The organism is Campylobacter parajejuni (assembly GCF_046764905.1).
In the GTDB taxonomy this organism is placed as follows: Bacteria; Campylobacterota; Campylobacteria; order Campylobacterales; family Campylobacteraceae; genus Campylobacter_D.
This window is the reverse complement of sequence record NZ_JBKORB010000005.1, coordinates 1-55,932: the sequence shown is the minus strand read 5'-3', so window position 1 is coordinate 55,932 and position 55,932 is coordinate 1. Positions and strand designations below refer to the sequence as shown.

The following is a 55,932-nucleotide window of genomic DNA, read 5'->3' as shown; positions in this document are numbered from 1 at the left end:
TAAAGCATAAAAATTCCACCCAGCATAATGCAAAAAACAAGCACGAAGCGAATAGTCCTTTTAAGCATATAAGCCACGCCCGCACTAAAAACTGAAGTGCTCCAATCAAAAAAGTCATTGAATTTTTTTACAAATTTAAAAGGCTCACCCTCATTACGTCTTAAAAACAAAGCACACAAAGAAGGCGTTAGAGTTAGAGCTACAAAACCTGAAATGCTTACTGAAATGGCTAGGGTTAGGGCAAATTGCTTTTGAATTTCGCCCATAAAACCTGAGATAAAAGATACAGGTATAAAGACAGCACAAAGCACTAATACTATGGAAATCACGGGCGAACTTACTTCATCCATAGCCTTAATGGCAGCGTCTTTAACACTGATTTTTTCATCTTCGTGCAAAATTCTATCTATATTTTCTACCACTATAATGGCATCATCTACCACTATACCTATGGCTAAAACAAGGGCAAAAAGCGTGAGTAGGTTGATACTAAAGCCCAAAACATAAAGCCCTGCAAAGGTCCCTAGTAAGGATACAGGCACGGCTATCATAGGGATAAGAGTAGAGCGGAAATTCTTAAGAAATAAATACATTACAATAATAACTAAAATCAGAGCTTCGATGAAGGTTTTAATTACTTCTTTAATGGATTCTATAACAAATTTTGTTGTATCATAAGGAATTTTATATTCTAAGCCTTGTGGGAAATTTTTAGCAAGTTCCCCCATTTTTTTGCTTACAAGCTCTGCTGTATTGATAGCATTGGCTCCAGATTGGAGATTAATCATAATAGGCACAGCGTCATTGCCATTTAATCTACCTTGTGAATTGTATTGTTGCGAACCAATTTCTACATCAGCTACATCTTTAAGTCTTAAAAAAGAACCATCATTATTGCTTCTTAAGATAATATTTTCAAATTCCTGTGGGTTTTGCAATCTTCCTTGCATAGTGATGGAATACACATAGGGCGATTTTTGTGTTAAAGGTTCTTCGCCGATTTTGCCTGTGGCGTATTGGGAATTTTGCTCATTTACAGCTGAGATAACATCTGTGGCTGTTACACCAAATTTATTAAGTAAGTCTGGATTGAGCCAAATTCTTAAAGAATAATTACGATTGCCAATAGCAAAGGCATCACCTACACCCGGAACCCTTTTTAATTCATCGACTATATTAAGGGTAATGTAATTATAAATATCCACAGCACTCATAGAACCATCAGTTGAATACATCGAAATTGCTGCAAGTGTGGTTGAAGAAGTTTTTCTAACCGTTACCCCAAGTTTTTTAACCGCATCGGGCATTTTTGCTGTGGCGGCTGAAATTCTATTATTGACATCAATAGTAGCTTGGTCAGGGTCTGTGCCGATATTAAAATATACGGTTAAACTCATAGTTCCTGAAGAACTCGAAGTAGAGTCCATATATATCATATTATCCGCACCATTGATTGCATCTTCAATAGGACTTGCGACGGTTGAAGCGATGGTTTGAGCGTCTGCTCCCGTGTAGGTCGCACTCACTTTAACCGTTGGCGGGGTCAAAGAAGGATACTGCTCTACGGGTAAATTTACAAGCCCAATAGTTCCAGTTAAGGATATAATAATAGCAACAACGCAGGCAAACACAGGTCTTTCTATAAAAAATTTAGAAAACATTATTTAGCTCCAGCTTCTATAACTTCGCTACCAACGCGAATTTTCTTAAAATTATCCAAAATGACTTTATCGCCGTTTTGTAATCCTTTGTCAATAATGGCATATTCATTGTTTTGATAGCTAATATGCACAGAAGCCTTTGCGACCTTACCCTCTTTTAAAAGTAAAACATACACATCGTTTTGGTCTTGCTTAATAGCAATTTGTGGAATTTTAAAGCCATTTTTTTGTATGAAGCCCTGCGAAGTGATATTCGCAAAAGCTCCGGGTAAAAGAGTGGAGTTGTTGTTGTCAAAGACAGCTTTAGCTTTAACGCTACCACTATTAGCATCAATAACAGAGTCTATAAAATAGAGCTTTCCTTTAACTATTTCTCCGTTAAGATTTAAACTCGCTTCAATATTAGCTAAATCCCATTTTCCACTTTGAGTATTGCGAACTAGGTTAAGCTTATCGGTGTCTGAAATGAAAAAATCAGCATAAATGGGATTAAGATTAGTAAGTCTTACAAGTTCGGTTGAAGAAGCACTGACATAATCACCCACGTTAATCAAAGCATCGCCTAGTGTGCCATTAAAAGGAGCTTTAATCTCTGTATGTTCTAAATCAATTCTTGCATTTGCAAGTGTGGCTCTTGCACTGGTTAAATTGGCTTTAGAACTATTAAATGTAGCAAGAGCGGAGTCGTATTCTTTCTGAGAAATAGCCTTTTTATCAAAGAGAGTTTGTGAGCGGTTAAAATCCTTAGCGGCATTATCAAAAGTCGCCCTAGCCATTAAAGCCTGTCCATAAGCTGAATCCACGCTAGCTTTAAATTTATTCTGTTCTATGATAAAAAGCGTTTGCCCTTGTTTTACCCTATCGCCTGCGTTAAAGAGTTTTTTAACTATCACGCCACTGACTTGAGGCTTTAAAATCACATCATAATCACTAACCAATTTTGCTGGGTAAGTAAAACTTAAAGGCAAATCTTCAGCCTTAACGCTTAAAACGCTAACAGGCTGGGGCGGGGTTTGCATTTTAGGTGCTTCTTCTTTACTACAAGCAGTAAATAAAAGCACAACGCTTAATATTAAAAGAGTATTTTTTTTAAATAAATTCATCTTTTTTACCTTTTTTAAATATAAGTTTTAGATGTTGTAATTTTTATTACAAAATTTTTTATGAATTGAGATTATATCTCAAATTTGGTTAATAAGATTTATTTTTGGTGCTTAATTCCATTTAAAAAAATTTCGATGATAAAATCAAGATGTTGTTTTTGCTCTTGCTGGGTCATTAAAGGAGTTTTGGCAAGGATATTAAGATTGTGATGAGGTTCTTTTAGCATAGTGCAAAAAAGAACGGCTAGTTTTTTGGCATTGTTAGCTAGATAGGAATTTTTTTGGGTTTGAAAATACTGAGTTAGTATATTGTGTGCGAAATTTTCTTGATTATCACTTAGCCAATTGACAAGGTGCTTATCCTTGCTATAAACTTGAGAATATATGACCTTACCAAAGGCTACGGCTTCGGGTTGATTAAAAATTTCTAAAAAACTCATTCCAAAAGAATGCAAAACATCTTTTAAGTCTTTTTTATCCTTTACTTGATGAATTTTAGAAGAAATGAGATGAAAATGCTCTTTAACAATATCGTTTAAAATTTCAAAAAACAAACCTTCCTTGCTTTTAAAACTCTCATAAATATTAGAATAAGAACCCCCTGAAAGTTTGATAATATCGCTAAGACTCGTTTCTTGATAGCCCTTGTTGGAAAAAAGCTCATAAGCAACGGCTTTGATTTTTTCTGCCCTTGCTAAAACCTTTTTAGATGGCTGTTTGCCCAAATTCATTTTTCTTCTCCTATTTTTTTCTCTTCAATAGTGTTCTTAGGATATACAAATATGCTTTTTCTATCCACTGAAATTTTTTCATCATCCTTAGCAAAAGCTCTTATGTGAAGTGGAAAAATGGTGTCTTTTTGACTTTCTTTTTGACTATCTTTGGCCAAGCTTTTTGTGGCTTTGATGACGACTATTTTTTTAACTTGTTCTCCTGCCTTTAGGGTGAAAGGCTTAGTAGGTCTAATTATCTCAATCCCATCATTTCTTCCTTCTAAATTTGCTTTAAAATAATACTCATGGGCTTTAGTATCTGTGTTTTGAAATAAAAAAGTATAAGCATTGGTGATGACTAATTCGCCTTTAAGCTTTGTAATGCTGTATAACTCACTGCTACGATTGATATTTAAAAGCATACTTTCTTTTTTATTTCCCATAATGATTAAGGCTATTAACGCGATTAAAAGCACTACGAAATAGGCTATGGTTCTAAATCTTAAATAATGAACTTTAGAGCGTGTCTGCATAGCTTTGGTGCTTGTCCAATTAATCAAACTAGCTCTGTTAAACTTAGCTTGCACTTTTGAACAAGCATCCGCACACTCAAGGCAGTTAATGCACTCAAGTTGCATACCCTTGCGTATGTCAATATGAGTTGGGCAAATACTAACACAGGCTTCACAGCCTATACATTCGCCTTGAGGTGGTTTTTTGTAAAGTTTAGTATGCCCTTCATAAATCAAGCCTCCTCGCTTTTCATCATAAATCACTTGCATAGTGTCATTATCAAACATTACAGATTGTATCCTTGCATAAGGACAAACATAAATGCAGAAATTCTCAGCCAAATAACACACATCAAAGATTAAAAACAAGCTTACGCAGAGCAAAATTCCCATCAAAAGCAAATGCTCATTAGGGTTTTGAATATAGCCAAAAAAATCTTCAGGCGGCACAAAATACCATAAAAAATTACTAGCAGCTGCTAGGGCTACAAGAGAAAAAAGCACTAAGGCTAGGGTTTTTTTGAAAAGCTGTCCTTCGTATTTTTTTTGCTTATTATTGATATTTTTGCGAATTTTAAGAATTTTGGTTTGGATTAAATCCCTATAAATCACTCTAAAAATAGTTTGGGGACAACTCCAAGCACACCAAATTCTACCCCCTAAAGTGGTAATGAAAAAGATAAATAAAAAAAGCAATATAAGAACAAAAGGTAAAAGATAAAATTCCTGAGTGGAAAAAGAAATGAAAAATAAATTGAGTTTAGAGTGGTCAAAGCTTAGGAGAAAAAAATGATTATCGTTAATTCTTATAAAGGGCAGAACAAAGATAACAATGCTTGCAATTAAATACACAAAATAGCGTTTTTTTGTATAAGTTGTAATGTGTCCTTGCATTTTTAATCCTTGAATTTTTTAGTTTTTAGCCAAAGATTATAGCCGAATAAAACTAAAATTAAGTTTTAAATATTCTAAGTTAGAATTAATAAGAAGTGTTTTATAATCTCGCTTCCACAAACAAATTTACACAGAAAGGTGGTGAGGGCTGTGCCGGGAATTAAGGTGCATCCTAATGAGTCTTTTGACGAGGCGTATCGCAAATTCAAAAAACAAGTAGATAGAAATCTAGTTGTAACTGAAGTAAGAGCAAGAAGATTTTTCGAGCCTATGACTGAAATTCGCAAAAAACAAAAAATTTCAGCACGCAAAAAAATGCTTAAAAGACTTTATATGCTTAGACGCTACGAATCAAGACTCTAAGCCAAAAGCCCGAAAGGGCTTTTTTTATATCTACAAACTCCATTTGGTATTAAAAAGTATTTATTATTTTTCGTTAGAATTTCTAATTTAAATTTTCTGTTTTTAGGATAAGCTTATGAAAAAAATCAAAAAAATCGTTCAAATCGGTATGATAAGTGGTTTAGCAGCTGTTGCGGGGGGTGCTTTAACAGCTTGTGGAAGTAATAATGATAACGCAGATACTTTAAATCAAGCAGCCAATGCTCAAGGAGCCTTTGTCATCATAGAAGAGACAGCACCCGGACAATACAAAATTAAAGAGCAATTTCCTAGTGCTGAAACGAGAGTGGTTTTGCAACAACTTGATGGCACAGAAAGGGTTTTATCCAAAGAAGAAATGGATGCCTTAATCCAGCAAGAAGCGGCTAAAATTGACAATGGAACTTCAAATTTAACCAAAGATGGCGGACAGATAAGCAGTGGGGGTCTAAGTCTTGGCGAAACCTTGCTTGCTAGTGCTGCGGGTGCGATTTTGGGTAGTTGGATAGGTTCAAAGCTTTTTAATAATCAAAATTTTGCCAATCAGCAACGCGGTGCTTTTTCTAATCAAAGTGCTTACCAAAGAAGTGTCAATAGTTTTAATAAAGCAGGGGGAGCTACTGCTAGTAGTGGGGCTAAGTCAGGCTTTTTTGGTGGAGGTTCTAAGGCAACAAGTTCGAATTCTAATTTTGGCTCTTAAGGATAACTAATGCAAATTTTACAAGTTAATAAACTTCAAAAAGATTATTTAGAAAATATAGGTTTTTCGTGGCATACGGATGAAGATGGGAGTGATTATATTAGCGATAAATTAGTTTGTGTGAAGGAAAGCGAAGCCAATGCGTATTATGAAGCGGTCAATGAGCTTTATGATATGTTTATAGCGGCTGCACAAAATGTTATTGACAATGAACGCTTTGACGAGCTTGGAATTCCTTTTAATCTTATTGATGCGATTAAGATGAGCTGGGAAAATGAGGTGCATTGGCATTTGTATGGGCGTTTTGATTTGGCAGGGGGGCTTGATGGTAATCCTATAAAGCTTATAGAATTTAATGCCGATACCCCAACGGCTCTTTTTGAAAGTGCGATTTTGCAATGGGCGATTTTAAAGCAAAATGGAATGGACGAAAGCGCACAATTTAACAGCATTTATGAAAGTTTAATGGATAATTTTAAAAGACTTATCACTCTTGATGAAAGCGTTGAAGACTTCGAAAAGCGTTATCAGGGGTGGAAAATTTTATTTTCTAGCGTAGCAGGAAGTAAAGAAGAAGAAATTACTACAAAATTACTTTCTCATATCGCTAATGAAGCAGGTTTTCAAACAAATTTTGCCTATGTAGATGAGGTGGAATTTAGTGATGAAGGTATTTTTAAAGAGGGTGAAAATTATGAGTATTGGTTCAAGCTTGTTCCTTGGGAGGATATAGCCATAGAAGAGGGCGAACTGGCTATGCTTTTAACGCAAATTATGCGTAATCAAAGGGCTATTATTTTAAATCCAGCTTATACACTTTTATTTCAATCTAAAGGAATTTTAAAAATTTTATGGGAACTTTTCCCAAATCATCCTTTACTTTTAGAAACAAAAGACACGCCTTTAGAAGGAAAAACTTATGTAAAAAAACCTGTTTTTGGTAGGGAAGGGGCAAATATCAGTATAATCAAAGATGGAAAAACTTTACATGAAAATGTAGGTCCTTATGGAAATAACAAAGCCATCTATCAAGAATATGTAGAGTTTAATTCCTATGAAAATGAGTATTATCAAGCGGGTGTTTTCTTTGCCTATGAAGGATGCGGTTTGGGTTTTAGAAAAGGCTCTCTTGTGCTTGATAATTATTCTAAATTTGTAGGACATATCATAAAGGATTAAAAATGAAAATCGTTTGTTTGGATGCGGCAACTTTAGGGGATTATGATTTAAGTGTTTTTGAGCAATTAGGTTCTTTGCAAATTTATACTACAACAGATAAAGAACAAGTCATAGAGCGTTTAAAAGATGCCGATGTAGCTATGATAAATAAGGTTATAATCGATAAAGATGTGATGGATGCTTGTAGGAATTTAAAGCTCATTTTAGAAACAGCTACGGGAGTAAATAATATCGACCTTGCTTACGCTAAAGAAAAGGGTATCATTGTAAAAAACGCAGTAGGATACTCTACTATGAGTGTTGTCCAACATACTTTTGCCTTGCTTTTTGCTTTTTTAAATCAAATTGTTTATTATGATAAGTGGAGCAAGGAAGGAAAATGGTGTGATAGTCCTATTTTTGCAGATTTTAGTAGGGTTTTAAATACTTTAAGTGGTAAAAAACACGGCATTATAGGTTTAGGAACCATAGGCAAGGAAGTGGCAAGAATTTCAAAGAGCTTTGGGGCTGAAATTTATTATTATTCTACAAGCGGGGCTAATAAAAATGCAGATTTTATACACTTAGAATTAGAAGATTTATTAAAAACTTGCGATATTATCAGCATTCACGCACCTTTAAATGAAAAAACTAAAGATTTGCTGACTTTTGAAGAATTAAAACTTTTAAAAGCTAATGCGATTTTGATAAATGTAGGAAGAGGTGGGATTATTAATGAAAATGATTTGGCTAAAATCATAGATGAAAAAAACATTCGTGTGGGGCTTGATGTTTTAGAATTTGAACCTATGGTAAAAAATCATCCGCTTTTAAGCATTAAAAACAAAGAAAATCTTATTATCACTCCTCATATTGCGTGGGCAAGTAAGGAAGCTTTAAATGCTTTGATGGATATGGTTTATGATAATTTAAAAGAATGGATAGAAAATGGCAAGTGAGCATAGTTTTGATATTTCAGCAGCCTTAGACAAGCAAGAGCTGAAAAATGCCTTTGGGCAAGCAAAAAAAGAACTCGATAGTCGCTATGATTTAAAGGGAATTAAGTGTGAGATTGATTTAAGTGAAAAAGATAGTATTTTTAAGCTCAGTTCTTCAAGTGAAGGAAAACTCGATGTTTTAAAGGATATAGTGATTTCTAAGCTGATTAAAAGAGGGATTAATCCTAATGCTATTAAGGAGCTTTCTCGTGAAAGCGGAGCGATGTTTCGTTTAAATTTAAAGGCAAATGATGTTATAGATAGTGAAAATGCTAAAAAAATCAATAAAGCCATTAAGGATAGTAAGCTCAAAGTCAATTCCACTATACGCGGGGAAGAAATTCGTGTGAGCGCAAAACAAATTGATGATTTGCAAGCGGTTATGAGTTTGGTTAAAGAGTTGAATTTGGAATTAAATCTAAGTTTTAAAAATCTTAAATAAGGTTTAATTTTGAAATATTATTTTGCTTTTGCTTTAGCTTTTTTTCTTTGTGCTTGCAGTGTGAAAAATCAAAATTTTTCAAGCCAAAGCTTGATGATTTTGATAGCTTCTCCTATGATAAAAATCAATGATGCGGCTTTTTTAAAAAAAGAAAACAATGCTTTAAATTTAGAAGTTTATAAGCTAGGACAAGCTTTTTTTGAGCTTAAAATCAAAGATAAAATTTGCATTAATGCTGTATGTTATGATAAAAAAGTGTTTAATCAAAAATTTTTTAAAAACGAATATTATGAAGATATTCTAAGTGATATTTTAAATGCTAAGGCTTTGTGGCAGGGTAAAAATTTACAAAGCACAAGTTGTGGTTTTAAGCAAGATTTAAAAGCAAAAAATTATGCAATTTTTTATCAAGTTTGCGATGATAAAATAAGTTTTTTTGATAGAATTTCGCGTATAAAGATTGATTTAGTGCGTATGTAAGATTAAAACTTTTTTGCTGTTGTTAAAAGAAAATTTTATGAATTTTTAAGTTAAATGACTAAAAATTCCGCTTGAAAGATTGATAAAAGTAAATTGCCTTAAAGGAATTTTAAAAAATAATGGAAAAGTTAAAAAATTTTTTAAGTTTAAAAAATATAGAAGATACTCAAATTTACAAAGAACTTCAGTGTGCCAAAAATGAAGCTTTGATTCTTAGAGAGCTTTGTAAGAACTATGTTGTCTCTGTTTCTTCTATCAATGCTTTTACTTTATTGTCCGGTGTTTTTGGTAGTGATAAATATGCTTATTTGGATGCTTTAAAAGATTTAAAAAAGCTGATTGAAAGAGGTTTTGTAAATCAAAATTCTAGTTATTTTAAAAGCATTGAAAGCAATAAAATTCAAACATTAAATCTTGCTTTATTGCAAAGTGAGCTGAGTCTAAGTGAGTATTTTTTAGAATTTTTAGAAGCAAAATCTCGCTTGAATTTTGACAAACAAGACGCTTATGCGGATTATTTGGAATATTTAAAAGATGAATTTGTGCGTGTGGGTTTGTATGAAAAATTAAGCTTTATACAAGAAAGTGCCTACAATAGCGAAATAAAAAATCAAATCAAGCTTTATGAAAAACACATTAAAGAAAGGCTTAAAAAAAGCAAATTTTACAATGTTTTAGCCGATATTTTTAAAGAATATCATCTTGAGCCTAAGGAGCAAATTATTTTTTTGGCACTTTTAAAAGAAGAATACACTTTAAGTAACGAAAATTCAGTGTCAAGGGAAATGAATTTTTTGCTTTCTTTGATTAGTGAAAATGATTTAGAAAGACACAAGAATAAAAAATTATTACAAGAAAATGCTCCACTTTTAAATTTAATCGAATATGACGAGTATTTAAATATTTTTGGCGATATTTCTAAAAGCTTTTTTATCGCTGATGAAATTTTGCAAAGAATTATAAATTTCGAACCCAAACAAAGCAAAAAGATTAAAATCGAAAGCGTTTTAAAAGAGCAAGACATTTTTGAGCTTATAGAGCCAAGTATTGATATTAACGATATTATTATGCCTAAAAACACAAAAGAACTTTTAGAAAATATTTTAAAACAACAGGATAAAAAGGTCGTAGAAAGACTGCATTCTTGGGGCATAAAGAGCAATAAAAATATAGAAGCTAAAATTATTTTTTATGGACCGCCGGGAACGGGTAAGACTATGTCGGCTTTAGCTATGGCAAAATCGATGAAAAAAGCGATTCTTAGCTTTGATTGCTCAAAAATTTTAAGCAAATGGGTGGGTGAAAGTGAGCAAAATGTGAGAAAAATTTTTGATACTTACAAAAATATAGTGCAAACTTGCAAGCAAAGTCCTATTTTGCTTTTAAATGAAGCTGACCAGTTTTTAAGCACAAGGGTTGATGGTAGTAGTGGAAGCGATAAGATGCACAATCAAATGCAAAATATTTTTTTAGAACAAATTGAGCGTTTTAGCGGTGTTATCATCGCTACGACAAATTTTTTAGAAAGCTTAGATAGTGCGTTTTCAAGAAGATTTGATATAAAGATAGAATTTAAAAAACCTGATTTTAAAGATAGACTTAAAATTTGGGAGAAATTTTTGCCTAAAAAGGCTTCATTTGAAAAAAATTTTGACATAAATATTTTGTCAAATTATGAATTAAGCGGAGCGCAAATTTTAATGGTAGTAAAAAACACAGCTTTAAAAGTAGCAGTATCCCAAGAAGGGATATTTAAAATGCAAGATTTTATAGAAAGCATACAAAAGGAGCTAAATTCAAGTTTTGATAAGAGTAAGATTGTTGGGTTTTAATCTTGTGTAGCGGAGTATGAAATAAAATAAAGCTATAATCAAAGCACTCCATTCCCAAAACATCGGCACTTTTGGACTTAAAAAATAATGATAACTTGCCAAAACCAAGCACAAATACCCTAATTTCCTTATCTTGCTAAGTTTTTTAAAAATTTTAAACGAGCTTAAAAACATAAAAAAGAGGATAAGAAAAGCAAAAAACCCACTTGCCTCGAGTAAGCGGTGTGAAATATCATCAAAAAGTCTTAAAATTTGGGCATTCCTATCAAAAATAAAATAATTTAAAAAATGCAAAATCGCCCAAAAGGCTGAGAAAATTCCTAAAATTTTGGGATAAGTTTTTGTTTTTTTAAATCGAAACAAAGAAAAGAAAAGGCTTAAATTTAAAAAAATCAAAGCCAAGCTTCCAGTATAAATATAGGCTTCTTTGACAAAGTCAAAAGCCTTGATAATACTATAAAAGCCGTAAATCAAACTCGCTAAAAAGCCAAGATAGGCAAGAAGGTTAAAATGTTTTGAACGCATTAAAAATTCGCTTTTAAATCCATATTTGCATACAAATTTGCCACTTCTTTTTCATAACCATTAAACAGCAAAGTGGGTTTGGTGAAAAAATCCCCCAAGGCTCTCTCATTTGCTTGGGACCATCTAGGATGGGAAACATTAGGATTTACATTTGCGTAAAAGCCGTATTCTCTAGGATTTGCTAATTCCCAAGTGGATTTGGGTTGTTCTTTGGTAAATTCTATTTTCACTATGGATTTTATGCTTTTAAAGCCATATTTCCAAGGCACAACAAGGCGGATTGGCGCCCCATTTTGAGATTTTAAGGCTTTTTTATACATACCCACTGCTACTAAAGTCAGCGGATGCATAGCCTCATCCATACGCAGTCCTTCTACATAAGGATAAGCTATGGTTGGAAAAAAAGCATCTTGGTCAGGAAACTGACTCTTATCAAAAAGAGTGGTAAATTTAACAAATTTCGCTTCGCTAGTGGGTTTTGCCCTTTCTATTAAGCGGCTTAGTTCAAAACCTACCCAAGGCACTACCATAGACCAAGTTTCAACGCAACGAAAACGATAAATTCTTTCTTCTAAGGGAAATTTTAAAATATCTTCCATACTTAGAGTTAAAGGCTTTTCTATCTCCCCACTAAGCTCTATTTTCCAGCCTTGAGTATTGAAATTTTGTGCCAAAGCCACAGCTCTTTTTTTATCTGTTGAAAATTCATAAAAATTAACATAATTTGTCGCTAATTCTTCATCGCTGATTTTAAGTGCGTTTGGATTGGTGTCCTTTGTGAAATTCAAAGCAGAAAGCTTAGAAGCTATCAAGGTCGAGCTTACTAAAGCACCCGCTCCCAATTTCAAAAAAGCTCTTCTTTTTTTGTATAAATTTTCAGGAGTTATAAGCATAATTTTTCCTTGTTAAAAATTTTTATCATTAAAACATAACAAAGATAACGACGATTAAATTTTTTGTAGGATTTTTTCGCAAAGTTCTCTGGGATTTTTATCCTTGTAAATAGGGCGTCCAACGACTATAAAATCACTCATATTTTCTTTTGCTAAGTCTAAGTTAGCAACGCGTTTTTGGTCGTTATTATCTTCTCCAAAAGGGCGGATTGCGGGTGTGAGAGTTAAAAATTCTGCCCTTGTATTTTCTTTGATGGCTTTGCTTTCAAAGACAGAGCATACCATACCATCAAGTCCATTTTCATAGGATATTTTTGAAAAATGAATTACAGCTTCTTTAATTTTTTGCCTATAAATACTAAAGAAATTTTCTTCATCAAAACTTGTCAAAGCAGACACGGCTAAAACCAAAGGTCTTTTTGCCAATTTATTTAGCCGTGCCATAACTTCTTGCATAGCTATTTTTCCAGCACTTGCGTGGATATTTATCATATGAACTCCAAGTTTTGAAATTTCTTCGCAAGCATCTGCCATAGTGTTGGGAATGTCGTGAATTTTAAGGTCAAGAAATATTTTAAAATCATCTACTTTTTTAAGTTCTTCTATAAGCTTAAAACCATCTCTTAAATAGGCTCTTAAGCCTACTTTTAGCCAAATATCAAGACCTTTTAATTCTTTAGCAAGTCTTAAACATTCTTCTTTTGTAGCAAGATCTAGAGCAACGCAAAGTTTCATTCTTTAGCCTTTATTAAGCTATCTAAAACTCCATTTATAAATTTTGGAGAATTATCATTGGCAAGTTCTTTGGCAAGTTCAATGGCTTCGTTGATGATGATAGCACTGGGAGTGTCAGTAAAAAGCAATTCATACGCCCCAAGCCTTAGTATAGCTCTTTCTATGTGTCCTAGGTCTGTGATTTTATTCTCATTAAGAAATAAATTCAGCCTCTCATCAATTTTGTCTAAATTGTCTAAAATTCCATAATATAAATTTAAGGTAAAATTTTTTTGCTCATTGCGTATTTTTTTTTCATCTAAAATTTCATCAACAAAAGTATTATTCTTAGAATTCAGCTCAAAAGCATAAAGCAAGGAAATGACACTTTGGCGAACTTGATGACGCGTTGCCATTAAAGCTCCTTGCTTAAATTTAGCATTTCAATCACAGTTGTCATAGCCTCAAAGCCCTTATTTCCAGCCTTGCTACCTGCTCTTTCTATGGCTTGCTCTAGGGTGTTTGTTGTTAAAACACCAAAGCTTACAGGGATATTGTGATTTAAACTCACATTAGCTATACCCTTAGTAGTTTCTGCTGAAACATAGTCAAAATGTGGAGTTGAGCCACGAATCACCGCACCCACGCAACAAATAGCGTCAAATTTTTTACTTTCTATGGCTTTTTTTAACGCATATGGAAGTTCAAAAGCACCCGGAACGAGTATAAGGCTGAGATTTTCTTCTTTGCCCCCGTGTCTTAAAAAAGCATCTTTGGCTCCTTCTACAAGGCGGTCCGTGATGATATGATTAAATCTTGCATTGATGATAGCGATTTTTGTGTTGGAATCTAAATTTAATTTTCCTTCAATGATATTCATTTATTATCCTTTATAGTATTTTGAATTTCTAATAGAGTTTGAACGCAGTTTTTAAGGCGTTCGAGCTTAAGCATATTTGCCCCATCGCATAAAGCTTCGCAAGGATTAATATGCGTTTCAAAGAAAAAGCCATCCACACCCACAGCAGCCGCAGCTCTTGCTAAAGGTTCTACAAATTCACTTTTCCCACCGCTACTTCCCCCTGCAGCTCCGGGCATTTGCACACTATGGGTTGCATCAAAAATAACAGGAGCAAATTCACGCATAATCACTAAAGAACGCATATCTACAACTAAATTTCCATAACCAAAGCTAGCCCCTCTTTCAGCTACAAATACACCCTTTTTATCAGCAATTTCATAACCTTCTTCTTGGGTGTTGCGAGTTTGAAGAATTTTTCTAACGCTGTATTTTATATCACTTGGGTTTAAAAACTGCCCCTTTTTGATATTAATCTTAGCCTTAGTTTTAGCCGCAGCTACGAGTAAATCAGTTTGACGGCACAAAAAAGCAGGAATTTGCAAAACATCAGCGACTTCGCTTACAACACTTGCTTGATTGCTTTCGTGTATATCGGTTAAGATTTTCATGCCCAATTCATTTTTTATGCTTTGTAAAATTTTTAATCCTTCTTCAAGTCCGGGACCCCTAAAAGAGTCAATGCTTGTGCGATTAGCCTTATCAAAACTTGATTTGAAATAAAACTCTATATTTGGGTTTTCATTGAAATTTTTTAATTTTTGCGCAACCTTAAAAACCAAATCTTTGCTTTCTATTACGCAAGGACCAGCGATGAGTATCATTTTTCTCATTTTTTTCCTTTGTTTTTAACTAAAATTAATCCACCAAAAATAATGCCTATTATACCTAAAAAAACCATAGCACTTGGTAAATTATCGCCTAAAATTATCCCCACTATCAAACTAAAGACCACATCAAGATAGCTTACTCCAGCTACGACTCCTGCTTGTTTGGCTATGCCGTAAGCTTTGGTGATATGAATTTGATAAATAGTGCCTAAAGTTCCCATTACAGCGATGATAAGCCAAGCTGTAAGACTTGGCATTACAAAAGGTGCTAGAATAAAGTCTAAATGCAAAAAATCAAGATACTGCGGTTCGAAAAATTCAGCACTGATCATAGAAATTAAAGGCATTAAAGTTCCTAAAAGGATAAAAGAAAAGGCAATTTGTTCCGTGGTATAAGATTTCCTAAGTTCTCTTACACTTGTAAGAGCTAAAGCAGCCAAAAATCCACTTGCGATGCCTATAACTGAATTTTTTAAATCAAAGCCTGAATGATTTGAACTATACGCCCAAGGCTGAGCGATTAAAAGCACTCCACCAAATGCTATTAAAATCCCTATCCAGCCTTTAAGACCTATATTTTCTTTAAAAATAACAAAAGCTATTAAAGTAATAAAAATAGGGGCAGTTTTTTGAAAAGCAAAGGCTCCACCTAGTGTAATATTTGAAACATTATAGAAAAACATATAAAGTGAAAGTGTACCTACTACTCCACGAAACACCAAGAGCCAAAAATGCCCCCCTTCTTTATGTATTTTAGAACGCTTTAAAAGATAGACTATGAAAAAAATTCCTATAATATTTCTAAAAAACATAATTTCTATAGAACTCATTTCTTTGCTAAGAATTTTTGCACAAGCTCCCATTAGAGCAAAATCTAAACAAGCTAAAATCATAAAATAAACGCCCAAATTATGCTTAATTATTTTTAGCATCTTTTTTCCTTGATTAAAATAGAGCTAATTCTAATCTTTTTTGCTTAATATTAAGGCAAATTTTATATAATTTTTAATTCAAATATTGAGTAAATGAATTTAGGAAAAAAATGCAAAGCATTATACTTATAGGTAAGCCCAATGTGGGCAAATCAAGTCTTTTTAATAGAATGGCAAGACAAAGAATAGCTATTACCAGTGAGTTTTGTGGCACAACTAGAGATACGAATAAGGTGGAAATTTCTATTCATTCTAAAAAAGCCTTGCTTATTGATAGTGGCGGACTGGATGAAAGCAATGAGCTTTTTAAAAATGTGAAAAAAAATACTTTAAAAGCAGCCAAAGAAAGCGATATTATCCTTTATTTAGTCGATGGAAAATTAGCACCTGATGATGAGGATAGGCAATTTTTTTATTCCTTAAAAAAACTTAAAAAACCCATAGCCTTAGTGATTAATAAAGTCGATACTAAAAAAGACGAAGAAAGGGCTTGGGAATTTGCAAATTTTGGAGTAAAAGAAACCTTTAATCTCTCTGTAACGCATAATGTGGGTTTAGATGAGCTTTATGAATGGCTTGAGAAATTTTTACCTGAAGGGTTTTTAATCCCTGATGAAGAAGAAAATTTAGAAGATTTTTTAGAGCACTATGAAGAAGGAAAAGAATTTCAATTTAAAGAAGTCAATCAAAATCACATAAGAGTGGGTATCATAGGTCGTGTCAATGTGGGCAAATCAAGTCTTTTAAATGCTTTAGTCAAACAAGAACGAAGCGTTGTAAGTTCCATCGCAGGAACTACCATAGACCCTGTAAATGAAAGTATGGTTTATAAAGATAAAATCATAGAATTTGTTGATACAGCAGGCATTAGAAAAAGGGGCAAAATTCAAGGACTTGAACGCTTTGCCCTAAATCGCACGGAAAAAATTTTGTCCCATTCTCAAATTGCACTTTTGATTTTAGATGCACATGAAGGCTTTAATGAGCTTGATGAACGCATAGCAGGGCTTATTAGTAAGCATTATTTGGGTGTGATTATAGTGCTTAATAAATGGGATAAGGCTAAGATGGATTTTGATAAGCTTGTTAAGGAATTAAAACTAGATAGATTTAAATTTCTTGCTTATGCACCTGTGATTAGCGTTTCGGCTTTAAGTGGAAAAAGAGTGCATGTTTTACTGGATAAAATTTTAGAAATTTTTGACAATTTTACTCAAAAAATTCAAACTTCTAAGCTTAATACCTTGATAGAAAATGCGACCAAAGCCCATCCTTTGCCGCATGATTACGGAAAACTCGTTAAAATTTATTATGCGGTGCAATATGATTTGGCTCCGCCAAAAATTGCTCTTATTATGAACCGTCCTAAGGCTTTGCATTTTAGCTATAAGCGTTATTTGCAAAATCAAATTAGAAAAGAATTTAATTTCGAGGGTGTGCCTTTGATAATAGCTTCGCGTAAAAAAGGCACTAAAGAAAATGATGAGAGCTAAAAATATCGTTTTCATAGGTTTTATGGGTTGTGGAAAAAGCACTTTAGCTAGGGCTTTGGCTAAGGATTTGGATTTTGTTTTTTTATGTAGCGATTTTTTAATAGAAGAAAAATTTAATCAAAAAATCAGTGAAATTTTTGCAGAAAAAGGCGAGGAATTTTTTAGAGAGCAAGAGCGGAAAATGGCGGATTTTTTTTGCTCTTGTAGTGGGGCTTGTATCGCTACGGGTGGGGGTTTTATCAATGTTTCAAATTTAAAAAAAATGGGATTTTGTATTTATTTAAAGGCGAGTTTTGAGTATTTAAAAAGGCGTTTGAATGAGAATGAACTTTCTAAAAGACCTTTATTTCGTGATGAAATTAAAGCAAAAAAATTATATAATGAACGCTTAAGCAAGTATGAACAAAAAGCAGATTTTGTTCTTAATGTAGAAAATAAAAGTATAAAAGAGCTTTTAGACGCAGTTAAAAAGGTGATAAAATGAGAGTATTAACAGGACTTCAGCCAAGTGGAGATTTGCATATAGGTAATTATTTTGGTGCGATTAAACAAATGATAGATGCCCAAGAAACAAGTGAAATGTTTATGTTTATTGCTAATTACCACGCTATGACTTCTTTACAAGATGGAGAGAAATTAAAGCAAAATTCACTCAAAGCTGCAGCTGCGTTTTTAAGTCTGGGTATAAACCCACAAAAAAGCGTTTTTTGGCTTCAAAGTGATGTTAAAGAGATAATGGAGCTTTACTGGATTTTATCGCAATTTACTCCTATGGGTTTGTTAGAACGAGCGCATAGTTACAAGGATAAAGTTGCCAAGGGGCTTAGTGCTTCGCACGGGCTTTTTTCTTATCCCGTTTTAATGGCAGCTGATATTTTGCTTTTTGACACACAAATTGTTCCTGTGGGAAAAGACCAAATCCAGCATGTTGAAATTGCGCGTGATATAGCCTTAAAGGTCAATAACGAATGGGGTGCTATTTTCACCCTGCCTGAAGCTAGGGTTAATGAAGAAGTGGCTGTGGTCGTAGGCACAGATGGGGCAAAAATGAGTAAATCTTATCAAAATACCCTAGATATTTTTAGCAGTGAAAAAGCCTTAAAAAAACAAATTTCTTCCATAGTAACAGATAGCACCGCCTTAGAAGAGCCAAAAGACTATCAAAATTGCAATATCTTTAAAATCGCAAAACTTTTTTTAGACGAAGCAGGGCAGAAAGAATTGCAAATTCGCTATGAAAAAGGGGGCGAGGGTTATGGACATTTTAAGATGTATTTAAATGAGCTTATGAATGAGTATTTCAAAGAAGCTAGAGAAAAATACCAAGCACTTTTAGAAAAGCCTTCGCATTTAAAAGAAATTTTGGATTTTGGTGCGACTAAGGCAAGAAAAATCGCCCAAGAAAAAATGCAAAAAATTTATGAAAAAATAGGACTTTAAGGAGTAAAAAATGCTAGATTTAAAAAATTTGCAAAATCATTTTGATGAAGTGGCTAAAAAATTAAAAAACAAAAAAGTTGATGAAAATATCTTAAAAAAACTTGCCGAACTTTTTGTAAGTTTAAAAAAAGAAAAAACAAGCTTAGAAGAATTACAAGCTTTTCAGAATAAATTCAGCAAAGAACTTGCCAAAGCCGAAGATAAAGAAAGTTTAAAGGCAAAATTAAGCGAAAATAAAAGCAAAATTAATGAACAAAATCAAAAGGTTAGTGCTTTAGAAGATGAATTAGAAAAAATAGCTCATTCCATTCCAAATATCCCTGATGAGTGTGTGCCTGTGGGCGAAGATGAAGAGGATAATGTGGAGCTTAAAAAGGTTTTAAATCCGCCTAGCTTTGATTTTACTCCAAAAGAACATTTTGAATTAGGTGAGAGCTTAAATTGGCTTGATTTTGTGCGTGGGGTGAAAATTTCACAGAGTCGTTTTTGTGTGCTTAAAAACGAGGGAGCTTTATTAAATCGTGCTTTGGTAAATTATATGATAGATTTTAATAGAAGTCGTGGATTTGAACTTGTCAATGTGCCTTTTTTGGTAAATGGTGCGACTATGTTTGGCACGGGGCAACTTCCTAAATTTAAAGAAGATATGTATAAGATTGATGATGAAGACTTATATCTTATCTCAACTTCTGAAATTCCTGTAAGCAATCTTTATAGTGGAGAAATTTTAGCCAGTGAAACTTTGCCTATAAAAATGACTTGTTATAGTGCTTGCTTTAGAAAAGAAGCGGGTAGTGCAGGGCGTGATACAAGGGGGATTATAAGACAGCATCAGTTTGAAAAAGTAGAACTTGTAAGCATTACAAGTCCTAAACAAAGCGATAGTGTGTTTGACGAAATGCTCGAATGTGCAAGTGCTTTGCTGAGTTCTTTGGGTTTGGCACATAGACATTTGATGCTTTGCACGGGAGATTTGGGCTTTAGTGCGGCAAAAACTGTGGATCTTGAAGTGTGGCTTCCGGGTCAAAATAAATACCGCGAAATAAGCTCCATTTCAAATTGTCTTGATTTTCAAGCAAGAAGGGCTAAAATTCGCTATAAAAACGAGCAGGGCAAAAATGAACTCGTTCATACTCTTAATGGCTCTTCTTTGGCAGTGGGAAGAACTTTAGTGGCTATTATGGAAAATTATCAAGATAAAGAAGGAAAAATTCACATCCCTGATGTTTTGAAAAAATATTTTTAAAGAGTATAGATGGCTGAACAAGAAGATATAATACTAGAAAAATCCGAAGATGACTTAAACCAACCAAGACTTGATGAGAGTTTAGGGGAATTTAAGGGGCAAGAGGGGCAAGCCCCAGAAGATGAGGAATTTGCGTCATTACCGGAAGAATTACCTGAGGAAAATGATGGCGGTGGTTTTAAATTTACAAGAGAAAGCGCCCCTGAAGATACATCAACTTTTGAAGAAGTTCAAAATGAAGAGCCTACCCCTTGGTATAAGGAGCGTAAATTTATGTCTCTTGTGGGTTTGTCCTTGGGGGTTATTTGTATTTTAGTTTTTACCTTGGTTTATTTAACCTTTAGTGATGGAAGTATTAAGCCTGATATCGTAGCTTCTAAACCTTTAGAACAGCCTGTTATTGTGCCTGATGAATCTTATTCTTACAATAATGATATGCAAAAAATCGATGGAATGATACAAAAGGCAAATGCCTTGTATTTGCAAGGCGAAGTTGAGCAAGCTTTAAGAGTGTATGAGCAAATTGCTGTGTATAATGAATCTTTATCCAATTATAATTTAGGCGTTTCTAGGATGAATGAGAATAAATTCCAAGAAGCTTTTGAAAGCTTTAAAAAGGCCATAGCCAATGGTGAAAATCAAAGCGTAGCTGCTATCAATGCTGCGGTTTGTGCTTTAAGGCTTAATGATAAAGAAAAATTTAGATATTATATTGATTTGGCTGAGATTTATCTTCCAAAAGAGGGAAAATCAAAACTATATGATTATTATTTAAGCTTAATTAATTATTACAAAGGCTATTATCCCGAGGCTTTGCAAATGTTACAAAGAACAGATGTGGAGCCGTATTCTGATGTCGCAAAGTATTTATCGGCTAAAATTTATGCAAAAATGGACTTTGATTCCAAGGCTATACAGCAATTAAATTCTCAAGGCAATTTTGAATCCAGCCTGTCTTTAGGTCTTTTATATGCTAGGATAGGAGAATATACCAAAGCCAAAGCGGCTTTAAATACGGCGATGAAAATTGAAAGAGATTTTAATCAAAGCTTGGCGGCTTTAACTTTGGTGGATATTAAGGTGGGCGATTACCAAGATATGCTTACGCGTTTGCAGACTTTTTACAAGGATGATAAGGATAAATACAAGATTTTGGATACTTATAAAACTAAGGCACGTTTAAATAAGGATCTTTTTGATATAAATCTTGCCCAAAATTCTTTTTCAAAAGATTTGTTAAAAAAACAAAAAAATCAATTTGATTTGCTTTTTTATTTTGCACCTTATCAAGTTTTCGATGGTAAGCAGGCCGCTTTGTATATCAAAAAAGCTAATATTACGGATTTTGTCGATGATAGCATTGATGCTGGAATTTATCTTAATACAAGCAAAGCTCTTTCTTCGGCTAATGTAAAAATTGCTAAGATTATTAATGATGCCTTAAATCAAAAATTGCGTCTTGCTAATACGGAATTTCAAAAACTCATTGATGATTATCCTGAGCATAGTATTTTACATTATAATTTGGCTTTAAGCTATGCTCAAATGCAAAATTATGAACTTGCCTTTAAGCACTTTTCAAGCTCTTATCATCTCAATCCCAAAAATTACTTAGCGGGTGCTTTTGCTATGTTTAGTGCAAAATTAATCGATGTGGATACGACCAAGCTTTACAATGAAATCCTTGATAATATAGCCGCAGATACTAATTTTCAAGCTCATATGCAAAGAAGTATGCTATTTTTAGTCAATAATGATTATGCTTCAATGTTGCCTTATTTAGACGATGCTAAGGAGAATACACCTTTAAGTCTCATTTTTGAAGCTATTATTGCCAAAAATAACAATCTTAATAATCAAGTCGATGTCAAAATTGCTAAATTGCGTTCTGAGGTGCCTGAAGATATTTTGGCAAATATTTTGTATTTTAATTCTTTAAATTCAAATTTAAATATTAAAGAATACGCTCAAAACGCCCAAATTCACTTTAAAAATTTAAAGCTTGATTACCGCAGTATTTTTGGTGGGGCTAATATCGCTAGGGAATTTTATGTCAGTTTAATGCATATTGCAGGGCTTTTAAATTTAGAAAGACAAAAATTTAAAGAATTAATCAATACTTCCCAGATAAAAGATGAAGGTGTTTTACAAACCTTGGCGTATTTGGATATTTTTTCCCAGCAATATGAAGAAGCTTATGCGCTTTATAATTCTTTGATTGATGATTATGGTGCTAAGGATAGTAAGACCTTGTTTTTAGCCGCTGTGGCAGCTGTGGGAGCAAATAATCCTAACTCAGCCATAGCTCTTTTGCAACTTTCTAAGCTTACAGATAAAAACAACAAAGAAAGCAAGGCGGCTTTAGGTATGCTTTATCAAGAAGTAAGAAATTATGAAGCTGCAATAGCCCAATACAAAACCTTGCCCAATAATTTTAAAAGTGAATTTTTTACCTTTGATATTAATAACAATTAAAAATGCTTAGAATTTTCTAAGCATTTTTAGCTTAGGCTTGAAGGTCTAGGGTTTTTCCACCTAGTTCATTGATGCGATCACTTACCTTTTTAAGTGCTGCTTCTATGGTATTTTGACTGATTTGAGGAAGTTCTTTGCCCCACATTTTCTCTGCTTGCTCAAATCCTTTTTTCATACCTTCAAGACCTTTTTTTAATTTTTCAACATCATCGCCACCGCCTTTGATTACAAAATCAGCGATACGATTAGCTGTATTTTCCACCCCGAAGAATCCATCTTCACTTAGAAGTTGTCCAAGCTCATTAGCATTCATATCCAGTGGATTTTTGCCATTATAGCCTAAATTTGCAAAATCAATCTTAGAAAGTATGGATTTTGCAGTATCTGAGCTGACGCCGCCTAAAAGACTATCTAGCCCAGTTTGAGCATTACTTGAACCAAACACTGCATTCATTGTTTGCTGTTGAAACTGAACGAGATAAATTTGCGTAATGCCCTTACCACCTAGTGCGTTTAATTTTTCAAGGGTATTTTTATCTACATCCTTGCTAGAATCCGCACTTTGAACATTTTTGTCCTTGGTGTTTTCTTTAGCACTATCATCTGCCTTCTTATTGCTAAGCTGTGTTTGTGCCATGCTAGCGACATTGGAAAAAGTATTCACTTGCATATTTGCTCCTTTTCGTGAGGCTATAATTTATATCGACTTTTAACCTAAAAAATTTACAAGGATAACTCCTTATTTCTAGGGAAGTTGTATTTATTGCAAATAATAAGCAATTTGCTCTTTATTAAGAATGCGTATAAGATTGCTCGTGCCTTCCACTCCTGTTGGAAAACCTGCGGTTAAGAGATAAGTTTGATTTTCATCCATAAAGCCTTTTTCGACACTCGATTTTACAGAGTCTTTTAAGAGTTCTGTAAGATTGTCGCTTTTATTGACTAAAATAGCCGGATTAACTCCCCAAACTACACTTAAAGAATTAAGAGTCTTTTCGCAATGTCCCACAGCGATAATTTCTATATTAGGACGGTATCTTGCGATTTTAATGGCAGATTTTCCGCTACTTGTTAGAGAAAAAATAGCCCTAGCGTTAAGGTCTGTTGCAAGATGGGCTGATGAACGCATAATCTTATCTGTGTTATCTAAATTATCAAAATCGTTAAATTTATTGTATGGATAGCGTTTTTCTGTTTCTATTATGGTTTGACACATAACATCAACAGCATTGGCAGGGTCTATACCCACAGCACTTTCTTCGCTTAACATTACAGCGTCAGTTCCGTCTAAAACGGCGTTTGCAACATCTGAAATTTCAGCCCTTGTAGCACTCTTGCTTTTAGCGAGCGAAAAAAGCATTTGGGTTGCGGTAATGACAGGCTTAGAAGCGTTATTGGCTTTTTGTATGATTTCTTTTTGGATATTAGGAACCTTATAATAAGGCACTTCAATACCCAAATCCCCACGAGCTACCATTATACCATCGCTAGATTGAATGATTTCATCAATGTTTTCTACAGCGTCAAATTTTTCTATTTTTGCAAAAATGGATATTTTTGCCTTATTTTGAGTTAAAATTTCACGCACTTCATCAAGGTCGTGTGCGTTTTGCACGAAAGATATAGCTAGAAAATCCACTTCATTTTCTATACCCCAAAGCAAATCGTTTTTATCTTTTTGTGTGATAACATCGATATTGATTTTGGTATTGGGGAAATTAATGCCCTTGTTAGAATTTAAAAAACCATCATTTTCTATAAGGGTCTCAATTTTTTGCTCGTCTATATTTACTACTTTAGCACGAATGGAGCCATCGTAGAGATAGATGTATTCGTTAATTTTTAACATATCTAAAATAGATTTTTGATTAATACTGATTTTATAGTGATTTTGAGTTATTTTTTCGCCCAAAATTACTTCGCGATAAAAATCAAGTCTATCGCCTTTTTTTAACTCAAAGGGTTCTTTAAGTTCGCCTGTGCGAATTTTAGGACCGCTAATATCTTGTAAAATTCCTATACGGGTGTTTAATTCTTTGGCTACTTTTCTTATAGTGTTAAGATTATTCTTGTGGTATTCATGCGTTCCGTGAGAAAAATTTAAACGGAAAACATTTACGCCATTAATAATCATCTGGCGTAGCATTTCTTCTTTTTCGCTTGCTGGACCCACTGTGGCTACAATTTTTGTTTTTTTAAGCATAGCAAAACTCCTTTTGAAAATATTCTAGCTAAAATACAGAAACAAAATGATTACAACAATTCTAAAGCAAATTTATCCTCGTCAAAATGCTTTCCTAAATAATCACACATAAGCTTTGCATCCCTCTCAGCATTCCCTAAGCAACTAGTGGCTCCCGGACTTGGAGTCATATTGAAAATAATGCCCGGAGTTTCTGTGATACTAGCTTCGCCTAGTATTAATTCGCCTTTAGTTTTATCAATAACCTGTGGTCTTACTCCACCAAAACCTTTGGCATAGTAAATATCGTCTGTTTTAAGGCTTGGAACGATTTTCTTAGCGTCTTTAACAAATAAGCTTTTATTGATAAGAGGGAGTTCAAAAAGATAATTATGCAATATGTAATTTCTTACTTCCTTATCTTTTAACATATTTAAGCTCACTTTTAAAACCTTGCTATCAAATTTCAAGGCTTCAAAAAACTCAGGCACGGATTTTAAACCATGATAGCGTTCGAGTTTAGGAATGACAAGAGCAGTAGGTCCAAAGCGTGTATTCATATCGGCTAAAATATCAGGGTCTCCATGCAAGGCTGCAAAGGGTAGCTTAGGGTTTTGCACCATATAGACCTTGCCATTTAAAAGTTTTTGCTTGGTAAGATAAAAACTCCCTGCCACAGGCCAACAAGATTTATCAAGACCCAAATTCATTTTATGTGCTAAATACAAAGAATGCGCTCCAGCATTGACTACCACAGCCTTGGCACGATACTCTTGATGTTGGGCTGTTTTGAGTGTAAAAATATCGTCTTGTTTTTGTATGCTAATAACTTCTTGATTGAAAGCAACAAAGGTGTTTTTGCCTTGTTTTTGGGCTTGTTCTATTAAATTTATACTCATTTTTCCAAAATCAACCGTGGTAAAAACCTCGCCCTTTTCAACACCCATAGCACAAATATTTTCAACTCTATCGCTAATTCCATCTTCACCTAAGGCAACTTTAGGTTCAATTTGCTTGATTTTGCTTTTATCAAAAAATTCTATATAGGGATAAAGCTCCTTAAATTCTTCATAGCGTTGCTTCATATAATCACATTCCATATCGCCAACAGCTAGAGCCATTTTTTGATGAGAGAACATAAAATGATTTTGTGCATTTTGCATAAGCCCATATTTAACTATCATATCGGCTGTTCTTTTTACTTTTTTTGCTTTTTCTAGGGTGTAGTTGGTTTCAATATCTCCGCAATGAATGGTTTGAGAATTGCTAGTTCCTTTGGAATTTAATGTTGCAGCTGTATTGTATTTTTCTATCAAAGCGATATTTTGAATATCTGTGTATCTTGCAAGTTCGTAAAATAAGGCTGTCCCCGAAATTCCAGCCCCTATGACAAGCACATCAAATTCTTGTTGGCTCATTGTTTTTCCTTTTTAATAAACTTTTTTAAGTAGAAGTTTAATTGAATTTGTTTTATAAAAAGTTAAATTCCACTAGACAAATGAATTTTTGTAACTTTTAATAAAGCAAATTAGGGTTTTCCTTTATAAGCTTTTTCATTCCCCTAAAAATCAAAAGTTTATCATAAATCGCGTTTTCAAAATAATTGGCTAAAAACTGCCCATCCCCGCCAGTAAAATAGAGTTTTTTATTTTGTGTAGCGTCTTTTATAAGCAAATAAATTCCTTTAAAAACTCCATAGCTTAGAGCATCCATAGTTCTTTGCGGAAAGGCATCAAGGCTAACTTGGGTGTTAAATTCGCTTTTTAATCTTGGTGAAATATGACTATAAATTTTTTTATAATTTGCAATGCCGGGCAAAATAAAACCACCAAGATGTATGGAATTAGAAATGACATCAACCGTGATAGCACTGCCTGCATCCACAACGACCCCATCTTCAATAGTATAACACGCTGCGATACGGTCAATGCCTAAGCCTTGATAAATGGTGTCAAATAAAAAATAAGGCTCCAGATTAATAAAATTTCTTTGATTTTTTAAGTGTTCTTTAAGATGCTCATTGACATTGATATAAAAAATTTTTTCCTCATTTTTAAATTCTAAAAATTGCTCAATGCTAAGGGTAAAGTATTTATTATCATCTAAAAAACTAGCATTGGAATTTCCAATATCACAAAGCAACATAAATGCTAAATCCTTTCGTTTCTAGATAATTTTTTGCCTTAGAACAAAGAGAAGTTATACTAAAAAAATATTTATTATTTGTATTGATTTGTTGTGCTAACTTTTCTAAAAATAAGGCATCTTTGACTAAAAATTTTGTCTTTCCTATATATACAAAAAGAATATCATCTTGATTTTTAGCACAAAGATAGCTTTTTTTTCTTGTTAGTAGTTTTAAGTCGTAAGGCTCTAAATTTAATTTTACAGCTTTTATTGCTTGTTCTAAAATTTCCATCATAACAGGTCTAAAATTTTATCTCCATAATAAAATTTGCCATTTCCCATAAAGGATATTTTATCCGTAGCTTGTGAAAGTTTAAATATTTGTGTATGGTCTAAGTTTAAGTTGATTTTAATAAGATAACCCGTTTTTTCGAAAATATACAAAGAGTCATTATATATACTGCTTTTTATAAAAATGGCAAATTCAAATTTTTTCTCAGCAATTTTTCTCAAATTATAATCCGTTTTAATAATAGTGCCATCTTTTTCCAGTATAAAAATACCATCATCACTCAGTGCAACATCCTTTATATCCGCATCAAGATAAAGAGTTCTAGCAGGACTTACAACGATAATTTTTTTTGCTGTTGCTGCTATGAGCTTATCTGCAATCACATTTAAATAAATAACATTATTGAAAAAATTTTCAGCCGAAACAACCACATCTTTAATGATTTGAAGCGTGTTTCTTGAAAGGATTAGAATTTTACCATCTAGTGTTGGATAAACAATGATATTGTCTAAAAATATTGGATTAGTCGTGCGACTATCTTGTGCTGGTGCTGAGGTTAGAGTTTGGGAAAATTTAATCCCCAGTGAGCGATTGGCAAGAACTATGGTATTGTTAGCAAGCACAAGGGCTAAATCATCTCCATTTGAAGCTACTCCTACAACACTGGCATCAAATTGAAAGCTATAAATTTCATTATAAGAGCCATCAAATATCTTTAAATTTCCATCATTATCTGCTGTAAAGTATTCCCCATCTTGATAGGCTAAGAGCATATAGTTTTTAGGAAGTTTAAACTCAGCTAGGATAAGGTCATTTTTTAAAATTGCGGTATTATTGCTAAGCTTTGCAGAGACTAAATTCCAATCGACAATTTTGCTTTTGAGACTATCATTATAGCTTAAATCCCCATCGTTTTGTTTGGGTTCGAAGTATTGCCTTTTCGTGCCACAAGCACATAAAAATATTACACAAAATAATGTTAAAAGCGTTTTTTTCATTGTGAGATACCTTGATAATGTTTGAGATTTTTGGCTATTTGACTTAAGCTTGAATTGTCTTTTATTTGAGAGAGTAAAATATCGGCTTCTTCGATTTTATTTTGTTCTAAAAGCTTGTAAGCTTCTAGCAATTTATCATAGTTTTTTAAAAATATTGATTTATCCCCTAAAGATAAGGCGATAATATTTTTAAGCAAAGCGTTTGTTTGAGTATGGTTATAAATTTGCCCAAGTTCGTTTTCAAAGCTTGTATTGTTAAGCTCATTTGCATTTTCTCTGAGTAAAAATATGGCATAAAGATTGATATTTTTGTCTTTAAGTTTTTCTAAAAGATTTTTATCATTTGGATTTTGCAATAAACTAGCGTAGATTTCATTACTTTCTTTTATCTTGCTTTCTTTTATTTTTGAGCTTATAAAATTTCCAAAAAACCAAATAAGCAAAATCCCTACAACACCAAGTATATAAAATTTATACTTGCGTATAAATCTTTCGCCCTTAATGAAATTTTCTATAAATTGCTCTTCCGTGTTTAGCTCATTTTTGACAGCTTTTAAATTATCTTTTAGTCCCAAAATTTATCCTTAAGAAATATTTTTATTTTTGTAGAAAAATTACAATATTGTATCATATAAATTGCAAAATATCCTAAACAATTTAAAGCTTTTTATGATATAATTTTTAAAATTTTAACTTTTTTATCAAGGTTTAAGAAATGCAAATAGACGAGAAATTATTGAGTAAGCTTGAAAAATTAAGTGCTTTGCGAATAACAGAAAATAGAAATGAAACGCTTATGCAACTAAGCGAAATTGTTAATTTTGTTGAAAAATTAAATGAACTTGATTTAAGTGCTGAAGAAGTTACTATAAATACTATAAAAGGTGGAACTCCTTTAAGAGTTGATGAGATAAGAAATAGTGAAGTTGTCGATGAGATTTTAAACCACGCTCCGCAAAAACAAGAGCATTTTTTTGTTGTTCCTAAAATTATAGAATGATTAACTTAGTATTTAGTGCTTGTTTGTAAAATAATTCAAAAAAATCAGAAAGTTGTGTAAAAATGAGTTTTTATTGGTTTGATGCTTTTGTTTTGGGATTTACTTTACTTTTAGGTCTTAAAGGAATTCTTAATGGTCTTATAAAAGAAGTTTTTGGGCTTTTGGGTATCATAGGTGGTGTTTTTATGGCTTCAAAATATGCAACTGGAGCTGCTGAGTTCATACAAAATACTTTTTATAAGATAGAAAATCAAAGTTTGGCGGGTTTTGCTGGATTTTTGGCTATATTGATTATTTTTTGGATAGTTTGTCTATTGCTTGGTAATTTTCTTTCTAAATTGATTAAATTAAGTGGTTTGGGCTTTTTAGACCGCATAGGGGGCTTTATTTTTGGTGGGGCAAAGATTTTTTTAATTTTTGCCATTTTAGTTTTTTGTGTAGCAAGGATAGACTTTTTAAATGACAAATTGGATAATTTTGCTAAAGATAGCTATACTTTAAATTTGCTTAAAGAAACAGGTTCTTTCATTATGAATCAACCTTTGAGCGAAGAGAGTTTTAAGCAAGTTGGTGATAAGGTTCAAGAGCTTAGTAATGACTTAAACAATACACAATAAGGAAAAAAGACATGTTAATAGAAAATGTAGAATATGATGTTTTGCTTGAGAGATTTAAAAAAATATTAAGACAAGGCGGACTGAAATATACCAAACAAAGAGAGGTGCTTTTAAAAACTCTTTATCATAGCGATACGCACTATACGCCCGAAAGTTTATATATGGAGATTAAGCAGGTTGAGCCGAATTTAAATGTAGGTATAGCCACGGTTTATCGCACTTTAAATTTGCTTGAAGAAGCCGAAATGGTAACTTCTATTTCTTTTGGTTCAGCGGGTAAAAAATATGAACTGGCTAACAAACCCCATCATGACCATATGATATGTAAAAATTGTGGCAAAATTATAGAATTTGAAAATCCCATCATAGAAAGACAGCAAGCCCTAATCGCTAAGGAGCATGGTTTTAAGCTTACTGGGCATTTAATGCAGCTTTATGGAATTTGTAGCGATTGTAATCAACAAAAAACAAGGGTAAAAATATAAATGTTTGATAATATCTTAGAACGCCAAAGAATAGAAAAGGCTAAAGAATTAAAAAATTTAGGAATAAATCCTTATCCCCATTTTTTAGAAAAAGAGCTGTCTTTGAAGCTTTTTAAGGATAAATTTTCTTATATTTTAGAACAAGCCCAAAAAAGAGATGAAAGTGTTAGTGCTGTTGTTGCAGGGCGTTTGAAACTTTTGCGTGTAGCGGGAAAGTCCATTTTTGCAAATATCGAAGATGAAGATACGAATTTGCAAATTTATTTTAGCAAAGATAGTGTAGGTGAAGAGCTTTATACTATTTTGAAAAAGAATTTAGAAGTGGGCGATATTGTTTTGGTTAAAGGCTTTCCTTTTGTAACTAAAACGGGTGAGTTTAGTTTGCATGCAAGTGAAGTAAAACTTGCCACAAAGGCTATTGTGCCTTTACCTGAAAAATACCACGGCTTAACCGATATTGAGCAAAGGTATCGTAAGCGTTATGTGGATATGATTATGAATGCGGAGGTAAGAAAAGATTTTTTAACACGCTCTAAAATAGTCAGTCTCATCCGCCGTTTTTTTGAAGATAAGGGCTTTTTGGAGGTGGAAACTCCTATGATGCATCCTATTGCGGGGGGAGCAAATGCGAAGCCTTTTGTAACTTTTCATAATTCTTTAGGCGTGGAAAGATTTTTAAGAATTGCCCCAGAGCTTTATCTTAAAAGGCTTGTTGTAGGGGGATTTGAAGCGGTTTTTGAGCTTAATCGTTGTTTTAGAAACGAGGGTATGGATTTAACACATAATCCCGAATTTACCACCATTGAGTTTTATTGGGCTTATCATAATTATAAGGATTTAATGGATTTAACTGAAGAGCTTTTTGCCTTGCTTTTGGCTAAGCTAAATTTAGGTAAAACAATAGAATTTGATGGGCAAATGATAGATTTTTCTAAGCCTTTTGAAAGGATTAGCTATAAAGACGCACTTTGTAAATATGGCGGTTTGGATAAAGATTTAATTGAAGATAAAGAGAAAATTCTTGCTAAATTAAAAGAAGATGGCTTTGAAGCTAATGTGAAATTTGACCTTGGGCATTTACAGGCTGAACTTTTTGATAATTATGTGGAAAAAAAACTCATCAATCCTACCTTTGTAGTAGATTTTCCTATTTCCATTAGCCCTTTATCAAGGCGTAGTGATGAGAATTCGCAAATTGCCGAAAGATTTGAACTTTTTATTTGCGGTAGGGAAATAGCCAATGGTTTTAATGAGCTAAATGACCCACTAGACCAGTATGAGAGATTTTTAGCCCAGCTTGAAGCGAAAAACGCAGGCGATGAAGAAGCTTGCGAAATGGATGAAGATTTTGTCAATGCGTTAGGATATGGTATGCCGCCTACTGCAGGGCAGGGTATAGGTATAGATAGGCTTGTTATGCTTTTGACTGATAAAAAATCTATTCGTGATGTAATTTTATTTCCAGCTATGCGTCCATTAAAATCAGAACTAAAGGAGAAAGAATGAGTTTAGAGCTTTTTGATAAAGAAATTTTTGATTTAACCCATAAAGAGCTTGAACGCCAATGTGAAGGGCTTGAAATGATAGCAAGTGAAAATTTCACTTTGCCTGAAGTTATGGAAGTTATGGGAAGTATTTTAACCAATAAATATGCTGAAGGTTATCCGGGTAAAAGATATTATGGGGGTTGTGAATTTGTAGATGCGATTGAAAATTTAGCCATACAAAGATGTAAAAAGCTTTTTAAGTGTGAATTTGCCAATGTCCAGCCTAATTCAGGCTCACAAGCAAATCAGGGTGTTTATGCTGCTTTAATTAATCCGGGCGATAAAATTTTAGGTATGGATTTAAGTCATGGGGGGCATTTAACGCACGGAGCGAAGGTTAGCTCATCGGGCAAGGTGTATGAGAGCTGTTTTTATGGTGTAGAGCTTGATGGAAGAATTAATTATGAAAAGGTAAGAGAAATTGCAAAAAAAGAAAAGCCTAAGCTCATTGTATGCGGTGCGAGTGCTTATGCTAGGGCTATTGACTTTGCTAAATTTAGAGAAATTGCCGATGAAATAGGTGCTTATCTTTTTGCAGATATAGCACATATTGCAGGACTTGTGGTAGCAGGTGAGCATCCTAATCCTTTTCCACACGCTCATGTGGTAAGCTCAACGACTCATAAAACTTTGCGTGGTCCAAGGGGCGGTATTATTATGTGTAACGATGAAGAATTGGCTAAAAAGATAAATTCTGCCATTTTTCCCGGAATTCAAGGCGGACCTTTAATGCATGTGATTGCGGCTAAGGCAGTGGGCTTTAAATTTAACCTAAGCGAGGCATGGAAGCTTTATGCCAAACAAGTAAGAATAAACGCTCAAGTTTTAGCTAAGATTTTAATGGATAGGAAATTTAAGCTTGTAAGCGATGGAACGGATAATCATCTTGTTTTAATGAGCTTTTTAGACCGCGAATTTAGTGGAAAGGAAGCGGATTTGGCTCTTGGAAATGCAGGGATTACGGCTAATAAAAACACGGTTCCGGGAGAAAATAGAAGCCCTTTTGTAACAAGTGGATTGAGACTTGGGACCCCAGCACTTACAGCTAGAGGTTTTAAAGAAAAAGAAATGGAGCTTGTGTCTCATTATATTGCTGATATTTTAGATGATATTCATAATGAGACCTTACAAAAAAATATTAAAGAAGAGCTTAAAAAACTTGCTAGTGATTTTATCATTTATAAAAAGGCTATGTTTTGATTGCACCGATGGATATGTCGCTAATTAAAATCATTAGCGATCATTATTATATCAGGCGTGATAGGATAGTCAATAAAATTACGCATAGGGGGCGTTTATTTTTTGATAAATTCGAAAGGGTGGATGCACCTTTGAATTTAAGCGTAATGAGAGAACACGATGCTAAAAAAATCATTGTCGCTCACGATTTAATCACCAAAGATAATAAGGTTGAAAATATTGTTTTTGATTACAATGGCTTTAATGCTGAGAGGTTTTATCACAGAGCACAGCTTATTTTAAGGGAAGAGGGTTTTATAAATTTTACAGCTTATAAAACCAAAACTCCGGGACATTTACATCTTTACATCCATAAAGGACATACGGCGTTAAACGAAGGTTATTCTTTAGCGTCTAAACTTTCAATGATGTTTGCAAGTAAAATGCCTGTGGAGTGGAAGGTGTTTCCTAGTATGGATATACCTAGGGAATTTAATATTTTGGTATTGCCTTATGAGGTCTATCAAAAAGAACGCGGAAGTTCTTGGTCTAAGCATATGTAAGAAAGGATAAATATGGAAAAGAAAGAAAATGAATTTGATGATATTATTTTAGAAAAAAGTAATAAAAGCGAGAAGATAAAGAAAATTCTTTTGCGTGTTATTGCTTTGGTGATTTTGTTTTTAGCTATTATGATAGTGATGAAACTTATAAATGGTGGCGGTGATGAAAATACACAAAATCAAAGTGTATTACCAAGTGAGCCTATAGCAACTCAGGATGGTAATAATGATACTTCTTTTGAAAGTATGCCTATAACAGATAGCACTTCGGCTGAAGACCAGTTTGAAGCGTTAAGAAAACAATTTCAAGATGAGCAAAATGCTACTTCAAATACTATAGCTCCTAGTTCAAATAATAATGATAGTGCGAATTTCACTATGCCTGACCAAGAGGTCCCGGCAGAACCGACAACCCCAGAGAATGCAACCCAAACAAATGTTTCTAAACAAGAGCAAACTCAAACTGCAAAACCTAAAGATGAAGTTAAAAAACCAACGATTGTGAAAAAAGAGCCTGTAAAGCAAACTTCTCAAAAAGAGCAAAATGCAAATGATTTGTTTAAAAATGTCGATGCTAAGCCTGTGCATCCAAGTGGCTTGGCGTCTGGTATTTATGTGCAAATTTTTTCTGTGAGCAATTTAGACCAAAAATCAAAAGAATTAGCTTCTGTGAAGCAAAAGGGTTATGATTATAAGCTTTATAAAGCTACAGTTGGCGGTAAAGAAATTACTAAGGTTTTAATAGGACCTTTTGAAAAAGAAAAGGTCGCAGCTGAGCTTGCTAAGATTCGTAAGGATGTTGCAAAAGATGCCTTCTCTTTTACCTTAAAATGAAATTTTTAAGTGTCATAGGCGACCCCATTTCGCATTCAAAATCCCCTAGAATGCACAATAATGCCATTAAAGCCTTAGGGCTTGATGGTATATATACCCGTTATCATCTAAAAAATGCTAATTTGCTAAGAGAGAAAATATTTGAACTTGGCTTTAGTGGGGTGAATATTACTCTGCCTTTTAAAGAAAAAGCCTTAGAACTTGCCGATGTTAAGGACGATTTTGCTCAAAATATAGGCTCGGCAAATACCTTATGCGTTAAAGAAAATAAAATTTATGCTTATAATACCGATGCTTTAGGTTTTTTAGAAGCCATTAGAGAATTTAAAGGTATAGAAAAAGCCTTGATTTTAGGGGCAGGTGGCACAGCTCTTGCTCTTGCTTATGCTTTGAGAGAAAAGGGAATAAAAGTTTGCATAGCTAATCGTAGCCAAGAAAGATTGAAGGAATTTTCAGCTTATGAAGCTTATCTTTATGAGAATTTAAAGGATTTTGATTTTGATTTGGTAGTGAATGCTACTTCTGCTGGATTAAGAGATGAAAATTTGCCTTGTGATAAAGAACTTTTGGATAGAATTTTAGCTAGGAGTAAATTTGCTTTTGAGGTTATTTATGGCAAAGAAACACCCTTTTTAACATTGTGTAAAAACTATAATTTAAAAACTAAAGATGGACTTGATATGCTTTTATGGCAAGGGGTTTTTGCTTTTGAGTTTTTTTTTGATACTTATAATCAAAGAGAGCCTATAAAAAATGCTATGTGGCAAGCTTTAAGAGTAGAATGATGATAAGAAAAGTATTTGTTCTCTTGTGTTTTTGTGTAAGTTTAGTTTTAGCACAGAGTGGACGGGTTTATATTGTTCATGGTTATGGTAGCGATGCTAACTATGGGTGGCTTCCAAGCACAGCTAATACGCTAAAATCATTTGATTATCAAGTTATTTTACCTAGTCTTCCAAATTCTAATGCCCCAAAGCTAAAAGAATGGCTTGAATTTATGAAAGAGCATTTTGTGAAACTTGATAAAAACACCTATTTTATAACTCACTCTTTAGGTGGAATAGCTGTGCTTGATTTTTTGAATTCGCTTGATAAAGATGTAAGAATAGGAGGGATGATTATGGTCAGCCCCTTTGATGAACCTTTAAAAATTTTACCTGTTTTAGATGAATTTGTGCAAGTTAAACTTGATTATAAAAAACTTTCTACAATAATTAAGCATATAGTAGTCATTAGTGCGAAAAATGATAGTGTAGTTCCAACAACTATGAGCCAAAACTTGGCTAAAAAATTAAATGCTGAATTTATACAAACCCCGACAGGTGGTCATTTTATGGAGAGCGAAGGGTTTAGAAAATTGCCTTTAATCTTAAAAGTATTTAGCACAATCAATAAGGACTAGCCTAGCTCTGGAAAGGATCTTCCAAAGCTATCTTATTCGAAAATTTCCACTCCATTTTGACTTTTGCTCCCATCGTTTTGGTTTGTTTTTGAAGGCTTGGCGGTATTTTTTGTGTTGGTGTTTTCAGAAGTATCGGCTTCATTTGGCTGAGTGTGAGATAAATTTTCTTCAAAAATAACACTACCATCAAAGCTATTAAAACCACTTGCATTTGTATTATCGGGAATGGTTTTGCCTATATCTGTTGCTTTTGGGAGATTATTATAAAGCGTGTTTAAGGTATTTTTATAGAAAGCTAAAAAACTTTTATCTATTTCAAAGGCCGGACGCTCTAAACCCTTATTGAGTTGAGTTGGAACGTTAGAAATGGTGGTTTTAAACATATTAATTCCATCGTCATTTTTTATAGGATAATTAAGTGCAACCAAAGAATCAAGCTTAGTGCTACTTGAAAGATTCGTAGAATTTTGTGGATTATGGGCATCTATAAAATCTATTTTGCCTTGAAAATTTATACCTAAATTTGATTTTATGGAATCTCCGCTCATAAGATTGCTTGTTTTTTGTGTATTTTTCTCTTCTATATAAACGCTGATTAAACTTTTAAGAGTGTAATCTGGATTAGATTCAACGATTTTATATCCTTTAAGTTGTGCAATAGTTTTAATTTGTTCTTCTAGGTTTTGTTTTAAAAGTTCAATTTCTCTTTCTATGCGAATTTTAAGAACAGAATTTTCAAAATAATCAGAATAATTATTGTTTTGCTCTATGCTAACAGGCTCAATATCAATGCTTACCCCAGAATCTATAGGCTCAACTTTTGTAGGAACTTGTGGTTTAAAATTTGGCATAGAAACATTAACAAAATTGCTACTTGTTCCCCCACAAGCTGTTAAAATCAACATACTACTAGCAAGTATAATATATTTTTTCATTTTTTACCTTTATTTAATGTGTGTTTATTGCTAATTATAGCAGGTTAAAGTTTTTTTGTTATATTTTTACAAAAGAAAATTAGGAAAGATATATGGAATTTTGGCAACACATTTACTCAAATTTTGATGTTGTAGCTTTTAGCCTATGGGGTTTAAAAGTGCATTGGTATGGCATTATGTATGTTATAGCTTTGCTTTCAGCTCTATTTTTAGCAAAATTTTTCATAAAGAAATTTCAACTAAATATTAACAAAAAATATTTAGATAGTTATTTTATTTGGGTTGAGATAGGAGTTATTCTAGGTGCAAGGGTGGGGTATATTTTAATTTATGATTCAAATACTATGTATTATCTTAGTCATCCTTGGCAAATTTTTAACCCTTATGCAAATGGTGAATTTGTAGGTATTCGTGGAATGAGTTATCACGGAGCGATTGTAGGGTTTTTAATAGCGACTTTTTTATTTTGTAAAAAATATAAATCAAATCCTTGGGTTTTACTTGATTTAGTAGCCTTAAGCGTTCCCTTAGCTTATGTTTTTGGTCGTATAGGGAATTTTTTAAACCAAGAACTTTTTGGTCGCATTACCAATGTGCCTTGGGGAATTTATATCGATGGGGTTTTACGTCATCCGTCGCAACTTTACGAAGCCTTTTTGGAAGGTATTGTAGTGTTTATCGTAGTTTATTTGCTTAAATTTAAACAAAGTTTTCAAGGGGAATTAATTCTTGTTTATGCCGGTACTTATTCCTTAGCAAGATTTATATGTGAATTTTACCGTGAGCCTGATTTTGGTTTAGGCTTTGTTTTATGGGGTATGAGTATGGGTCAAATTCTAAGTTTGATGATGTTTGCAATGGCTTTGTTAGTTTATATTTGTATAAAATTTAAAAAAGTAAATATTTAATTTATATTAAAGACTTTTGTAATATAATGAATCGAATTTTTTAATTTCTTTCTACAAAGGAGCAAAGATGCGTGAGCTTATCGAAGGTTATTTGGGTAAGAGTATCGAGGGCAAAAAGAGTAAAATGCCAGCAAGACTTGATTTTATCCAAAGTGCTTCAGGGCTTTTTTTGGGGCTTTTTATGTGGGCACATATGTTTTTTGTATCCACTATCTTAATTAGCGAGGATTTTTTTAATTCTGTTGTTCATTTTTTAGAATTAAAATTCGTTTATGATAACCCTGTTATGAGTTATCTTACCTCTTTTTTAGCTGCCTGTGTTTTGGTAGTTTTTTTCGTTCATGCTTTGCTTGCAATGAGAAAATTCCCTATCAATTACCGCCAGTATCAAATTCTAAGAACGCATAGTAAAAAAATGAACCATAGCGATACTTCTTTATGGTGGGTTCAGGCTTTTACGGGTTTTGTAATGTTCTTCTTGGGTTCTGCTCATCTCATTTTCATTATCACTAATGCCGATAAAATTAGTGGCGATATGTCAGGAGATAGGGTTGTAAGTCATTTTATGTGGCTTTTTTATCTTGTTTTGCTTATTTGCGTGGAACTTCACGGAAGCATAGGGCTTTATAGACTTTGTGTAAAATGGGGTTGGTTTGAAGGTAAAAATGTCAAAGAAAGCCGTAAAAAACTTAAAAGAGCTAAATGGTTTATAAGCATTTTCTTCCTAGTTTTAGGTGTGTTAAGTCTTGCAGCCTTTATAAAAATAGGTTATGAAAATTACCAAAATCAAACTCAAGCTACTGCGATGATAAAAAACTACAATGGAGCAAATTATGAATATACAATATAGTGATGCTTTAGTCATAGGTGGAGGATTAGCAGGTCTTAGAGCGGCTATTGAAGTAGCAAAAAGCGGTCAAAGCGTAACGCTTTTAAGTATTTGTCCGGTTAAGCGTTCTCACTCTGCAGCAGTGCAAGGGGGTATGCAAGCAAGCTTGGCAAATGGTGCTAAGGGTGAAGGCGATAATGAAGATTTGCATTTTGCAGACACGGTAAAGGGAAGCGATTGGGGTTGTGATCAAGAAGTAGCAAGAATGTTTGCCCAAACAGCACCAAAAGCGGTTAGAGAGCTTGCAGCTTGGGGTGTGCCTTGGACTAGGGTAACTAAGGGTCCAAGAACCGTTGTTATCAATGCGCAAAAAACCGTTATTGAAGAAAAAGAAGAGGCTCACGGACTTATTAATGCTAGAGATTTTGGCGGGACTAAAAAATGGCGAACCTGTTATATAGCCGATGCTACTGGGCATTGTATGCTTTATGGCGTGGCAAATGAAGCGATTAAATATCAGGTCAAAATCATCGACAGAATGGAAGCTGTTCGCATTATCCACGATGGTAAAAAATGCTTAGGTGTCATTGCTAGGGATTTAACCAATGGACAATTAATCGCTTATATCGCAAGAGGAACAATGATAGCAACAGGGGGTTATGGCAGAATTTACAAGCAAACCACTAACGCTGTCATTTGTGAAGGAACGGGAGCAGCAATAGCTTTAGAAACAGGGCTTTGTAGATTATCCAATATGGAAGCAGTGCAGTTTCACCCAACTCCTATTGTGCCAAGTGGAATTTTACTCACTGAGGGTTGTCGTGGGGATGGTGGAATTTTGCGTGATGTGGATGGTTATCGTTTTATGCCTGATTATGAGCCTGAGAAAAAAGAGCTTGCAAGTCGTGATGTGGTTAGTCGCAGAATGATGGAGCATATTCGCAAGGGCAAGGGCGTAAAAAGTCCTTATGGGGATCATTTGTGGCTAGATATTTCTATTTTGGGTCGTGCGCATGTGGAGAAAAATTTGCGTGATGTGCAAGATATTTGTAAAACCTTTAATGGCATAGACCCTGCTGATGAAGGTCCAAAAGGCTGGGCTCCGGTCTTACCTATGCAGCATTATTCTATGGGTGGTATTCGCACAAAGCCAACGGGTGAAAGTCAGTGGCTTGAAGGGCTTTTTGCTTGTGGCGAAGCAGCTTGCTGGGATATGCACGGCTTTAATCGCTTAGGGGGAAATTCTTGTGCTGAGACCGTGGTTGCGGGTATGATAGTAGGGGATTATTTTGCTGATTATTGTAAAAATAATGGTGAAGTGATTGATACAAATGTGGTAAAAGATTTTTTAAGTAAAGAATATCAATATCTCAAATCTTTAGTGGATAAAGAAGGCAAACATAATGTTTTTGAAATTAAAAACAGAATGAAAGAGCTTATGTGGGAGAAGGTAGCGATTTTTAGAACAGGAGAAGGCTTAAAAGAAGCTGTAAGTGAGCTAGAACAACTCTACAAAGACTCTCAAAATGTCAAAGTGCATACTAAAGAGCTTGACTGTGCTAATCCTGAGCTTGAAGAAGCTTATAGAGTTCCAAGAATGCTAAAGATAGCTTTATGTGTCGCTTACGGAGCTTTGCTAAGGACTGAGAGTCGTGGGGCGCATTACCGTGAAGATTATCCAAAGAGAGATGATTTAAATTGGATGAAAAGAACGAATACTTTTTGGGTGGAAGGCGAGACTTTGCCACGCGTGGAGTATGAAGAGCTTGACATTATGAAAATGGAAATTCCACCAGCATTTCGTGGATATGGTGCTAAAGGAAATATCATAGAAAATCCACTCAGTGAAAAGCGTCAAGCTGAGGTGGATGCCATTCGCGAAAAAATGGAAAGCGAGGGTAAAGGTCGTTATGAAATTCAAAATGCTCTAATGCCTTATGAACTTCAAGCTAAATATAAAGCACCAAATCAAAGAATAGGAGTGGATTATGAGTAGAAAATTGACAATAAAGGCTTTCAAATACAATCCTTTAAGTAAAATTTCTAAACCGCATTTTGTAAGTTATGAGCTAGAAGAAACTCCTTTTATGACGGTTTTTGTGTGCTTGACTTTGATTCGCGAAAAAATGGATGCGGATTTAAGCTTTGATTTTGTGTGCCGTGCGGGAATTTGTGGTAGCTGTGCTATGATGATAAATGGGGTGCCAAAGCTTGCTTGTAAAACCTTAACTAAAGATTATGAAGATGGTATTATAGAGCTTATGCCTATGCCAGCCTTTAGGCATATTAAGGATTTAAGTGTGAATACAGGCGAGTGGTTTGAAGATATGTGTAAAAGAGTGGAGAGCTGGGTGCATAATGAAAAAGAAACGGATATTTCTAAGCTTGAAGAACGCATAGAGCCTGAAGTAGCAGATGAGACCTTTGAGCTTGACCGTTGTATAGAGTGCGGAATTTGCGTGGCTTCTTGTGCGACTAAGCTAATGAGACCTAATTTCATCGCAGCAACAGGACTTTTAAGAACGGCTAGATATTTGCAAGACCCACATGACCACAGAAGCGTGGAAGATTTTTATGAATTAGTGGGCGATGATGATGGGGTTTTTGGTTGTATGTCCTTACTTGCTTGCGAAGATAATTGTCCTAAAGAATTGCCTTTGCAAAGTAAAATCGCTTATATGAGAAGACAGCTTGTTGCTCAAAGAAACAAATAAATCCTTCCCCTTTTTAAGGGGAAGTTTGTGAAAGAATTATTTAGCAAACTTTGGCAAAATGAGCTTCAGTTTCTTAATTTTGATGCCAAATTTAAGGATAAAAAGAGGCTTGATGAGTCCGAGTGTGCTATTATTTTAAGTGTAAATAAAGATAATTATGAAAGATATTTTCTCTTAAAAGAATTTAATGAGCTTTGCGAAAAAAATGCTTTAAGAGTGGATATTTTCAGCATTCAAAATGCTCAAGTTTGTATTTTAAATCTTTTTAAGGCGGGTTTTGTTTCTAAGCAAGATTTACTCAAAGCCTTAAAGCTTTTAGAAAAAATTTCAAATAATGACTTTATCATAGAATTTATAGAAAAGCAAAAAATCCAAGAACTTGATAAAAAAGCCTTGTTTCAAAATGATTTTAGGGAATTAAATGCTATTAATTTAGAGCTTCAAAGCTTAAGCCTTGATGAAAATTTAAAGCTTAACTTGCAAAAAACCTTAGAAAAATTTCAAAATTTAGAATTTAATATAGCCATCACAGGGGTGATGAATGCAGGAAAATCAAGTCTTTTAAACGCTCTTTTAAAAGAAGATTTTTTAGGAGTTTCTAATATACCTGAAACGGCTAATTTGACACTTTTAAGCTATGGCGAGAGTGAAGAAGCAAGAATATATTTTTGGGATAAAAAAGAATGGCAAAATATACTTGAAAATTCACTTTTTAGCCCGGAATTAAAAGCATTTATCGATAAGCTTTGTAGTAGTGTCAATATAGAAAATTTTATCAAAGATGAGCCTTTGATACAAAGTGTGCCACTTTGTGAGCTTAAGAACTTTAGTTCGGCTCAAAATCAAATTTCAGCTCTCATTAAAAAAATAGAAATTAAGGGCAAGTTGGAGTTTTTAAAAAATAATATTTCCATAGTCGATACGCCCGGACTTGATGATATTGTCATCCAAAGAGAGCTTCTTACCAATGAGTATATCAAGGAAAGTGATTTTCTCATCCATCTTATGAACGCTTCTCAAAGTTTGACCCAAAAGGATGCGGATTTTTTGGTGCATTGTCTTTTAAATTCAAGGCTTGGTAAATTTTTAGTCGTTTTGACTAAGGCGGATTTGCTTAGTGAAAAAGACTTAGAAGAAGTGATTGCTTATACTAAAGAAAGCTTAAAGTCAAGACTTAGGGATTTGGATGAAAATTGGGTTGAAAAGATTGATTTTTTATGTGTAAGTGCTAAAAGGGCGAGTGATTTTTATAAGGGTTTGGCTACTAAACAAAGCTTGGAAAAAAGCGGTATGCAAGAATTTGAAAGCTATCTTTTTAATGAATTATACGCAGGAGAAAAAAGCAAAATCGCCTTAAAAGCTTATAAAAAAGAATTGCATTTAGAGCTTAAAAATATTTTAAGTCAATACGAGCTACAAAATCAAATCATAAAAGAAAACAAGCAAGGTTTAAGCGAAGAAAATCAAAATCTTTTACTTGAATTTAAAAAACAAGCTGAGCTTTTAAAAGAAGCTCAAAGTGAAATCGCAACTTCCATCGCAAAGCTTAAAAATATAGATAGTGGTATAGATAATCTCGTTTTGCTTTTGGCTAAAAAGCTTAAAGAGCGTTTGATAGATGAACTAAAATATTTGAAAAACAAGTCTAAAAAGCCAAATATCGCTCGTATTTTAAATATAGTAGATATTACAACCAAAGACGGGATTAATGATATTTTAAGAGAACTTCAATTTGAAAATATCAAAAGAATTGAAGAGCTTAAAACAAGTTTATCCTTAAAATATGATTTTTTAAAAGATGATTTTGACAATGGTTTTGAAGCCTTTAAAGATGGAATTTCAAAAAATATAGCCAGTATTTTTCAGGACGAAAAATTCGCTCTTTTAAGATTAAAAATTGAAAAATTAATTAACTTGAAATTAGCTTTATATGAGTTAGAAAGCAAATTAGAGCTTGTGATTTTTGATACTTTTAAAGAATTTAAGATGGGTGAAATTTTAAATTCTTTGGATATTAACGGGGCATTTTTTAATTTTTTAAATGAAAAATTAAAACACTATGAAAAGACTCAAAAGTCTAAATTACAAAAGCTTGAGAAAATTTTAGAAGCTTTAAAAGACAAAAATACGGATATTTTAAATTCTTTTGAAGAGAATTTAGAAAAAATTGAGAAATTAAAACAACTTCAAATAGGACTTTTAAATGCGGATTAATCTTTTAAATGATTTTATAAAAGCTTATGAAAGTGCTTATAATGTAATTTTTGATGATAGTTTTAAAGGGCATATCCAAAAGCTTTGCAAACAGCTTAATGAGCCCTTTATGCGTCCAAGCTCTGCTTTACAAAAAGAGCTAAAAGAGCTTGTGTTTTCTTTGGATAAAAATGTTAATATCGCCATCATAGGACAATTTTCAAGCGGTAAATCAAGCTTGTTGAATTTAATCTTAGAGCGTGATTGTTTGCCAACAGGCGTTGTGCCTGTAACCTTTAAACCCACTTTTTTGCGTTATGCTAAGGAGTATTTTTTAAGAGTGGAATTTGAAGATGGCAGTGATATTATCACAAATATAGAAGAATTAGCCCTTTACACCGACCAAAGAAAGAGCTTAAAAGAGGCAAAGAGTTTGCATATTTTCGCCCCTATTGCCCTGCTTGAAAAAATCACTCTTGTAGATACTCCGGGTCTAAATGCAAACGATAAGGACACGCTTACAACGCTTAGTGAGCTTGAAAATGTCCACGCAGCCATTTGGTTAAGCTTGATTGATAATGCGGGTAAAAAAAGCGAAGAAGATGCCATAAAGGCTAATTTGGAGCTTTTAGGAGAAAATAGCATTTGCGTTCTAAATCAAAAAGATAAATTAAACGAAGTTGAGCTAAATAATGTTTTAAACTATGCAAAAAGCGTGTTTTTAAAGTATTTTAAAGAGCTAATTGCCATTTCGTGCAAGGAAGCTAAAAATGAGCAAAGCTATGAAAAATCTAATTTTGAGGCTTTGCTTGATTTTTTGACCCATTTAGATAGCACAAGTTTAAAAGAAAAATTCACCCAAAGAAAACTTTTGACTTTATGTGCGATTTTAGAGAATGAAAACAAGCTTTTTGTAGAAATTTTTGATTGTTTGCTTGATAAATTTCAAAGCTATGAAAAGCATTTGCTTTTGGTTTATGAGACTTTTTTAAAAGAGCTTGAGCTTTTAAATCATCAAATTTTAGAACAGCTTAAAGGCATTAGCGAGAGAATTGCGAGTGAAATTTTTGCAAGTGTCAAGGAAAAAGATGCACATTTTTATAAAGAAAGCAAGGGTTTTTTTAAAAAAGATTTATATCTAAGATATGATTATAAAGCCCCTTATATTTCAAGCGATGATGCCTTTTTGGCTATGTTTTATAATAGCGATGTGATGACTAGGGAATTTAAAAAAACCAAAAATGAACTTTATAAATCTTTTGAAGAACTTAAGGCGAAATTTAGAGATTTTATCACTACGCTTGAAAGAGAAATTTTGCTTTTCAAAGCAGAATTTTCAAATATACAAAAAAATCATATTCTACAAAGCGATAAAAATTTTAGTGAGCTTAGGGCTTTTTGCAATGGGAGTGATGAGTATTTTTTAAAAGATTTTAAAGAACTTTTGTTTAAGAGTATTTTAGAGCTTGATTTGTTTTTTGAAAAGCTTAACCTTAAAGCCTTTGCAAATTACGAAAATGCTTGCAAATTAAGCCTTGCCTTTTTTAGCCGTAAAATCAATGAAAGTCGTGTTCTTTATGAGCTTGACAGCACCGAATTTGTGCTTTTTTATCCTAAAAAAAGTGAAATTTATGAAAGGGTTTTAAACGAGCTTAATGTCTATGAATTTGAAGCTTTGCTTGTAAATAAGCCTATTTTAACAAAAATCGCAAAAAATTTTTTAGAACATAATCAAATTTTAATCCAAGAAAAAAGTAAAATTTTAAATCTTAAAAAAGCAGAACTTCAAAAAAGAAAAGAGCAAATTTCAAATGTTAAAAAGAGTATAGAGGAAGGTTTATGAGAGTATTTTTAGCTTTATTTTTGTTTATACATTCTTTATTTGCCCTAAGTGATTTAGAAGAGGGTTTAAGGCTTTATGAAGCCAATAAATTTGACAAAGCCTATGAAATTTTTCAAAATCTTTGCGAAAAAGATATTTCTAAAGCTTGTTTTTCTTTGGCTTTTATGCACGAAAACGCTAAGGGCGTAAGCAAGGATTTGAATAAGGCGTATAAATTTTATGACAAGGCTTGTAAATTAGGCTTGGCAAATGCTTGTTCTAATATGGCTTTGTTTTTGCAAAGTCAAGGCTATGAAAACGAAGCTCTTTTAGCCTTTAGCAAGGCTTGCACCTTAGGCGAAGCTTTAAGTTGTAACAATATAGCCTTATTTTACGAGAAAGAAAAAGATGGACAAATGGCTCTTGCTTTTTACAAAAAGTCTTGCGATTTAAAAAACGCAAGAGCTTGTTATCAACTAGCCTTTTTATATGAGAAAGGAGAACTTGTAAAAGCAAGCACTCAATCAACCCTTGCTTTTTATTCAAAATCTTGCACCTTAGGCTTTGGGGAAGCTTGTTATTTGCTAGGGCGTTATAATCAATTGCAAAAGCAAGATTTAGCTAAAGCAAAAAGATATTTTGGTATGGCTTGTGATAAAAAACATAAAGAAGCTTGTGCGGCTTATAAGGAATTAAATTCCAAAGATATAGAGCTTTATTAGAGACTTAAAGCGGCAAGGGTTGAAGTTCTTTGCCACTTTGTATGAGCTTTAATTTGCATTAAGAAAGAAGCTTTAATCCTACGCTTGAAGCAAGTATGAGAAAGAGAAAGAAAAGCTTGGCGAAACTTTTATTTTCCTTAAAAAATAATATGCCCACTATGACACCGCCGCCTGCTCCTATGCCCGTCCATATAGCATAGGCTGTTGCCATTGAAATTTCACGCATAGCCAAAGACAAAAAGCCAAAGCTTAAAGCAAACTGCACTAAAATAACTAATAAAAAAATCTTTTTCCCCGTGCTAACGAGCTTTTTCATCGTAATGACACCAAAGATTTCCAAACAACCCGCTATGAGTAAAAAAATCCAACTCATCTTTTGCCTCCTGTAAATTCATCAAGCCCTAAATCTTGTGATAATTCATCTACTAAGGCATCATCATTTTCTTTGCTTACAAATTTAAGCCCCACTACCCCTATGAGCAAACAAAATATGAGTAGTATTTTGGCTAAGGAAAAAGCTACGCCAAAAAAGAGCATTTCATTTAATACTATCCCAGCTGTGCCTATGCCTACAAAAACAGCATAGCCTATGCTAACTTCTATTTTTTTCATCGCTACAATGGCACAGCTAAAGGATATAAGTATGCCAAGTGCGGTTAGGCTGTAGCCTAAGAAAGTTGTAGAATACTTAAGCCCACTCACCCAAAAGCATTCTATAAAGCCGCCAAAAAGCACCAAAGCCCAAGCAAGATTAGTCGAAAGTTCTTTTTTCATAGCTTACCTTTTTGTTAAAATTTTTAGAATGAAGTGTGAATACTAGCACAAAAGAAAAGATAAATCAAATTTCACAAGCCTTTAAAGAGTTTGAAAAAGTTGGGTTTGTAAAGCTAAAATTTAGAGCTTTGTGGATATTAGGAAGCAATGCTAAATTTTATTTCGTTGTTTTGTAAATTTTGCTCATAGCTTTTTGCTACGAAATTTTTAAAAGCTTTTTGAAAATTTTCAGTGCTATCTTTTGAATTTTCATTTGTTTTATCCGTGTTATCTTTTGAAAGGGTATTTTCTTTGTTTTCTTCTTCCTTGTCTTTTTTCTCTTTTTCTTCTTGAGCCTCTTCAGCCTTAATTTTCATCGCTTCAGCCCTTGCTTCAAATTCCATTTTTGTCGCATTTGCTGCAACTTTATAATCTTGCGGACTAGGGTCAGCAGGAGCCATAGCTGCAGCTTGTATTTGTCTAGCGTTGGCTATGGTTTCTTCAGGCGTATTGCCTTTTTGCATGCTGATAGGAACCTCGCCCGCTGTTGCATACATTTGATTATCAGGACCCCTAGTGTAAGTAAAGCTTGCAGCACCCGCTAACCCACCCCCTGCGGCTTGATGTGCGGCTTCGTGAGCCTTTACATTGCGGTCTATGCTTTGAAGTTCTCGCACCTGTTGTGCTTCTTTTTGGCTTAATTCTACGCCATTAACCATTTGGGTTTGTTCGCCGTTTTCTTCTTTGCCATCTTTTTTACTATCTTTGGAAGAATTAGCTTCGTCTTTTTGAGTAGGGTCAGTTTGCTTTGTTTCTTTAAAAGAAGAGTCGCTAGAATAGTAATTATAAGAATTATAGCTTGAACTTATTTGCATTTTCTCTCCTTTTTAAATTTAAAGCAAATTCTAACGCATTTTGACTTAAAAATTTGATAAATTTTGTAAAATAATCTTAAATTTTAAAGGAAGATGATGATTTACGAAAATGATTTAATTTATATAGAAAAAGAAGAGGCTCAGGTGCCTTGGGTAAAAATTTTTACCAAAGAAAATTATAAAGAATTAAGCGATTGTCCTTGCAATTTGCAAAAGGAGTTTTTTGATAAAATTTTGCTTTGTGAAAAGGCGATGATAGAATTTTATAAGCCTCAAAAGATTAATATAGCTTCCTTTGCAAACTATGTTCCAAGAGTGCATTTTCACATTATGGCACGCTTTAAAGAAGATGCTTTTTTCCCAGAATGTATGTGGGGAAAGCAGCAAAGAGCGGCAAGGGATTTGAATTTGCCTGATTTTAATGATTTTGTGAAATTTTTAAATGCTAAATTTTTGCATTAATCATTGATTATGATTTATCTAATAAAATTTTTCGTATTCAAAATTACTACAAAAAAGGAAATGAAATGAAAAAAGTTTTACTCAGTTCATTAGTTGCGGTGTCTTTGTTAAGCACAGGCTTATTTGCTAAAGAATTCACTTTGGATAAAGCTCATACAGATGTAGGCTTTAAGATTAAACATCTGCAAATTAGCAATGTTAAAGGAAATTTCAAGGATTATTCTGCTGTGATTGATTTTGACCCTGCGAGTGCTGAATTTAAAAAACTTGAAGCCACTATAAAAGTCGCATCGGTTAATACAGAAAATCAAACAAGAGACAACCACTTGCAACAAGATGATTTTTTTAAGGCAAAAAAACACCCTGATATGACTTTTGTAATGAAAAAATATGAAAAAATCGATAATGAAAAAGGTAAAATGAGCGGAACGCTTACTATGGCAGGGGTTTCTAAAGATATTGTTTTAGATACTGAAATTGGTGGTGTTGCAAAAGGCAAAGATGGTAAAGAAAAGCTAGGATTTTCTTTAAACGGAAAAATCAAGCGTTCTGATTTTAAATTTGCTCCGGATACTTCTACTATCACTTTAAGTGATGAAGTTAATTTAAATATCGAAGTGGAAGCTAACGAAAAATAAGCTTTAAGCCTTAGAGTTTTGCTCTTAGGCTTTGTAAATTTTGATTTAAATTCCCTTCTTTTTCTTTCCATAGTAGCTTAAATTCAGGTTTAAAAACTTCATTTTCTAATTTAAAATCTGTGTTTTTTAGAGTGGATTCTAAAAAGGCAAGATGATTTAAGGCTGTGTTTTTATCATCAAAAATTAAGATAAAGTCTTTTTCTACTATGAAAATTTTTGCCTTAAAGCGTTTTAGAATTTTAGCAATTTGCTTTAAAATGAGCTTAGAATAGCTTTCTTGGGTGTCTTTAAATTCGTTAAAATGAAGCAAAGCTATGGTATAAGAAGCCCTACCTTTAATAAAACGATGGAGATTTTTCTCATTTGGAAGTTTGGTTAGGGTGTCAAAAAATGTGATTTGATAAGCCCTATAAATCAAAAAGATACAAAAAATCAAACTTGCCAATTCAAAATATGCAAAGCCCCAAAAACTTTCAAATAAAAATTGTAAATTGGCTCCTAAAAAGGCTAAAAAAAGATAAAATTCCTTGCTTTTAAAAGCTTTGATGATTAAAACAGCACCCATAAAAATGAAAAATAAAAAGCCCAGCTCACTTAGGGGCTTAAAAAAACTGAAACTAAGAAAATGAAAACTTAAATTCGCAGAGTTAAAAGCTGTATTTTTGGATAAGAAAAAGCTTAAAAATGCGATAAAAATCAGCAAAATGACCGAGCTTAAATTTTTTTGCTCTACGATTAGCTTTCCCATTTGTTTTACGCTGAGTAAAAAGAAGATTAAAGGTAAAAATAAAAAAACAAATAAATGTGCTTGTAAGGTGCTTGTATAAAGATAAGGCATATGAAAAATGAATAGGCTAAGTGTGAGAAAAAAGATTCTTGTGTGTTTAAAATAAAACGCCAAAGCCAGAGCTAAAATTTCAAAAAATACACTAAAAACACTTAGGGTTTGTAATAAAAACATTGGAAAAACCTTTTAAGGATATAGAAGGGTAATTGTATAGAAAAAAGCTTAAAAATTGGTTTTATTTAAATTTGGCGATTTCATCTTGTATTTTTTGTTCTATGTGTAGTAGTTCTTCATAGTTTTGTTTATTTTTTTCTAGCAGTTCGTCGAATTTAAAACCAAGCATAACAATGCGATATAAATTAGGTTTATATTTTCTCCAATTATACAGCGTGCTTACATCGATGTCTAATTCATACGCCATATCTCGTTTGCTCTTTTTTGCCACTTTTTACCTTAAGAATTTTAGCTTTTTTGGGATTGTACATTAAAATTTCTTTATCAAAAACACTTGAAATATTCAACTTTTTATATAAAATATATTTAATATTTCAATATTAATTAAGTTATAGTATGGAATAATTCGAGATATTTTTTAATTTTCAAGGGGTAAAAGTGGATAGAGAAGATATTATGGCAAAAATAGGATGGGCTTTATATGACGGCCATAGGATAAATTTAGTAGAGAGAAAATTAAGAAAAATGTCAAATGAAGAACTTGATAATTTTTCTGAAAGAATTGATGAGCTTGATTTGAAAGAAGTGGTAAGAGCAAGATTATATACTTTAATATTTGGTGCTTTGGGGGTAGCTAGATTTATGACAGGGCATAAAATAGCAGGCTGGATAAGATTATCTCTACCAATTTTATTCGCTAGTGTTTTAATTGGAAGTTTTCTTATTCCTAAAAAAGATATTGATGAACACTTAATTGCAATGTTTGTCAAAGTTTCAATATTATTTTGTATCAAAGTTTCAATAATTATTTTATGGATTTGGGACTTTATTAGGATTGATGTTTTGGTGGATGATTATAATTTTTATCAAATTATGGATTTGATAAAGGATGTAGAGAATGGAGATGAAAATGAGTGAAAAACATACACCTTTTGAAGTAGAGCCTACTTTGCTTTATGAGAAAGATACTTATAAAATTGTTGCAGGAAAAGCATATACAAATAAAGATGAAAAATTTTGCATAGGCTTAAAATCAAATGGTTTTCCAACCAATTCTTATCTTGTATTTCCGCCACAACTTAGTTTAGATTTGTTAAGAAATCTTTTAGGTCAAGATGGAGCTAAAAATGATGAAATTATAAAATTTATCAAAATAATAACGGAGAAATAATGAAAAATATTTTATTAAGTTTGATGTTGGTTTTTTTATTTTGACAGTGAAATTTTAATTTCATTGTCTATTAAAAAATTTATACTCAATTAACTTCAAGCCTTTTTTTGTTACAATTACCTAAAAATTTTATGAAGTAAAAATTTAAGGACAATTATGGTTGAAGTGAAAAATCTTACTATGCGTTTTGCCAATCAGCTCTTATTTGAAAATGTGAATTTAAAGCTTGTTCGCGGTCAAAGATACGGGCTTATCGGTGCTAATGGTGCGGGAAAATCTACTTTTTTAAAAATCCTTTCAGGAGAGTTAGAGTCAAGCAGTGGTGAAATAGTATTTGATGAAGGCTTGAAAATCGCAGTTTTAGGGCAGGACCAGTTTGCTTTTGAAAATTACACCATTAAAGACGCTGTAATGTGTGCGAACAAGCGTTTGTATGCAGCTTTGAAAGAAAAAGAAAAGCTTTATATGAGTGAAGAATTTACAGATGAAATCAATGAGCGTTTAAGTGAGCTTGAGCTGATAACAGCCGAAGAGGACCCAAATTATGATTGCCAGATGCGTTGTGAGAAAATTCTAAGCTCTTTAAAAATCAAAGATTTTGATGCCCCAATGAGCACCTTGCAAAGTGCGGATAAATTTAAGGTTTTGTTAGCTCAAGTTTTGTTTTTGGGTGCGGATGTGCTTTTCTTAGATGAACCTACTAACAACCTTGACTTAGAAGCGATTTCTTGGCTTGAAAATGAGCTTTTAAGACACGAAGGCACTCTTGTAGTCATCAGCCACGATAGGCATTTTCTTAATAAAATTTGCACCCGAATTTTAGATGTGGATTTTAAGCAAATTCGCGATTTTGCAGGAAATTATGATGATTGGTATATGGCTTCAACGCTATTAGCTAAACAAGCTGAACTTAAACGCGATAAAACCTTAAAAGAAAGAGAAGAATTAGAAAATTTCATACGCCGTTTTAGTGCCAATGCTTCTAAGGCAAAACAAGCTACAAGCAGGGCTAAGGCACTTGAAAAATTAGAACCCCTAGAGATTAAAATTTCAAGCCGCAGAGACCCTAGTATAGTCTTTCGTCTTAAGCGAGAAATAGGCAATGAAGTTTTGGAATTTAAAGGTGTTAGTAAGGCTTATGATAAAGAATTATTTTCAAATTTAGAACTTAAGATAGAAAAAAATGACAAAATTGCTTTGATTGGGGCAAATGGCGTGGGCAAGTCAAGTTTGGCTAAGATTATAGCGGGTGCGATAAAAGCAGATAGCGGGTTTATACATATTGGAGCTACCATAGAGCTGGGGTATTTTCCTCAAGATACAAGCAATTTAATTTGTGAAAATTTAAAGCTTTATGAGTGGCTTATGAGTGAAAAATTTAAGGATTTAGACGAAATCCGCAAGTGTTTAGGCAGAATGCTTTTTAGCGGCACGGAACAGGAAAAAATGACAGCAAGTTTAAGTGGGGGCGAGAAACATCGTTTAATGCTTTCGCGTCTTATGTTAGAACGACCGAATTTTTTGCTTTTGGATGAGCCTGATAATCATTTAGACCTTGAAAGCATTATCGCTTTGGGCGAAGCTTTATATAATTTTAAGGGTGTAGTGCTTTGCATAAGCCACGACAGGGAGTTAGTTTCTGCTTTTGCTAATCGCATTTGGCATTTAGAAGGGGGTAAATTTACAGATTTTCGTGGAACTTATCAAGAATTTTTAGGAGAAAATAATGGCTAAATTTAGAATTCAATACAGCGCAGGTTTTGGACATTTTACGCAAAATCACAAGGGCTTTGGACCGACTATTTACATAGAAGAAGTGGTGGAATTTGACAATGGCAAGGACTATTTTGACTATATAGATTTTTATAAAACTTACTCAAAAAGCGATGATACTTATTTTCACATCTCTTTTTTAGAAGACAGACCTTTAAGCGATAAAGAAATCACAATACGCAATGAATATCGCAGAATGCGGGATATAAATTGCAAAAAAGCCAAAGAAGAATTTATTGCCAATAATGAGCTTGAAGTGGAGCATTTGCCTACACATCACGATTGAAAATATTGATTTTGCCTAAAAAGGAACGCTTTTTGCTTGTGTAGTTTTTGCATATTTTGAAAGGAGAAGACTATGCAAGTAAATTATAGAACGATTAGCTCGTATGAATACGATGCTATCAGCGGTCAGTATAAACAGGTGGATAAACAGCTTGAGGATTATTCTTCATCTGAAGATTCTGATTTTTTGAGCGTGTTAAACAAGATGGATGAAAACGCAAATGCAAGTGAAAATGCTTTAAATTCTAGCAGTAGTTTTCAAAATAATGCTCAAAATTCAAGCTCAAGTGCTTATGCTGGGATGTCAAGCGTTTATGCTTATCGTTTTAGGCAAAACGAAGGCGAATTATCTATGAAGGCTCAAAGTGCTACTATACACAATGACCTTAATGGGCAAGGAGTCAATGAGCAAAGTAAGAATAACACTTTGTTAAATGACTTGTTAAAGGCGATTTAAGTTAAAAGCTCCATTTTGGAGCTTTTGCTTGTAAGAATTTAGAATTTCTCTATTTCAAAAGGTGCAAAATTTTTACAAAAAATTTCAAATTCTTGCTCTTCTTTTTCATTTAACTCGATGTGTAACACTGCTTTGCAATTTTTAAAGTCTCTTTGAAAGACTAAAGAATGTGTTTTTAAAAAATACTCAAAACGATTTAAAATTTTAAAATCAATGGCAATGCTTATATTTTTTTTAAATTCAAATAAAATCAAAGTAGAATTACAAATCACTTCATTTGCTGCATCGCTATAAGCCCTTACTAAACCCCCTGTGCCAAGCTTTATACCGCCAAAATATCGTATTGTAATTAAGGCTGTATTGATAAGATTATAGCCTCTTAAGACATTTAAAGTCGGCATTCCCGAAGTGCCTTTAGGTTCGCCATCATCGCTTTTATCTTCTATGATTTGATTAAATTCATTCAAAGCACGGTAAGCATAAACAAAATGAACAGCTTTTGGGTGCTTGTCTTTTAGCTCTTTAAGGAGATTTTTGTATTCTTTAAAGGGGCAAAGAAAGGATAAAAAATTTGATTTTTTGACTTCAATTTGTGCTTGAAAAATCTTTTGGATTGTTTGCATTTTCGCCTTTTTTGTTTGAAATTATACTGGTAAAAACTAAAATCAATTTGATAAAATTTTATGCCACAAAGAGAATTAAAAAATTTCAAGGCAATTTTAAAAATTTAAAAGTCATTTTAAGCAAAGATAAAAAACTCAAATTTTGATTTTATTGCTCGTAAAAGCCTTGTGTGTTGTGTAATTTTGATTGATATTTTAAGTTTAATTTTGTAGAATTCTTTCTTATGGAAAAAATCAAAAATTATAAACTTATCATCATTTTGCTTGGTCTTGATTTACTCTCTTTGCTTTATGGAATTTCAACGCTAAGTATTAGTGCTGATGAGGCTGATATTTATTTTGAAAAGCAGGGCAATTGGCTCATATTTTCTCATAGTTTGCTTTATTATATTTCTCATTTTGGAACTTTTATTTTTGGGCAAAATGATTTTGGTTTAAGACTTCCTTTTTTATTTTTTCATTTTTTGAGCTGTTTGCTTTTGTATTTGTTGGCTTTAAAATATACCAAAACCAGACTTGATGCTTTTTTTTCTTTATTGCTCTTTGTTTTGTTGCCCGGAAGCGTTGCAAGTGCTTTGTTGGTTAATGCTGCATCTTTGGTGATTTTTTTAACCCTTGTCATACTTTGTGCTTATGAGTATGAAAAAAAATGGCTTTTTTATACGCTACTCATTGTGGCTTTGTTTGTTGATAAGTCTTTTAATATTTTGTTTTTAACCTTTTTCTTTTTTGGAATTTACAAAAGAAATGCTATTTTATTTACCTTATCTCTTGTTTTATTTGGAGCGAGTATTAGTTTTTATGGTTTTGATACGGGTGGACGCCCAAGGGGTTATTTTTTAGACACTTTAGGAATTTTTGCGGCTTGTTTTTCTCCTTTGGTTTTTGTGTATTTTTTTTATACTATTTATCGTTTAAGCTTTCAAAAAGATAAAAATTTATTATGGTTTTTAATGGGCGTAAGCTTTGTTTTTTGCTCTTTGCTTTCTTTAAGACAAAAACTTTTTTTAGATGATTTTTTACCTTTTTGTGTGATTTGCACTCCTTTGCTTATAAAAACATTAATGCAAAGTTATAGGGTAAGATTGCCAGTTTTTAGGTTGAGATATAAAATCTTCATAGAATGCGCTGTAATTTTTTTAATATTTTGCTATTTTTTAATTGTGGCAAATCAGTTATTGTATTATTTCATAAGCAAACCAGAGCGTCATTTTGCCAATAATTATCATTTTGCTAAAGAATTAGCATTAGAATTAAAAAAACACGATATTTTAGAGCTTGCAACAGCTCCAAATTTACAAAAAAGATTGCGATTTTATGGAATAAGAAATAGCAACAAATTTTATCTAAAAACTCTCAAGCAAGAGAGTGGGGATAATCCAAAAAATATTAGGATAAAATTTGGAAAATACGAGAAGGTTTATCAAATTTTATCTTATGAATAGAGCTTTTAGTCTTTTGGAATTTGTTTTAGTTATGTTGATTTTGGGCATGGTTTTTAGCTTGGGTAGTATTTATCTAAAGAAAGATAATTTACTAGAAGGTGCGATTCAAATTCTTAATGATATACAATACACGCAAGCTTTAGCGATGATGCAAGAAGATTTAAGAGCTGATGAATTGGCTGTTGCAAAAAGAGAATGGTTTAAAAGTAAATGGCAAATTTATTTTATCAAATCAGCCGCCACAGGCTATAATCAAACCTATACCATTTTTTTAGATAAAAATGGAGATGGAAATGCGAATTTAGGTAAAAGCGAAATAAATAAAGACAGAGAAATTGCTGTGGATATAACTCATCCTAATAAGCTAATGAACTCGGGTCAAAGTGGGGTTATTAGTAAAGATGATGAAAAAACAACTCAAAGATTTAATATCACAAAAAGATTTGGCATAGAAAAGGTTGAATTTAAAGGTTCTTGCTCTGGTTCGACTAGGCTGGTTTTTGATAAAATGGGTAGGGTGTATTCTCCATTAAAAAATGCCAATTATGCCTATGAAAAAACTTTAGCAAAGAATAATTCAGATTGCATTATACGCTTATCATCAAAAAAGCATACTCTTTGTATCGTTATAGATACACTTAGCGGTTATGCTTATATTCCAGAATTTAAAACACTTAATAGCCAAGTTATTACCCTAAAAAACAAAAACTATGAATGTTCTAGAATATAATCCCCCTATCTTCACTCTAAAACCCAACAAATATTTATATTATTTATTTTATTTATTTAATTCCCCTTTAAGCTTAAATAGTTATAATTTCATTTCCTTTTTTTGAAAAAGGACTTAAAATCTTTTAAA

Annotated in this window: 60 protein-coding genes and 2 pseudogenes (1 of these 62 only partly in view); 37 read left to right on the top strand and 25 right to left on the bottom strand. The window is 33.0% G+C overall.

Going from position 1 to position 55,932, the window contains the following annotated elements; genetic code table 11:
* The 4 genes from cmeB to ccoG all read right to left on the bottom strand — a co-directional run.
* Positions 1-1,661, bottom strand: the 5' portion of a protein-coding gene (cmeB, locus tag ACLL8X_RS05965) for a multidrug efflux RND transporter permease subunit CmeB (RefSeq protein WP_411990008.1). The gene continues 1,462 nt to the left of window position 1, outside the view; only the first 1,661 of its 3,123 coding nucleotides appear in the window; the start codon lies at positions 1,659-1,661; its stop codon lies beyond the left edge, outside the window.
* Positions 1,661-2,764: an efflux RND transporter periplasmic adaptor subunit gene (locus ACLL8X_RS05960; protein WP_411990007.1), complete on the bottom strand. Its 1,104-nt coding sequence runs from the start codon at positions 2,762-2,764 to the stop codon at positions 1,661-1,663. Before ACLL8X_RS05960 ends, cmeB begins: the two co-directional genes overlap by 1 nt.
* A gap of 98 nt (positions 2,765-2,862) precedes the next feature.
* Complete coding sequence (locus ACLL8X_RS05955; RefSeq protein ID WP_411990006.1) at positions 2,863-3,495, bottom strand: TetR/AcrR family transcriptional regulator; 633 nt, start codon at positions 3,493-3,495, stop codon at positions 2,863-2,865.
* On the bottom strand, positions 3,492-4,883 hold the full coding sequence (ccoG, locus tag ACLL8X_RS05950) for a cytochrome c oxidase accessory protein CcoG (RefSeq protein WP_411990005.1): 1,392 nt from the start codon (positions 4,881-4,883) through the stop codon (positions 3,492-3,494). Before ccoG ends, ACLL8X_RS05955 begins: the two co-directional genes overlap by 4 nt.
* A gap of 150 nt (positions 4,884-5,033) precedes the next feature.
* Between ccoG and rpsU the strand changes: the two genes are divergently transcribed.
* From rpsU to ACLL8X_RS05915, 7 genes are all read left to right on the top strand, one after another.
* Complete coding sequence (gene rpsU / locus ACLL8X_RS05945; RefSeq protein ID WP_002780697.1) at positions 5,034-5,246, top strand: 30S ribosomal protein S21; 213 nt, start codon at positions 5,034-5,036, stop codon at positions 5,244-5,246.
* A 115-nt stretch (positions 5,247-5,361) separates the two neighbouring features.
* Positions 5,362-5,964 carry a UPF0323 family lipoprotein gene (locus tag ACLL8X_RS05940; protein WP_411990004.1) on the top strand — a complete coding sequence of 201 codons (603 nt, stop codon included), beginning with the start codon at positions 5,362-5,364 and terminating at the stop codon, positions 5,962-5,964.
* Between the two features lie 9 nt (positions 5,965-5,973).
* Positions 5,974-7,143, top strand: a complete 1,170-nt coding sequence (locus tag ACLL8X_RS05935) for a glutathionylspermidine synthase family protein (protein ID WP_411990003.1) — start codon at positions 5,974-5,976, stop codon at positions 7,141-7,143.
* A 2-nt stretch (positions 7,144-7,145) separates the two neighbouring features.
* On the top strand, positions 7,146-8,081 hold the full coding sequence (locus ACLL8X_RS05930; RefSeq protein ID WP_411990002.1) for a D-2-hydroxyacid dehydrogenase: 936 nt from the start codon (positions 7,146-7,148) through the stop codon (positions 8,079-8,081).
* Positions 8,071-8,562: a YajQ family cyclic di-GMP-binding protein gene (locus ACLL8X_RS05925; RefSeq protein ID WP_411990001.1), complete on the top strand. Its 492-nt coding sequence runs from the start codon at positions 8,071-8,073 to the stop codon at positions 8,560-8,562. Before ACLL8X_RS05930 ends, ACLL8X_RS05925 begins: the two co-directional genes overlap by 11 nt.
* Positions 8,563-8,655: 93 nt before the next feature.
* Positions 8,656-9,042 carry a hypothetical protein gene (locus ACLL8X_RS05920; protein ID WP_411990115.1) on the top strand — a complete coding sequence of 129 codons (387 nt, stop codon included), beginning with the start codon at positions 8,656-8,658 and terminating at the stop codon, positions 9,040-9,042.
* A 119-nt stretch (positions 9,043-9,161) separates the two neighbouring features.
* Entirely contained in the window at positions 9,162-10,874 is a 1,713-nt protein-coding gene (locus ACLL8X_RS05915) for an AAA family ATPase (RefSeq protein WP_411990000.1), read from the top strand.
* Here the strand turns inward: ACLL8X_RS05915 and ACLL8X_RS05910 are convergent.
* The 7 genes and pseudogenes from ACLL8X_RS05910 to ACLL8X_RS05880 form a co-directional block, all read right to left on the bottom strand.
* On the bottom strand, positions 10,839-11,399 hold the full coding sequence (locus tag ACLL8X_RS05910) for a ferric reductase-like transmembrane domain-containing protein (protein ID WP_411989999.1): 561 nt from the start codon (positions 11,397-11,399) through the stop codon (positions 10,839-10,841). The two genes, ACLL8X_RS05915 and ACLL8X_RS05910, sit on opposite strands and share 36 nt — an antisense overlap.
* The gene (msrP, locus tag ACLL8X_RS05905) at positions 11,399-12,292 is read right to left on the bottom strand and encodes a protein-methionine-sulfoxide reductase catalytic subunit MsrP (RefSeq protein ID WP_411989998.1); all 894 of its coding nucleotides are present in this window, start codon (positions 12,290-12,292) and stop codon (positions 11,399-11,401) included. The genes ACLL8X_RS05910 and msrP overlap by 1 nt, the downstream gene beginning before the upstream one ends.
* A gap of 57 nt (positions 12,293-12,349) precedes the next feature.
* A pseudogene (gene pyrF, locus ACLL8X_RS05900) lies at positions 12,350-13,027 on the bottom strand (orotidine-5'-phosphate decarboxylase); the annotation flags it as partial.
* Positions 13,024-13,422, bottom strand: coding sequence for a transcription antitermination factor NusB (gene nusB, locus ACLL8X_RS05895; RefSeq protein ID WP_411989997.1), 399 nt, complete (start codon positions 13,420-13,422; stop codon positions 13,024-13,026). The gene nusB and the pseudogene pyrF, both read right to left, overlap by 4 nt.
* Positions 13,422-13,886: a 6,7-dimethyl-8-ribityllumazine synthase gene (gene ribH, locus ACLL8X_RS05890; protein WP_411989996.1), complete on the bottom strand. Its 465-nt coding sequence runs from the start codon at positions 13,884-13,886 to the stop codon at positions 13,422-13,424. The genes nusB and ribH overlap by 1 nt, the downstream gene beginning before the upstream one ends.
* Positions 13,883-14,698: a 3-deoxy-8-phosphooctulonate synthase gene (gene kdsA / locus ACLL8X_RS05885; protein ID WP_411989995.1), complete on the bottom strand. Its 816-nt coding sequence runs from the start codon at positions 14,696-14,698 to the stop codon at positions 13,883-13,885. The genes ribH and kdsA overlap by 4 nt, the downstream gene beginning before the upstream one ends.
* Complete coding sequence (locus ACLL8X_RS05880) at positions 14,695-15,627, bottom strand: DMT family transporter (protein WP_411989994.1); 933 nt, start codon at positions 15,625-15,627, stop codon at positions 14,695-14,697. Before ACLL8X_RS05880 ends, kdsA begins: the two co-directional genes overlap by 4 nt.
* Positions 15,628-15,737: 110 nt before the next feature.
* Between ACLL8X_RS05880 and der the strand changes: the two genes are divergently transcribed.
* Genes der through pflB form a run of 5 tightly spaced genes read left to right on the top strand, consistent with a single transcriptional unit; the run spans position 15,738 to position 22,281 of the window.
* The gene (gene der / locus ACLL8X_RS05875; RefSeq protein WP_411989993.1) at positions 15,738-17,120 is read left to right on the top strand and encodes a ribosome biogenesis GTPase Der; all 1,383 of its coding nucleotides are present in this window, start codon (positions 15,738-15,740) and stop codon (positions 17,118-17,120) included.
* Positions 17,107-17,604 carry a shikimate kinase gene (locus ACLL8X_RS05870; RefSeq protein WP_411989992.1) on the top strand — a complete coding sequence of 166 codons (498 nt, stop codon included), beginning with the start codon at positions 17,107-17,109 and terminating at the stop codon, positions 17,602-17,604. The genes der and ACLL8X_RS05870 overlap by 14 nt, the downstream gene beginning before the upstream one ends.
* Positions 17,601-18,560, top strand: a complete 960-nt coding sequence (gene trpS / locus ACLL8X_RS05865; protein WP_411989991.1) for a tryptophan--tRNA ligase — start codon at positions 17,601-17,603, stop codon at positions 18,558-18,560. The genes ACLL8X_RS05870 and trpS overlap by 4 nt, the downstream gene beginning before the upstream one ends.
* 10 nt (positions 18,561-18,570) lie before the next feature.
* Positions 18,571-19,806 (top strand): serine--tRNA ligase, encoded by a 1,236-nt coding sequence (gene serS / locus ACLL8X_RS05860; protein ID WP_411989990.1) that lies wholly within the window; start codon positions 18,571-18,573, stop codon positions 19,804-19,806.
* Between the two features lie 9 nt (positions 19,807-19,815).
* Entirely contained in the window at positions 19,816-22,281 is a 2,466-nt protein-coding gene (pflB, locus tag ACLL8X_RS05855) for a motility protein PflB (protein WP_411989989.1), read from the top strand.
* A 31-nt stretch (positions 22,282-22,312) separates the two neighbouring features.
* Here the strand turns inward: pflB and ACLL8X_RS05850 are convergent, their stop codons facing one another.
* The 7 genes from ACLL8X_RS05850 to ACLL8X_RS05820 all read right to left on the bottom strand — a co-directional run bounded on the left by ACLL8X_RS05850 (position 22,313) and on the right by ACLL8X_RS05820 (position 28,455).
* Positions 22,313-22,951 carry a hypothetical protein gene (locus ACLL8X_RS05850; RefSeq protein ID WP_411989988.1) on the bottom strand — a complete coding sequence of 213 codons (639 nt, stop codon included), beginning with the start codon at positions 22,949-22,951 and terminating at the stop codon, positions 22,313-22,315.
* Positions 22,952-23,041: 90 nt separating this feature from the next.
* The gene (gene pyk, locus ACLL8X_RS05845) at positions 23,042-24,484 is read right to left on the bottom strand and encodes a pyruvate kinase (RefSeq protein ID WP_411989987.1); all 1,443 of its coding nucleotides are present in this window, start codon (positions 24,482-24,484) and stop codon (positions 23,042-23,044) included.
* A gap of 50 nt (positions 24,485-24,534) precedes the next feature.
* Complete coding sequence (locus tag ACLL8X_RS05840) at positions 24,535-25,881, bottom strand: FAD-dependent oxidoreductase (protein ID WP_411989986.1); 1,347 nt, start codon at positions 25,879-25,881, stop codon at positions 24,535-24,537.
* A 97-nt stretch (positions 25,882-25,978) separates the two neighbouring features.
* Complete coding sequence (locus ACLL8X_RS05835; protein WP_411989985.1) at positions 25,979-26,608, bottom strand: type III pantothenate kinase; 630 nt, start codon at positions 26,606-26,608, stop codon at positions 25,979-25,981.
* On the bottom strand, positions 26,595-26,885 hold the full coding sequence (locus ACLL8X_RS05830) for a tram-like protein (RefSeq protein WP_411989984.1): 291 nt from the start codon (positions 26,883-26,885) through the stop codon (positions 26,595-26,597). Before ACLL8X_RS05830 ends, ACLL8X_RS05835 begins: the two co-directional genes overlap by 14 nt.
* Positions 26,882-27,880 (bottom strand): hypothetical protein, encoded by a 999-nt coding sequence (locus ACLL8X_RS05825; RefSeq protein WP_411989983.1) that lies wholly within the window; start codon positions 27,878-27,880, stop codon positions 26,882-26,884. The genes ACLL8X_RS05830 and ACLL8X_RS05825 overlap by 4 nt, the downstream gene beginning before the upstream one ends.
* Complete coding sequence (locus ACLL8X_RS05820; protein ID WP_411989982.1) at positions 27,877-28,455, bottom strand: YfgM family protein; 579 nt, start codon at positions 28,453-28,455, stop codon at positions 27,877-27,879. Before ACLL8X_RS05820 ends, ACLL8X_RS05825 begins: the two co-directional genes overlap by 4 nt.
* 140 nt (positions 28,456-28,595) lie before the next feature.
* Between ACLL8X_RS05820 and gatC the strand changes: the two genes are divergently transcribed.
* From gatC to ACLL8X_RS05775, 9 genes are all read left to right on the top strand, one after another.
* Positions 28,596-28,880, top strand: coding sequence for an Asp-tRNA(Asn)/Glu-tRNA(Gln) amidotransferase subunit GatC (gatC, locus tag ACLL8X_RS05815; RefSeq protein WP_411989981.1), 285 nt, complete (start codon positions 28,596-28,598; stop codon positions 28,878-28,880).
* A 62-nt stretch (positions 28,881-28,942) separates the two neighbouring features.
* Positions 28,943-29,497: a CvpA family protein gene (locus ACLL8X_RS05810; RefSeq protein WP_411989980.1), complete on the top strand. Its 555-nt coding sequence runs from the start codon at positions 28,943-28,945 to the stop codon at positions 29,495-29,497.
* Positions 29,498-29,508: 11 nt separating this feature from the next.
* Positions 29,509-29,982: a Fur family transcriptional regulator gene (locus ACLL8X_RS05805; protein WP_411989979.1), complete on the top strand. Its 474-nt coding sequence runs from the start codon at positions 29,509-29,511 to the stop codon at positions 29,980-29,982.
* Complete coding sequence (lysS, locus tag ACLL8X_RS05800; RefSeq protein ID WP_411989978.1) at positions 29,983-31,488, top strand: lysine--tRNA ligase; 1,506 nt, start codon at positions 29,983-29,985, stop codon at positions 31,486-31,488.
* Positions 31,485-32,729, top strand: a complete 1,245-nt coding sequence (locus tag ACLL8X_RS05795) for a serine hydroxymethyltransferase (protein WP_411989977.1) — start codon at positions 31,485-31,487, stop codon at positions 32,727-32,729. Before lysS ends, ACLL8X_RS05795 begins: the two co-directional genes overlap by 4 nt.
* Positions 32,726-33,271, top strand: a complete 546-nt coding sequence (locus ACLL8X_RS05790; RefSeq protein WP_411989976.1) for a DUF1882 domain-containing protein — start codon at positions 32,726-32,728, stop codon at positions 33,269-33,271. The genes ACLL8X_RS05795 and ACLL8X_RS05790 overlap by 4 nt, the downstream gene beginning before the upstream one ends.
* A gap of 12 nt (positions 33,272-33,283) precedes the next feature.
* Positions 33,284-34,105 carry an SPOR domain-containing protein gene (locus tag ACLL8X_RS05785; protein WP_411989975.1) on the top strand — a complete coding sequence of 274 codons (822 nt, stop codon included), beginning with the start codon at positions 33,284-33,286 and terminating at the stop codon, positions 34,103-34,105.
* The gene (locus ACLL8X_RS05780) at positions 34,102-34,890 is read left to right on the top strand and encodes a shikimate dehydrogenase (RefSeq protein WP_411989974.1); all 789 of its coding nucleotides are present in this window, start codon (positions 34,102-34,104) and stop codon (positions 34,888-34,890) included. The genes ACLL8X_RS05785 and ACLL8X_RS05780 overlap by 4 nt, the downstream gene beginning before the upstream one ends.
* Positions 34,891-34,892: 2 nt before the next feature.
* A complete protein-coding gene (locus ACLL8X_RS05775; RefSeq protein ID WP_411990114.1) occupies positions 34,893-35,507 on the top strand; it encodes an RBBP9/YdeN family alpha/beta hydrolase in 615 nt (204 codons plus the stop codon).
* Between the two features lie 32 nt (positions 35,508-35,539).
* Here the strand turns inward: ACLL8X_RS05775 and ACLL8X_RS05770 are convergent, their stop codons facing one another.
* Entirely contained in the window at positions 35,540-36,442 is a 903-nt protein-coding gene (locus ACLL8X_RS05770) for a hypothetical protein (RefSeq protein ID WP_411989973.1), read from the bottom strand.
* A gap of 92 nt (positions 36,443-36,534) precedes the next feature.
* Here ACLL8X_RS05770 and lgt point away from each other — a divergent pair, with 92 nt between their 5' ends.
* The 7 genes from lgt to ACLL8X_RS05735 all read left to right on the top strand — a co-directional run bounded on the left by lgt (position 36,535) and on the right by ACLL8X_RS05735 (position 45,630).
* Complete coding sequence (gene lgt / locus ACLL8X_RS05765; protein ID WP_411989972.1) at positions 36,535-37,350, top strand: prolipoprotein diacylglyceryl transferase; 816 nt, start codon at positions 36,535-36,537, stop codon at positions 37,348-37,350.
* Between the two features lie 67 nt (positions 37,351-37,417).
* Positions 37,418-38,200 carry a fumarate reductase cytochrome b subunit gene (locus ACLL8X_RS05760; protein WP_411989971.1) on the top strand — a complete coding sequence of 261 codons (783 nt, stop codon included), beginning with the start codon at positions 37,418-37,420 and terminating at the stop codon, positions 38,198-38,200.
* Positions 38,184-40,175 carry a fumarate reductase flavoprotein subunit gene (locus ACLL8X_RS05755; RefSeq protein WP_411989970.1) on the top strand — a complete coding sequence of 664 codons (1,992 nt, stop codon included), beginning with the start codon at positions 38,184-38,186 and terminating at the stop codon, positions 40,173-40,175. Before ACLL8X_RS05760 ends, ACLL8X_RS05755 begins: the two co-directional genes overlap by 17 nt.
* Positions 40,168-40,893: a fumarate reductase iron-sulfur subunit gene (locus ACLL8X_RS05750; protein WP_411989969.1), complete on the top strand. Its 726-nt coding sequence runs from the start codon at positions 40,168-40,170 to the stop codon at positions 40,891-40,893. The genes ACLL8X_RS05755 and ACLL8X_RS05750 overlap by 8 nt, the downstream gene beginning before the upstream one ends.
* Positions 40,894-40,920: 27 nt before the next feature.
* A complete protein-coding gene (locus ACLL8X_RS05745; protein ID WP_411989968.1) occupies positions 40,921-43,107 on the top strand; it encodes a dynamin family protein in 2,187 nt (728 codons plus the stop codon).
* Positions 43,097-44,929: a dynamin family protein gene (locus tag ACLL8X_RS05740; protein WP_411989967.1), complete on the top strand. Its 1,833-nt coding sequence runs from the start codon at positions 43,097-43,099 to the stop codon at positions 44,927-44,929. Before ACLL8X_RS05745 ends, ACLL8X_RS05740 begins: the two co-directional genes overlap by 11 nt.
* A complete protein-coding gene (locus tag ACLL8X_RS05735; protein WP_411989966.1) occupies positions 44,926-45,630 on the top strand; it encodes a tetratricopeptide repeat protein in 705 nt (234 codons plus the stop codon). Before ACLL8X_RS05740 ends, ACLL8X_RS05735 begins: the two co-directional genes overlap by 4 nt.
* 58 nt (positions 45,631-45,688) lie before the next feature.
* Here ACLL8X_RS05735 and ACLL8X_RS05730 read toward each other — a convergent pair whose 3' ends face one another.
* The 3 genes and pseudogenes from ACLL8X_RS05730 to ACLL8X_RS05720 all read right to left on the bottom strand — a co-directional run bounded on the left by ACLL8X_RS05730 (position 45,689) and on the right by ACLL8X_RS05720 (position 47,258).
* Positions 45,689-46,003, bottom strand: a complete 315-nt coding sequence (locus ACLL8X_RS05730) for a DMT family transporter (RefSeq protein ID WP_411989965.1) — start codon at positions 46,001-46,003, stop codon at positions 45,689-45,691.
* A 68-nt stretch (positions 46,004-46,071) separates the two neighbouring features.
* Positions 46,072-46,404 (bottom strand): annotated as a pseudogene (locus ACLL8X_RS05725) (DMT family transporter); the annotation flags it as partial.
* A 137-nt stretch (positions 46,405-46,541) separates the two neighbouring features.
* Positions 46,542-47,258 carry a putative metalloprotease CJM1_0395 family protein gene (locus ACLL8X_RS05720; RefSeq protein ID WP_411989964.1) on the bottom strand — a complete coding sequence of 239 codons (717 nt, stop codon included), beginning with the start codon at positions 47,256-47,258 and terminating at the stop codon, positions 46,542-46,544.
* Between the two features lie 96 nt (positions 47,259-47,354).
* On the opposite strand from ACLL8X_RS05720, the gene ACLL8X_RS05715 reads away from it, so the two are divergent.
* Positions 47,355-47,720, top strand: coding sequence for an HIT domain-containing protein (locus ACLL8X_RS05715; RefSeq protein WP_411989963.1), 366 nt, complete (start codon positions 47,355-47,357; stop codon positions 47,718-47,720).
* A gap of 65 nt (positions 47,721-47,785) precedes the next feature.
* On the top strand, positions 47,786-48,358 hold the full coding sequence (locus ACLL8X_RS05710; RefSeq protein WP_411989962.1) for a YceI family protein: 573 nt from the start codon (positions 47,786-47,788) through the stop codon (positions 48,356-48,358).
* A gap of 10 nt (positions 48,359-48,368) precedes the next feature.
* Here the strand turns inward: ACLL8X_RS05710 and ACLL8X_RS05705 are convergent, their stop codons facing one another.
* Positions 48,369-49,319: a hypothetical protein gene (locus tag ACLL8X_RS05705; protein ID WP_411989961.1), complete on the bottom strand. Its 951-nt coding sequence runs from the start codon at positions 49,317-49,319 to the stop codon at positions 48,369-48,371.
* Positions 49,320-49,380: 61 nt separating this feature from the next.
* Positions 49,381-49,590 carry a transcriptional regulator gene (locus tag ACLL8X_RS05700; RefSeq protein ID WP_411989960.1) on the bottom strand — a complete coding sequence of 70 codons (210 nt, stop codon included), beginning with the start codon at positions 49,588-49,590 and terminating at the stop codon, positions 49,381-49,383.
* Positions 49,591-49,757: 167 nt separating this feature from the next.
* On the opposite strand from ACLL8X_RS05700, the gene ACLL8X_RS05695 reads away from it, so the two are divergent.
* From ACLL8X_RS05695 to ACLL8X_RS05675, 5 genes are all read left to right on the top strand, one after another.
* Positions 49,758-50,237, top strand: a complete 480-nt coding sequence (locus tag ACLL8X_RS05695; protein WP_411989959.1) for a hypothetical protein — start codon at positions 49,758-49,760, stop codon at positions 50,235-50,237.
* Positions 50,230-50,490 (top strand): hypothetical protein, encoded by a 261-nt coding sequence (locus ACLL8X_RS05690; RefSeq protein WP_411989958.1) that lies wholly within the window; start codon positions 50,230-50,232, stop codon positions 50,488-50,490. Before ACLL8X_RS05695 ends, ACLL8X_RS05690 begins: the two co-directional genes overlap by 8 nt.
* Positions 50,491-50,646: 156 nt before the next feature.
* Positions 50,647-52,224, top strand: a complete 1,578-nt coding sequence (locus ACLL8X_RS05685; protein ID WP_411989957.1) for an ABC-F family ATP-binding cassette domain-containing protein — start codon at positions 50,647-50,649, stop codon at positions 52,222-52,224.
* The gene (locus ACLL8X_RS05680; protein WP_411990113.1) at positions 52,214-52,549 is read left to right on the top strand and encodes a hypothetical protein; all 336 of its coding nucleotides are present in this window, start codon (positions 52,214-52,216) and stop codon (positions 52,547-52,549) included. Before ACLL8X_RS05685 ends, ACLL8X_RS05680 begins: the two co-directional genes overlap by 11 nt.
* Before the next feature lie 72 nt (positions 52,550-52,621).
* On the top strand, positions 52,622-53,005 hold the full coding sequence (locus tag ACLL8X_RS05675) for a hypothetical protein (protein WP_411989956.1): 384 nt from the start codon (positions 52,622-52,624) through the stop codon (positions 53,003-53,005).
* 38 nt (positions 53,006-53,043) lie between these two features.
* On the opposite strand, the gene ACLL8X_RS05670 is transcribed toward ACLL8X_RS05675, so the two are convergent.
* Positions 53,044-53,628, bottom strand: a complete 585-nt coding sequence (locus ACLL8X_RS05670; RefSeq protein ID WP_411989955.1) for an IMPACT family protein — start codon at positions 53,626-53,628, stop codon at positions 53,044-53,046.
* Positions 53,629-53,852: 224 nt separating this feature from the next.
* Here ACLL8X_RS05670 and ACLL8X_RS05665 point away from each other — a divergent pair, with 224 nt between their 5' ends.
* Positions 53,853-55,073 (top strand): hypothetical protein, encoded by a 1,221-nt coding sequence (locus ACLL8X_RS05665; RefSeq protein WP_411989954.1) that lies wholly within the window; start codon positions 53,853-53,855, stop codon positions 55,071-55,073.
* Positions 55,066-55,803, top strand: coding sequence for a pilus assembly FimT family protein (locus tag ACLL8X_RS05660; protein ID WP_411990112.1), 738 nt, complete (start codon positions 55,066-55,068; stop codon positions 55,801-55,803). Before ACLL8X_RS05665 ends, ACLL8X_RS05660 begins: the two co-directional genes overlap by 8 nt.
* Positions 55,804-55,932: the final 129 nt, after the last annotated feature.

Excerpts from the sequence above, each read along its gene's own strand:
- ACLL8X_RS05960 (WP_411990007.1), bottom strand. The coding sequence starts at position 2,764 with ATGAATTTATTTAAAAAAAATACTCTTTTAATATTAAGCGTTGTGCTT.
- ACLL8X_RS05955 (WP_411990006.1), bottom strand. The coding sequence starts at position 3,495 with ATGAATTTGGGCAAACAGCCATCTAAAAAGGTTTTAGCAAGGGCAGAA.
- ccoG (WP_411990005.1), bottom strand. The coding sequence starts at position 4,883 with ATGCAAGGACACATTACAACTTATACAAAAAAACGCTATTTTGTGTAT.
- ACLL8X_RS05940 (WP_411990004.1), top strand. The coding sequence starts at position 5,362 with ATGAAAAAAATCAAAAAAATCGTTCAAATCGGTATGATAAGTGGTTTA.
- ACLL8X_RS05935 (WP_411990003.1), top strand. The coding sequence starts at position 5,974 with ATGCAAATTTTACAAGTTAATAAACTTCAAAAAGATTATTTAGAAAAT.
- ACLL8X_RS05930 (WP_411990002.1), top strand. The coding sequence starts at position 7,146 with ATGAAAATCGTTTGTTTGGATGCGGCAACTTTAGGGGATTATGATTTA.
- ACLL8X_RS05925 (WP_411990001.1), top strand. The coding sequence starts at position 8,071 with ATGGCAAGTGAGCATAGTTTTGATATTTCAGCAGCCTTAGACAAGCAA.
- ACLL8X_RS05920 (WP_411990115.1), top strand. The coding sequence starts at position 8,656 with ATGATTTTGATAGCTTCTCCTATGATAAAAATCAATGATGCGGCTTTT.
- ACLL8X_RS05915 (WP_411990000.1), top strand. The coding sequence starts at position 9,162 with ATGGAAAAGTTAAAAAATTTTTTAAGTTTAAAAAATATAGAAGATACT.
- ACLL8X_RS05910 (WP_411989999.1), bottom strand. The coding sequence starts at position 11,399 with ATGCGTTCAAAACATTTTAACCTTCTTGCCTATCTTGGCTTTTTAGCG.
- msrP (WP_411989998.1), bottom strand. The coding sequence starts at position 12,292 with ATGCTTATAACTCCTGAAAATTTATACAAAAAAAGAAGAGCTTTTTTG.
- nusB (WP_411989997.1), bottom strand. The coding sequence starts at position 13,422 with ATGGCAACGCGTCATCAAGTTCGCCAAAGTGTCATTTCCTTGCTTTAT.
- ribH (WP_411989996.1), bottom strand. The coding sequence starts at position 13,886 with ATGAATATCATTGAAGGAAAATTAAATTTAGATTCCAACACAAAAATC.
- kdsA (WP_411989995.1), bottom strand. The coding sequence starts at position 14,698 with ATGAGAAAAATGATACTCATCGCTGGTCCTTGCGTAATAGAAAGCAAA.
- ACLL8X_RS05880 (WP_411989994.1), bottom strand. The coding sequence starts at position 15,627 with ATGCTAAAAATAATTAAGCATAATTTGGGCGTTTATTTTATGATTTTA.
- der (WP_411989993.1), top strand. The coding sequence starts at position 15,738 with ATGCAAAGCATTATACTTATAGGTAAGCCCAATGTGGGCAAATCAAGT.
- ACLL8X_RS05870 (WP_411989992.1), top strand. The coding sequence starts at position 17,107 with ATGATGAGAGCTAAAAATATCGTTTTCATAGGTTTTATGGGTTGTGGA.
- trpS (WP_411989991.1), top strand. The coding sequence starts at position 17,601 with ATGAGAGTATTAACAGGACTTCAGCCAAGTGGAGATTTGCATATAGGT.
- serS (WP_411989990.1), top strand. The coding sequence starts at position 18,571 with ATGCTAGATTTAAAAAATTTGCAAAATCATTTTGATGAAGTGGCTAAA.
- pflB (WP_411989989.1), top strand. The coding sequence starts at position 19,816 with ATGGCTGAACAAGAAGATATAATACTAGAAAAATCCGAAGATGACTTA.
- ACLL8X_RS05850 (WP_411989988.1), bottom strand. The coding sequence starts at position 22,951 with ATGCAAGTGAATACTTTTTCCAATGTCGCTAGCATGGCACAAACACAG.
- pyk (WP_411989987.1), bottom strand. The coding sequence starts at position 24,484 with ATGCTTAAAAAAACAAAAATTGTAGCCACAGTGGGTCCAGCAAGCGAA.
- ACLL8X_RS05840 (WP_411989986.1), bottom strand. The coding sequence starts at position 25,881 with ATGAGCCAACAAGAATTTGATGTGCTTGTCATAGGGGCTGGAATTTCG.
- ACLL8X_RS05835 (WP_411989985.1), bottom strand. The coding sequence starts at position 26,608 with ATGTTGCTTTGTGATATTGGAAATTCCAATGCTAGTTTTTTAGATGAT.
- ACLL8X_RS05830 (WP_411989984.1), bottom strand. The coding sequence starts at position 26,885 with ATGATGGAAATTTTAGAACAAGCAATAAAAGCTGTAAAATTAAATTTA.
- ACLL8X_RS05825 (WP_411989983.1), bottom strand. The coding sequence starts at position 27,880 with ATGAAAAAAACGCTTTTAACATTATTTTGTGTAATATTTTTATGTGCT.
- gatC (WP_411989981.1), top strand. The coding sequence starts at position 28,596 with ATGCAAATAGACGAGAAATTATTGAGTAAGCTTGAAAAATTAAGTGCT.
- ACLL8X_RS05810 (WP_411989980.1), top strand. The coding sequence starts at position 28,943 with ATGAGTTTTTATTGGTTTGATGCTTTTGTTTTGGGATTTACTTTACTT.
- ACLL8X_RS05805 (WP_411989979.1), top strand. The coding sequence starts at position 29,509 with ATGTTAATAGAAAATGTAGAATATGATGTTTTGCTTGAGAGATTTAAA.
- lysS (WP_411989978.1), top strand. The coding sequence starts at position 29,983 with ATGTTTGATAATATCTTAGAACGCCAAAGAATAGAAAAGGCTAAAGAA.
- ACLL8X_RS05795 (WP_411989977.1), top strand. The coding sequence starts at position 31,485 with ATGAGTTTAGAGCTTTTTGATAAAGAAATTTTTGATTTAACCCATAAA.
- ACLL8X_RS05785 (WP_411989975.1), top strand. The coding sequence starts at position 33,284 with ATGGAAAAGAAAGAAAATGAATTTGATGATATTATTTTAGAAAAAAGT.
- ACLL8X_RS05780 (WP_411989974.1), top strand. The coding sequence starts at position 34,102 with ATGAAATTTTTAAGTGTCATAGGCGACCCCATTTCGCATTCAAAATCC.
- ACLL8X_RS05770 (WP_411989973.1), bottom strand. The coding sequence starts at position 36,442 with ATGAAAAAATATATTATACTTGCTAGTAGTATGTTGATTTTAACAGCT.
- lgt (WP_411989972.1), top strand. The coding sequence starts at position 36,535 with ATGGAATTTTGGCAACACATTTACTCAAATTTTGATGTTGTAGCTTTT.
- ACLL8X_RS05760 (WP_411989971.1), top strand. The coding sequence starts at position 37,418 with ATGCGTGAGCTTATCGAAGGTTATTTGGGTAAGAGTATCGAGGGCAAA.
- ACLL8X_RS05755 (WP_411989970.1), top strand. The coding sequence starts at position 38,184 with ATGAATATACAATATAGTGATGCTTTAGTCATAGGTGGAGGATTAGCA.
- ACLL8X_RS05750 (WP_411989969.1), top strand. The coding sequence starts at position 40,168 with ATGAGTAGAAAATTGACAATAAAGGCTTTCAAATACAATCCTTTAAGT.
- ACLL8X_RS05740 (WP_411989967.1), top strand. The coding sequence starts at position 43,097 with ATGCGGATTAATCTTTTAAATGATTTTATAAAAGCTTATGAAAGTGCT.
- ACLL8X_RS05735 (WP_411989966.1), top strand. The coding sequence starts at position 44,926 with ATGAGAGTATTTTTAGCTTTATTTTTGTTTATACATTCTTTATTTGCC.
- ACLL8X_RS05730 (WP_411989965.1), bottom strand. The coding sequence starts at position 46,003 with ATGAGTTGGATTTTTTTACTCATAGCGGGTTGTTTGGAAATCTTTGGT.
- ACLL8X_RS05720 (WP_411989964.1), bottom strand. The coding sequence starts at position 47,258 with ATGCAAATAAGTTCAAGCTATAATTCTTATAATTACTATTCTAGCGAC.
- ACLL8X_RS05715 (WP_411989963.1), top strand. The coding sequence starts at position 47,355 with ATGATTTACGAAAATGATTTAATTTATATAGAAAAAGAAGAGGCTCAG.
- ACLL8X_RS05710 (WP_411989962.1), top strand. The coding sequence starts at position 47,786 with ATGAAAAAAGTTTTACTCAGTTCATTAGTTGCGGTGTCTTTGTTAAGC.
- ACLL8X_RS05705 (WP_411989961.1), bottom strand. The coding sequence starts at position 49,319 with ATGTTTTTATTACAAACCCTAAGTGTTTTTAGTGTATTTTTTGAAATT.
- ACLL8X_RS05690 (WP_411989958.1), top strand. The coding sequence starts at position 50,230 with ATGAGTGAAAAACATACACCTTTTGAAGTAGAGCCTACTTTGCTTTAT.
- ACLL8X_RS05685 (WP_411989957.1), top strand. The coding sequence starts at position 50,647 with ATGGTTGAAGTGAAAAATCTTACTATGCGTTTTGCCAATCAGCTCTTA.
- ACLL8X_RS05675 (WP_411989956.1), top strand. The coding sequence starts at position 52,622 with ATGCAAGTAAATTATAGAACGATTAGCTCGTATGAATACGATGCTATC.
- ACLL8X_RS05670 (WP_411989955.1), bottom strand. The coding sequence starts at position 53,628 with ATGCAAACAATCCAAAAGATTTTTCAAGCACAAATTGAAGTCAAAAAA.
- ACLL8X_RS05665 (WP_411989954.1), top strand. The coding sequence starts at position 53,853 with ATGGAAAAAATCAAAAATTATAAACTTATCATCATTTTGCTTGGTCTT.
- ACLL8X_RS05660 (WP_411990112.1), top strand. The coding sequence starts at position 55,066 with ATGAATAGAGCTTTTAGTCTTTTGGAATTTGTTTTAGTTATGTTGATT.